General features: G+C 73.8%; 48 protein-coding genes. 33 read left to right on the top strand and 15 right to left on the bottom strand.

The features are described from left to right. On the bottom strand, nucleotides 1-103 hold a 103-nt coding region (locus QSK52_RS30630), incomplete at its 3' end, for an NAD-dependent epimerase/dehydratase family protein (RefSeq protein ID WP_285736291.1). Between the two features lie 157 nt (nucleotides 104-260). On the opposite strand from QSK52_RS30630, the gene QSK52_RS30625 reads away from it, so the two are divergent. The 3 genes from QSK52_RS30625 (at nucleotide 261) to QSK52_RS30615 (ending at nucleotide 2,372) form a co-directional block, all read left to right on the top strand. Then, nucleotides 261-839, top strand: a complete 579-nt coding sequence (locus QSK52_RS30625; protein ID WP_285739466.1) for a hemerythrin domain-containing protein — start codon at nucleotides 261-263, stop codon at nucleotides 837-839. Nucleotides 840-978: 139 nt separating this feature from the next. Beyond that, a complete protein-coding gene (locus QSK52_RS30620; RefSeq protein WP_285739465.1) occupies nucleotides 979-1,176 on the top strand; it encodes a hypothetical protein in 198 nt (65 codons plus the stop codon). A 71-nt stretch (nucleotides 1,177-1,247) separates the two neighbouring features. Next, nucleotides 1,248-2,372 carry a carboxylate-amine ligase gene (locus tag QSK52_RS30615; protein ID WP_285739464.1) on the top strand — a complete coding sequence of 375 codons (1,125 nt, stop codon included), beginning with the start codon at nucleotides 1,248-1,250 and terminating at the stop codon, nucleotides 2,370-2,372. Between the two features lie 76 nt (nucleotides 2,373-2,448). Here QSK52_RS30615 and QSK52_RS30610 read toward each other — a convergent pair whose 3' ends face one another. Both QSK52_RS30610 and QSK52_RS30605 read right to left on the bottom strand, forming a co-directional pair. After that, a complete protein-coding gene (locus QSK52_RS30610) occupies nucleotides 2,449-3,621 on the bottom strand; it encodes an amidohydrolase (protein ID WP_285739463.1) in 1,173 nt (390 codons plus the stop codon). An 87-nt stretch (nucleotides 3,622-3,708) separates the two neighbouring features. Next, complete coding sequence (locus tag QSK52_RS30605) at nucleotides 3,709-4,938, bottom strand: PP2C family protein-serine/threonine phosphatase (RefSeq protein WP_285739462.1); 1,230 nt, start codon at nucleotides 4,936-4,938, stop codon at nucleotides 3,709-3,711. A 125-nt stretch (nucleotides 4,939-5,063) separates the two neighbouring features. Here QSK52_RS30605 and QSK52_RS30600 point away from each other — a divergent pair, with 125 nt between their 5' ends. The 3 genes from QSK52_RS30600 to QSK52_RS30590 all read left to right on the top strand — a co-directional run bounded on the left by QSK52_RS30600 (nucleotide 5,064) and on the right by QSK52_RS30590 (nucleotide 6,240). After that, complete coding sequence (locus QSK52_RS30600; protein WP_285739461.1) at nucleotides 5,064-5,564, top strand: TspO/MBR family protein; 501 nt, start codon at nucleotides 5,064-5,066, stop codon at nucleotides 5,562-5,564. 127 nt (nucleotides 5,565-5,691) lie between these two features. Beyond that, nucleotides 5,692-5,931, top strand: coding sequence for a hypothetical protein (locus QSK52_RS30595; protein WP_285739460.1), 240 nt, complete (start codon nucleotides 5,692-5,694; stop codon nucleotides 5,929-5,931). A 6-nt stretch (nucleotides 5,932-5,937) separates the two neighbouring features. After that, nucleotides 5,938-6,240 carry a hypothetical protein gene (locus QSK52_RS30590; protein WP_285739459.1) on the top strand — a complete coding sequence of 101 codons (303 nt, stop codon included), beginning with the start codon at nucleotides 5,938-5,940 and terminating at the stop codon, nucleotides 6,238-6,240. Nucleotides 6,241-6,255: 15 nt separating this feature from the next. Here the strand turns inward: QSK52_RS30590 and QSK52_RS30585 are convergent, their stop codons facing one another. Continuing rightward, nucleotides 6,256-7,182, bottom strand: coding sequence for a PfkB family carbohydrate kinase (locus QSK52_RS30585; protein ID WP_285739458.1), 927 nt, complete (start codon nucleotides 7,180-7,182; stop codon nucleotides 6,256-6,258). 186 nt (nucleotides 7,183-7,368) lie between these two features. Here QSK52_RS30585 and QSK52_RS30580 point away from each other — a divergent pair, with 186 nt between their 5' ends. From QSK52_RS30580 to QSK52_RS30570, 3 genes are all read left to right on the top strand, one after another. Continuing rightward, nucleotides 7,369-7,560: a hypothetical protein gene (locus QSK52_RS30580; RefSeq protein ID WP_285739457.1), complete on the top strand. Its 192-nt coding sequence runs from the start codon at nucleotides 7,369-7,371 to the stop codon at nucleotides 7,558-7,560. Between the two features lie 71 nt (nucleotides 7,561-7,631). Beyond that, a complete protein-coding gene (locus QSK52_RS30575) occupies nucleotides 7,632-8,042 on the top strand; it encodes an SRPBCC family protein (protein WP_285739456.1) in 411 nt (136 codons plus the stop codon). A gap of 262 nt (nucleotides 8,043-8,304) precedes the next feature. Further along, on the top strand, nucleotides 8,305-8,547 hold the full coding sequence (locus tag QSK52_RS30570) for a chaplin (protein ID WP_285739455.1): 243 nt from the start codon (nucleotides 8,305-8,307) through the stop codon (nucleotides 8,545-8,547). A 17-nt stretch (nucleotides 8,548-8,564) separates the two neighbouring features. On the opposite strand, the gene QSK52_RS30565 is transcribed toward QSK52_RS30570, so the two are convergent. From QSK52_RS30565 to QSK52_RS30545, 5 genes are all read right to left on the bottom strand, one after another. Continuing rightward, nucleotides 8,565-10,085, bottom strand: a complete 1,521-nt coding sequence (locus QSK52_RS30565) for a glycoside hydrolase family 43 protein (RefSeq protein ID WP_285739454.1) — start codon at nucleotides 10,083-10,085, stop codon at nucleotides 8,565-8,567. A gap of 35 nt (nucleotides 10,086-10,120) precedes the next feature. Next, complete coding sequence (locus QSK52_RS30560; RefSeq protein WP_285739453.1) at nucleotides 10,121-11,626, bottom strand: alpha-N-arabinofuranosidase; 1,506 nt, start codon at nucleotides 11,624-11,626, stop codon at nucleotides 10,121-10,123. A 55-nt stretch (nucleotides 11,627-11,681) separates the two neighbouring features. Then, nucleotides 11,682-12,524 carry a carbohydrate ABC transporter permease gene (locus QSK52_RS30555; protein ID WP_285739452.1) on the bottom strand — a complete coding sequence of 281 codons (843 nt, stop codon included), beginning with the start codon at nucleotides 12,522-12,524 and terminating at the stop codon, nucleotides 11,682-11,684. Beyond that, nucleotides 12,524-13,414: a carbohydrate ABC transporter permease gene (locus tag QSK52_RS30550; RefSeq protein ID WP_285739451.1), complete on the bottom strand. Its 891-nt coding sequence runs from the start codon at nucleotides 13,412-13,414 to the stop codon at nucleotides 12,524-12,526. Before QSK52_RS30550 ends, QSK52_RS30555 begins: the two co-directional genes overlap by 1 nt. 145 nt (nucleotides 13,415-13,559) lie before the next feature. Continuing rightward, nucleotides 13,560-14,855, bottom strand: coding sequence for an extracellular solute-binding protein (locus QSK52_RS30545; protein WP_285739450.1), 1,296 nt, complete (start codon nucleotides 14,853-14,855; stop codon nucleotides 13,560-13,562). Nucleotides 14,856-15,295: 440 nt separating this feature from the next. Here QSK52_RS30545 and QSK52_RS30540 point away from each other — a divergent pair, with 440 nt between their 5' ends. The 7 genes from QSK52_RS30540 (at nucleotide 15,296) to QSK52_RS30510 (ending at nucleotide 25,980) form a co-directional block, all read left to right on the top strand. Beyond that, a complete protein-coding gene (locus tag QSK52_RS30540; protein ID WP_285739449.1) occupies nucleotides 15,296-18,403 on the top strand; it encodes an OmpL47-type beta-barrel domain-containing protein in 3,108 nt (1,035 codons plus the stop codon). A 187-nt stretch (nucleotides 18,404-18,590) separates the two neighbouring features. Continuing rightward, the gene (locus tag QSK52_RS30535) at nucleotides 18,591-19,682 is read left to right on the top strand and encodes a LacI family DNA-binding transcriptional regulator (protein WP_285739448.1); all 1,092 of its coding nucleotides are present in this window, start codon (nucleotides 18,591-18,593) and stop codon (nucleotides 19,680-19,682) included. A gap of 266 nt (nucleotides 19,683-19,948) precedes the next feature. Then, nucleotides 19,949-20,833, top strand: a complete 885-nt coding sequence (locus QSK52_RS30530) for a fructosamine kinase family protein (protein ID WP_285739447.1) — start codon at nucleotides 19,949-19,951, stop codon at nucleotides 20,831-20,833. A 533-nt stretch (nucleotides 20,834-21,366) separates the two neighbouring features. Further along, on the top strand, nucleotides 21,367-22,473 hold the full coding sequence (locus QSK52_RS30525) for a sugar ABC transporter substrate-binding protein (RefSeq protein WP_285739446.1): 1,107 nt from the start codon (nucleotides 21,367-21,369) through the stop codon (nucleotides 22,471-22,473). 106 nt (nucleotides 22,474-22,579) lie between these two features. Next, a complete protein-coding gene (locus QSK52_RS30520) occupies nucleotides 22,580-23,359 on the top strand; it encodes an ATP-binding cassette domain-containing protein (RefSeq protein WP_285739445.1) in 780 nt (259 codons plus the stop codon). After that, nucleotides 23,356-24,669, top strand: a complete 1,314-nt coding sequence (locus tag QSK52_RS30515; RefSeq protein WP_285739444.1) for a sugar ABC transporter permease — start codon at nucleotides 23,356-23,358, stop codon at nucleotides 24,667-24,669. Before QSK52_RS30520 ends, QSK52_RS30515 begins: the two co-directional genes overlap by 4 nt. 12 nt (nucleotides 24,670-24,681) lie before the next feature. Next, nucleotides 24,682-25,980, top strand: a complete 1,299-nt coding sequence (locus QSK52_RS30510) for an ROK family transcriptional regulator (protein ID WP_285739443.1) — start codon at nucleotides 24,682-24,684, stop codon at nucleotides 25,978-25,980. A 131-nt stretch (nucleotides 25,981-26,111) separates the two neighbouring features. Here the strand turns inward: QSK52_RS30510 and QSK52_RS30505 are convergent, their stop codons facing one another. Further along, nucleotides 26,112-27,401: a glycoside hydrolase family 6 protein gene (locus QSK52_RS30505; RefSeq protein WP_285739442.1), complete on the bottom strand. Its 1,290-nt coding sequence runs from the start codon at nucleotides 27,399-27,401 to the stop codon at nucleotides 26,112-26,114. A 103-nt stretch (nucleotides 27,402-27,504) separates the two neighbouring features. Then, nucleotides 27,505-28,476 carry a glycoside hydrolase family 6 protein gene (locus QSK52_RS30500; RefSeq protein WP_285739441.1) on the bottom strand — a complete coding sequence of 324 codons (972 nt, stop codon included), beginning with the start codon at nucleotides 28,474-28,476 and terminating at the stop codon, nucleotides 27,505-27,507. A gap of 301 nt (nucleotides 28,477-28,777) precedes the next feature. Between QSK52_RS30500 and QSK52_RS30495 the strand changes: the two genes are divergently transcribed. The 7 genes from QSK52_RS30495 (at nucleotide 28,778) to QSK52_RS30465 (ending at nucleotide 37,498) form a co-directional block, all read left to right on the top strand. Further along, nucleotides 28,778-29,809, top strand: coding sequence for a LacI family DNA-binding transcriptional regulator (locus QSK52_RS30495; protein WP_285739440.1), 1,032 nt, complete (start codon nucleotides 28,778-28,780; stop codon nucleotides 29,807-29,809). Between the two features lie 355 nt (nucleotides 29,810-30,164). Continuing rightward, nucleotides 30,165-31,610 (top strand): GH1 family beta-glucosidase, encoded by a 1,446-nt coding sequence (locus tag QSK52_RS30490; RefSeq protein WP_285739439.1) that lies wholly within the window; start codon nucleotides 30,165-30,167, stop codon nucleotides 31,608-31,610. Between the two features lie 91 nt (nucleotides 31,611-31,701). Continuing rightward, nucleotides 31,702-32,691 carry an ABC transporter permease gene (locus tag QSK52_RS30485; protein WP_285739438.1) on the top strand — a complete coding sequence of 330 codons (990 nt, stop codon included), beginning with the start codon at nucleotides 31,702-31,704 and terminating at the stop codon, nucleotides 32,689-32,691. Between the two features lie 3 nt (nucleotides 32,692-32,694). Beyond that, complete coding sequence (locus QSK52_RS30480; RefSeq protein WP_285739437.1) at nucleotides 32,695-33,657, top strand: ABC transporter permease; 963 nt, start codon at nucleotides 32,695-32,697, stop codon at nucleotides 33,655-33,657. Continuing rightward, the gene (locus QSK52_RS30475; protein ID WP_285739436.1) at nucleotides 33,654-34,700 is read left to right on the top strand and encodes an ABC transporter ATP-binding protein; all 1,047 of its coding nucleotides are present in this window, start codon (nucleotides 33,654-33,656) and stop codon (nucleotides 34,698-34,700) included. Before QSK52_RS30480 ends, QSK52_RS30475 begins: the two co-directional genes overlap by 4 nt. Then, nucleotides 34,697-35,734, top strand: a complete 1,038-nt coding sequence (locus QSK52_RS30470) for an ABC transporter ATP-binding protein (RefSeq protein ID WP_285739435.1) — start codon at nucleotides 34,697-34,699, stop codon at nucleotides 35,732-35,734. The genes QSK52_RS30475 and QSK52_RS30470 overlap by 4 nt, the downstream gene beginning before the upstream one ends. A gap of 60 nt (nucleotides 35,735-35,794) precedes the next feature. Continuing rightward, entirely contained in the window at nucleotides 35,795-37,498 is a 1,704-nt protein-coding gene (locus QSK52_RS30465) for an ABC transporter substrate-binding protein (protein ID WP_285739434.1), read from the top strand. 62 nt (nucleotides 37,499-37,560) lie between these two features. On the opposite strand, the gene QSK52_RS30460 is transcribed toward QSK52_RS30465, so the two are convergent. Next, on the bottom strand, nucleotides 37,561-38,961 hold the full coding sequence (locus QSK52_RS30460) for a non-reducing end alpha-L-arabinofuranosidase family hydrolase (RefSeq protein ID WP_285739469.1): 1,401 nt from the start codon (nucleotides 38,959-38,961) through the stop codon (nucleotides 37,561-37,563). 263 nt (nucleotides 38,962-39,224) lie between these two features. After that, nucleotides 39,225-40,700, bottom strand: a complete 1,476-nt coding sequence (locus QSK52_RS30455; protein ID WP_352230326.1) for an endo-1,4-beta-xylanase — start codon at nucleotides 40,698-40,700, stop codon at nucleotides 39,225-39,227. Nucleotides 40,701-41,236: 536 nt separating this feature from the next. Between QSK52_RS30455 and QSK52_RS30450 the strand changes: the two genes are divergently transcribed. Continuing rightward, nucleotides 41,237-42,580, top strand: a complete 1,344-nt coding sequence (locus QSK52_RS30450; RefSeq protein WP_285739433.1) for an extracellular catalytic domain type 1 short-chain-length polyhydroxyalkanoate depolymerase — start codon at nucleotides 41,237-41,239, stop codon at nucleotides 42,578-42,580. A gap of 148 nt (nucleotides 42,581-42,728) precedes the next feature. Here the strand turns inward: QSK52_RS30450 and QSK52_RS30445 are convergent, their stop codons facing one another. Beyond that, nucleotides 42,729-45,209: a glycoside hydrolase family 9 protein gene (locus tag QSK52_RS30445; RefSeq protein WP_285739432.1), complete on the bottom strand. Its 2,481-nt coding sequence runs from the start codon at nucleotides 45,207-45,209 to the stop codon at nucleotides 42,729-42,731. Between the two features lie 248 nt (nucleotides 45,210-45,457). Between QSK52_RS30445 and QSK52_RS30440 the strand changes: the two genes are divergently transcribed. From QSK52_RS30440 to QSK52_RS30425, 4 genes are all read left to right on the top strand, one after another. Continuing rightward, nucleotides 45,458-46,225 carry an IclR family transcriptional regulator gene (locus QSK52_RS30440; RefSeq protein WP_285739431.1) on the top strand — a complete coding sequence of 256 codons (768 nt, stop codon included), beginning with the start codon at nucleotides 45,458-45,460 and terminating at the stop codon, nucleotides 46,223-46,225. 130 nt (nucleotides 46,226-46,355) lie between these two features. Further along, the gene (locus QSK52_RS30435) at nucleotides 46,356-47,384 is read left to right on the top strand and encodes an aromatic ring-hydroxylating dioxygenase subunit alpha (RefSeq protein ID WP_285739430.1); all 1,029 of its coding nucleotides are present in this window, start codon (nucleotides 46,356-46,358) and stop codon (nucleotides 47,382-47,384) included. Continuing rightward, on the top strand, nucleotides 47,381-47,560 hold the full coding sequence (locus tag QSK52_RS30430) for a hypothetical protein (RefSeq protein ID WP_285739429.1): 180 nt from the start codon (nucleotides 47,381-47,383) through the stop codon (nucleotides 47,558-47,560). Before QSK52_RS30435 ends, QSK52_RS30430 begins: the two co-directional genes overlap by 4 nt. Next, nucleotides 47,557-48,513 carry a PDR/VanB family oxidoreductase gene (locus tag QSK52_RS30425; protein ID WP_285739428.1) on the top strand — a complete coding sequence of 319 codons (957 nt, stop codon included), beginning with the start codon at nucleotides 47,557-47,559 and terminating at the stop codon, nucleotides 48,511-48,513. Before QSK52_RS30430 ends, QSK52_RS30425 begins: the two co-directional genes overlap by 4 nt. A gap of 10 nt (nucleotides 48,514-48,523) precedes the next feature. Here the strand turns inward: QSK52_RS30425 and QSK52_RS30420 are convergent, their stop codons facing one another. Beyond that, complete coding sequence (locus tag QSK52_RS30420) at nucleotides 48,524-49,336, bottom strand: PaaX family transcriptional regulator (protein ID WP_285739427.1); 813 nt, start codon at nucleotides 49,334-49,336, stop codon at nucleotides 48,524-48,526. A 124-nt stretch (nucleotides 49,337-49,460) separates the two neighbouring features. Here QSK52_RS30420 and QSK52_RS30415 point away from each other — a divergent pair, with 124 nt between their 5' ends. The 5 genes from QSK52_RS30415 to QSK52_RS30395 all read left to right on the top strand — a co-directional run bounded on the left by QSK52_RS30415 (nucleotide 49,461) and on the right by QSK52_RS30395 (nucleotide 55,281). Further along, a complete protein-coding gene (locus QSK52_RS30415; RefSeq protein WP_285739426.1) occupies nucleotides 49,461-50,363 on the top strand; it encodes an SDR family oxidoreductase in 903 nt (300 codons plus the stop codon). Between the two features lie 14 nt (nucleotides 50,364-50,377). Beyond that, a complete protein-coding gene (locus QSK52_RS30410) occupies nucleotides 50,378-51,271 on the top strand; it encodes an amidohydrolase family protein (RefSeq protein WP_285739425.1) in 894 nt (297 codons plus the stop codon). Nucleotides 51,272-51,292: 21 nt separating this feature from the next. After that, nucleotides 51,293-52,792 (top strand): acyl-CoA synthetase, encoded by a 1,500-nt coding sequence (locus QSK52_RS30405; RefSeq protein ID WP_285739424.1) that lies wholly within the window; start codon nucleotides 51,293-51,295, stop codon nucleotides 52,790-52,792. A 69-nt stretch (nucleotides 52,793-52,861) separates the two neighbouring features. Further along, nucleotides 52,862-53,317 (top strand): MaoC family dehydratase, encoded by a 456-nt coding sequence (locus QSK52_RS30400; protein WP_285739423.1) that lies wholly within the window; start codon nucleotides 52,862-52,864, stop codon nucleotides 53,315-53,317. Between the two features lie 389 nt (nucleotides 53,318-53,706). Continuing rightward, nucleotides 53,707-55,281, top strand: a complete 1,575-nt coding sequence (locus QSK52_RS30395; protein WP_285739422.1) for an MFS transporter — start codon at nucleotides 53,707-53,709, stop codon at nucleotides 55,279-55,281. Nucleotides 55,282-55,593: the final 312 nt, after the last annotated feature.

Here is a 55,593-nt window from a genome sequence, read left to right as displayed (position 1 = left end):
ACAGGTCGTCCAGCACGGTCACCTGGTGCCCCGCCTCCAACAGGTGCGCCGCCACCACACTGCCCACGTAGCCGGCTCCACCCGTGACCAGGTACTTGCTCATGCCCTCGACCTCCACGACGTTCGGCGTCCACCGCTCGACTGATCGATCATCTTTCAACAAGAACAAACGCAAGTCAACAAGCGGCAGGACGGTTTGGCACCGGGGTGGCCGGTGAGACGACTGCGGACAGCGATCCGGTAGCGAGAGGAGTCAGACCATGACCGGCACGACCACCGCAACGGGGACCGGAACCACGCCGCAGGAGGACGTCGTCGACGTCCTGCTGGCGCAGCACCAGCGGATCCGCGGGCTGTTCGCGGACGTCCGGGCCGCGCAGGGCGAGCACAAGCAGCAGGCGTTCGACGAGCTGCGGGCGCTGCTGGCGGTCCACGAGACCGGCGAGGAGCTCGTGGTGCGGCCCGCGGCCGAGCGCGCGGCGGGCAAGTCCGAGGCCACGGCCCGCAACGAGGAGGAGGCCGAGGCCAACCGCGCCCTGCGGGACCTGGAGAAGCTCGACGTGGCGAGCCCCGAGTTCGACGCCGAGCTGGCCGCCTTCCAGCTGGCGGTCGAGGCCCACGCGCAGCACGAGGAGAAGGAGGAGTTCCCCGCGCTGCTGGCCTCCTGCGACGCGGAGCAGCGCCGGGCGATGGGCCGCCGCCTCCTGGCGGCCGAGCGGATCGCGCCGACCCACCCGCACCCGGGCACCGCCGGCAAGCCGGCCCTGCAGTGGACGGTGGGCCCGTTCGCCTCCCTGCTGGACCGCGCCAAGGACGCCTTCGCCCAGCACCGCGACTGACGCCCCCGCCCGGCCCGTCCGAACGGCACGGCGGCCCGCGACCCCTCGCACCGACGGGGTCGCGGGCCGCCGTGCTGCTGCGCCCGGCGTTTGCCCCGCCGCGGCCCGGACAGGCGCCCGGCGAGGAGAGGAGAACGCCATGGGCAACAACCCGCAGCAGCCGGAACTGCGCCGCAGCGCCAAGGGCGCGAACGTCCAGGGCTCCGCCGGGGCGAAGGCGGACACCGCAGGAGGGCCGGGCCGGGAGGACGAGCGCCCCACCGGACAGGACAGGGGCGACAAGGGCGGCGGCCGCACCGGCGGCGCCCCGCCCGAGCAGCGGCCCGACCACCCCTGACCGGCCCCGCTCTTCCGCACCCGGGCCGTCCGACCGCGGTTGGACGGCCCGTCCGGGGGTAGCCGCCGCACATGGTGACCGTGGGTGTGGAAGAGGAGTACCTGCTGCTGGACGCCGCCACCGGCGTGCCGGTGGCCCGGGCCGAGCAGGTCCGGAAGGCAGCGGACCAACAACCGGGGATCGACGGGGACGAGGTGCAACGCGAGCTGTTGCAGGCGCAGTTGGAGGTCGCCACCCCGGTCTGCAGCACGCTCGACGAGGTCGGCGCCCACCTGGGACGGCTGCGCGGCGCCCTCGCCGCGGCCGCCGCCTCGCACGGCTGCCGACTGGCCGCCTGCGGCGCCGCGCCCTTCGCCGACCGGCTGGCGGTGCCGGTCAGCGACACCCCCCGCTACCGCACCATCCACGCGGACGCCCCGCAGCTGACGGACGAACAGCTGATCACCGGCATGCACGTGCACGTCGGCGTCCCGGACCGCGAGGCGGGCGTCGCCGTCCTCAACGGCCTGCGCCCCTGGCTGCCGCTGCTCGTCGCGCTGTCCGCCAACTCGCCGCTGTGGAACGGCGTCGACACCGGCTTCGCCGACTGGCGGACGGTGATCTTCAGCCGGTGGCCGGTCAGCGGCGTGCCCCCGCACTTCGACGGCGCCGCCGACTACGACGCCCGGATCCGCGCCCTGGTCGACACCGGGCTGATCGGCGACACCGGCCAGCTCTACTGGCAGGCCAGGCTCTCCGAGCGCTACCCCACCGTCGAGATCCGGGCCATGGACGTCCAACTCCGGGTCGACGAGGCCGTGATGCTGGCCGGGCTGGTCCGGGCGATCGCCGCCACCCTGCTCACCGACCCGCTCCCCGCGTCCGCCGCGCCCCACCACGAGGCCCTGGCCGCCGCGGTCTGGTACGCCGCCCGCCACGGCTGCACCGAGCGGCTCCACGACCCCCGCACCGGCACGCTGGACTCCCCGCCCGCGGTGCTGGACCGCGTCCTGGACACCCTCGGCCCCGCCCTGCGCCGCCACGGCGACACCCCGTGGGTCGAACCCCTGCTCAGCCGCCTGCTGACCGAGGGCAACGGCGCGGTCCGCCAGCGCCGCGAGCTGCGCCGCGGCGGACGCGCCGGGCTGGTCGACCTGATCAGCAGCGTCACCGACGGCACGCCCTCCGAGGAACCGGACGCGGACCCCGTCCCGTGAGCCGGTGAGCTCATGAGCGCGCGGCCCCGCCCCGTGAACCCGCGGGCGGGGCCCGGTGCAGGGCCGCCCCTCCGGGTCACCCCTCGTGCTGCTCCCACGCCGCCCGCCGCAGCCCGGCGTCCAGCAGGACGTCCACCGCGGTGCAGGCCAGGGCCTCGGTGACGGATCGCAGGACCGACCGGGCCCGGGGGGAGGCCGCGGCGACCGCGAACTCGGGGGTGTGGTCGGACCCGCCCTCGTCCATGATCGCGACGAACGGGTGGACGGCGGGCACCCGCGCGCTGACGTTGCCGACGTCCGAGGAGCCCAGCAGCACCCCCGGCCGCGGCGGCCCGAGGACGATGCCCGCCCGGGCCAGGTGCGCCGCGAAGCGCCCGGACAACGGCGGGCTGTCGCGGAAGTGCTCGTAGCGCACGCTGGCCCGCTCCACCGTCACCGTCGTGCCGGTCGCCGCGGCCACGCCCTCGGCACTGGTGCGCAACTGCGCCGCCAGGGCGTCCAGTTCGGCGGTGGTGGCGGCCCGCAGCCCGAACCTCCCCTCGGCGAGGTCGGGCACGATGTTCGTCGCCGTGCCCCCGGCCGTGACGATGCCCTGCACGTGGGAGGCGGCCGGGAGCCGCCGCCCCAGCGCGGACAGCACGTTGAACAGCTCGATCAGCGCGGCCAGCGCGTCGATGCCGTGCGTCGGGTCGCCCGTCGGGTGGGCGGCCCGGCCGTGGAAGGCGACCCGGTACTGCTCCTGCGCGGTCAGCACCGCGTGCGTCCAGTCCTGGACGCCGGGGTGGAACATCAGCGCGGCGTCCACCCCGTCGAACACCCCCGCCTCCACCTCCAGGGCCTTGCCGCCGCCGCCCTCCTCCGCCGGGGTCCCGACCGCCAGCACCGTCCCGGCGTCCTCCGGCAGCGCCTCGCGGGCGGCCAGCGCCGCGCCCAGCCCGGCCGCCGCGATCAGGTTGTGGCCGCAGGCGTGCCCCAGCCCGGGCAGCGCGTCGTACTCCAGCAGCAGGGCCACCGCGGGGCGGCCCCGGCCGGAGGCGGCGGTGAAGGCGGTCGGCATCCCCGCCACGCCCCGCCGCACCGCGAAGCCCGCCCGCTCCAGTTCGCCCGTCAGCAGGGCGGCGGCCCGGTGCTCGGCGAAGGCGCACTCGGGGTCGGCGTGCAGGGCGAGGGCCGTCCCCCACAGCTCGTCCGACCGGCGGCGCACCGCCTCCCGGACACGTTCGTGCAGGTCGTCAACGGTGTGAGGCACTTCGGCTCCCGGGGCTCGACGCGGACCGTTCCGTCCACCCGTCTGCCACCCCGCGCCGCCCCCACACCTGGCCGCCCGCCGGGCCGCTCACAGGCGCAGCACGACCAGGGCGGTGTCGTCGGTGAGCCCGGCGGGCGGGACGAGGTCGGCGAGCAGGGCGTCGGCCAGCGGGCCGGGGGCGGCGCGGCGGTGGCGGGCCAGCGAGCGGGCCAGCCGGTCGAGGCCCGCGTCGATGTCCTCGCGGCGGCGCTCGACCAGGCCGTCGGTGTACAGGACGAGGACGGAGCCTGCGGCGAACGCGGCCCGCGCCTGGGGGCGTCCGGCGGGTTCGGGGCGGGCGCCCAGCGGGGGGTCGGTGGCCGCGTCCAGGAACGCCACCGACCCGTCCGGCCCGCACAGGGCGGGCGGCGGGTGACCGGCGCTGCTGTAGGCGAGGGTGCGCTCCGCCCAGTCGATGAAGACCGACACGGCGGTGGTGTTCTCCGCCCCGTCCACGGAACGGGCGTACCGGTCGAGCACCTCCAGCGCCTGGGCGGGCCCGACCGCGACTCGGGAGGCGGCCGACAGGGCGCTGCGCAGTTGCCCCATCACCCCGGCGGCGCGCAGCCCGTGCCCGACCACGTCGCCGACGGCCACCGAGGTGCGCCCGTCTTCGGGCAGGTCGACCAGGTCGTACCAGTCGCCGCAGACGTTCAGCGCACCGGCGGCGGGCCGGTAGCGCACGGCCGCCCGGTGGTCGCCCGGCGGTCGCAGCACGGGCAGCATCGCCGCCTGCAGGTGCAGGGCCACCTCCCGCTCCCGGGCGTGGGCCCGGCGCAGGCGCTCGTTGACGTCCTGGAGCTCCCTGGCCCGGCTGTAGAGCTCGGCCCCCAGGGCCCGGGTCCGGCCGCTGTCGCGGATGCCGCGGGCCCTGATCAGCTCGGTGACCTCCTCGACCCGGTGCAGCAGGAGCACCACCTCCCCGTCCGGGCCGAGCACCGGCACGTTGACCGGGCTCCAGTACCGCTCCTGCCACTCCCCGGGACGCTCCGGGTCCTCCACGTCGTAGCGCTGCAGGGCCATGGTGTCGCGCTCCCCGGTGGCCGTGACCCGCCGCAGCGAGGCGTGCAGGTTGCGCACGCCGGTGGCCGCCGGGTCGTGCGGGTTGTCCGGGAAGACGTCGAACAGGAAACGGCCGACCACCCGGGCGCGCTCGCGCCCGGACAGCAGCAGGTACGCCTCGTTCACGTCAGCGAACACCAGGTCGGGCGTCAGCAGGGCGGCCGCGCCCGGCAGTGCCTGGAAGACGACCCGGTAGTCGATGACGGGTCCGCTCACGATCCACCTGCCGTACGCCGCCGGTTCCGGTCGGGGGTGCTTCCACGATAGGCGCGGCCGCCCCGACCGGCCCCCCCGCGCCGGGCGCGGTGCATGGACGGGCGCCCGCCGGGCACACGGGGGACATGGCCCTCAGGTGGACGACCCGCTCGACGAAGGCACGACGTGCGGCCCCGTACGCGGGAGCCGCCCTGGCGGTGACGGCCGCCGCCCTGGTGGGCGCCCGGGCCGCCGGCCCGGCGGGCTCCTGGTACCGCTCGCTGGACGAGCCCCGGTGGCAGCCCCCGCCGTGGGCGTTCCCGGCGGTGTGGACCCCGCTGTACGCCTCGATCGCCTGGAGCGCCGGACACGCGCTCGGCCGGACCCGCGGCCGCGAGCGCGCCGCCCTGGCCGCCGCGTACGGGACGAACCTGACGCTGAACGCCGGGTGGACCTGGCTCTTCTTCGGCCTGCGCAGCCCCGCCGCCGGGACCGCCGGCTGCCTCCTGCTGGACGCCGACACCCTGCACCTGATCCGGCGGACGGCCCGCCACGACCCCGCGGCCGCCACCGCGCTCGTGCCCTACGCCGCCTGGTGCCTCTTCGCCACCGCGCTCAGCGCCTCGCTGGCCCGCCGCAACGGCTGAGCCCGGCCCCGCGCACGGCGGCGGGCCCGGCCCGTCCGGGCGTTTCCGGCCCCGGTGGCGGGAAAGACGCGGGCAACCGGCCGCCCCGCACCGGGGCGGGCCCGGCCCCCGAGGAGAGGTCGATCCGATGGCACCCCACGAACCCGGCACCCCCGCTCCGGGCCCCGGCGGCCCGGGCGGGTCCAGCGGCCGCGAGCAGCGGGCCGGGAAGCGCACCGTCCCCGGGACCGCCTCGGCCCGCGAGGGCTACGACCCGGGCACGGGAACGGCGGCCGGCGACCCGCTCACCGGGGTCGAGGCCGACCGCGACGAGGCCGACCGCGACGAGGAGAGCGGCGGGCCGGACCGCCCCGAGCAGCGGGGCTGAGCCGCCGTGACCGCGACGCCCGGTTACGCCGTGGCCGCCTCCGGCGCCTGGTTCGACGAGGAGGACAACCGGCGCCTGCCCGCCGGTGAGGCGCACGCCTGGGAGCGGGGGACCAACCAGACCCTGTGCGGCCTGTCGCTGCACCGCTCGCAGCTCCTCAGGTTCCCGCACGTCGCCTGGCCCGACGTCCGCCCGGACAGCGGCGGCGCCGCCGACCGCATCCGGCGCGTCTGCCCCCGCTGCACCGCCGGAGCCGCCCGCGGCCGGGGCGGCGGCCGCCCGTGGACCCGGCGGGCGCCCCGCCCCTGAGGGCGCGCCGACGCCTCACCCGCGGGGCGGCCCGCCGGGAGCCAGCCCGGACAGGTCCGGCCGTCCGCCGAGGCGCTGGACCGTCGCACCGGCCGCCGCCGCGGCCAGCCGTCCCGCGGCGGCCGGGTCGGAGCCGTGCCGCAGCCCGGCGACCAGGCCCGCGACGAAGGCGTCGCCCGCCCCGGTCGGATCGGCCACCGGCACGTCCGCCAGCGGCAGCAGCAGCTCGCCGCCCGGCCACACCAGCAGGTCACCCCGGTCGGGCACCGCGAGGGCGACCAGGCCGGGGCCCGCGGCCAGCAGGCGGCTCCCCAGGGCGCGGGCGTCCCGCAGCGAGCCGACCGGCCCGTCCGCGAGCAGTTCCGCCTCGGCGGCGTCGGCGCGCAGCACGTCGACCAGGCCCAGCAGTTCACCGCGGACGGCCGGGTCGGGGGCGCCGTCCGCCACCACGCGTGCACCGTGCCGCCGGGCCAGCCGGGCGGCCGCCAGCACGGTCGCCGACGGCTGCTGGAGCTGCAGGGAGACAGCGCCGGCGTCCGTGAGGACCGCCCGGGCCCGTTCGAGGTCGTCGACGGTCACCAGGCCCTCGGGCGGGACGTCCTCCAGCAGGCGGCGGCTGCCCGGCGCGTCGACCAGGTCCAGCAGCAGGGCGGTCCGCCCGCGCCGGACGACCCCCGCCGTCCCGATCCCGTCCCGGCCCGCCGCGCGCAGCACCGCCCCGCCCGCCCGGTCCTCGCCCACCACGCCGACCAGGCGCACCGGCACGCCCAGCTGGGACAGGCCGACGGCCTGGTTGGCGCCCTTGCCGCCGAGCCCCTCCCAGCGCTCCGCGACGCCAGCGGACCCGCCGACCGGCGGCAGACCGTCCGTCCGCAGCACCACGTCCCGCCCGATCTGGCCCACCACCACGACGCACCCGCCGCCCGCCGCCCCGTCCGTCACCGCTCGCTCCGCATCCAGGTCCGCTCCCGTCGAGGCCCCCGCGCCTGCCCGGCCGCCGTCCGGCGAAACGCCGTCGACCGGACGGCGGCGGGAACGGGCCGGGGAGGCGTGCACCGCTCCCGGCCGGGCAGGCGCGCGGGGAGCCGGAAGGACCGGTGGACCAGGAGGAACGCGAGGAGACCCACCATGACCGACCCGGACCGGAAGCCCGAGACGCCCGACCTGCCGCCCGCGGCCGGGACGGAGGTGCCCGACACCGACGCCGGCGCCGTCGCCGACGAGGAGGGCCGCGACCCGACCGAGGGCCCGACCTCCGAGCAGAACCGCACGGCCGCGGAGACCACCAGGGCCGAGGGCGGGGACGAACCCCCGGACTGACCCGGCCGATCGACCGAGTGACCGACCCGCCCGCCCCGCGGGCGGACCCGAGCAGCACCAAGGAGCAGCGGATGACCGAGTACGAACGCTCCCGCACCATGCCGGCCCTCCCGGAGCCGGTCTTCGACGAGGCGACCGGCCCGGGGCGGCTCGACGCCTGGATGCCCCGCGGCCTGCACGTGCGGGCCGACGACCCGCCCGCGGCGACCGTCCACCAGGACCGCGGCGGCACCGACGAGCCCGCGCTGCTGCGCACCCGGCGCGAACAGCTGCGGATGGAGTGGGGCACCCGGGAGGACGGGCGCTACGCGGGCTGGCTGCAGGTGGCCGGCCTGGACGGCGGGACCAGCGAGGTGACCGTCCACCTCTCCTTCTTCGACGCGGACTCCGCGCCCCCGGCGGAGACGGTCGAGCAGGAGCTGGAGGAGAGCCTGGCCCGGCTGGAGGAGCAGGTCCGCCTCCGGACCGACAGCGGCGGCTGACCCCGGGCGGCCCGGGCCGCCCCGGTGCGGCGGCCGCCGCGTCCGGACGGGTGGCGGGGCTGGGCCGCACGGGTGGCCGGGCCGCGTCGCGGGACGGTGCGCGGCGGAGCGGGCGCCGCGGCGGGGGAGAGTACGTCTCGGCCCGTGCCCGGACGCACCCGACGGGGTGGAGCAGCGCCCCGCGACCACGCCGTCCGCACGGGCACCCCGAATCACCGGTGCCGCCCCGCCCGGGGCGGCACCCCCGAACCGAGGAGTCGAGATGTCCCGCACCCGCAAGTACTTCGCCGTCGCCGCGCTGGCCGCCACCGCCGTGCTGGGCACCGCCGGAGGGGCCTCCGCGTCCGCCGGGGCCCAGGGCGTGGCCGTCGGCTCGCCCGGCGTGCTGTCCGGCAACCTGATCCAGATCCCCGTGCACATCCCGGTCAACGTGTGCGGCAACAGCATCAGCCTGGTCGGCGCGCTGAACCCGGCGTTCGGCAACCACTGCGCCAACATCGGCTGACGCCCCGACGGCCTGGGTCAGGAGGGCGTCGGGAGGTAGTCGAACCAGTCGAAGGCGACGGTGCCCCCGGTGGCGTACAGGCCGATGACGCGCCCGGTGAAGCCGGCCGCGACCTCGGTGGAGAGGTAGCGCCCGTCCAGTTCGGCGAGCGGCTGCGCGCCCGGGGCGTCGGGGTCGCCGAGCCAGTAGGCGAGGGTGTCGGGGCCGAAGGGCTCGGTGCCGGCGAGTTCGGGGGAGGCGGTCACCAGGTCGGTGGTGCGGACGGTCAGGGTGAGGGTGAGCGGGCCCGGCGGCACCGGGCGGCTGGCCAGCACCTGGCGCAGCGGGCCGATCCGGGCGACCACCCGGACCTCGCCCGCGTCGGCCTCCAGGTCGTAGTGGTGCGCCTCGTCCAGGCGCACGCTCAGGCCGCCCCGGCCGGTGCCCGGGTCGATCCGGGTCGAGGCGCGGCAGTCGTGGTGCTGCTGGCGGCGGCCGAGGAAGGTGTGGCCGGGCCGGTCGAGGGTGGGGCCGGTGGCGGTGAGGGAGAGCCAGCCGGGGCGCTCGGTCAGCGACCAGGAGCCCTCGGGGCGGGCGTGCGGGGAGATCCACTGCGGGGCGAGCGCGGGGGCGTCGAAGTCGTCGCGGACGGGCGGGGCGGGGAAGGGGTGCCAGGCGCCGCCGGGCGCGGTCTGCCGCTCCTCCACCGGGGCGACGACCGGCCAGCCGTCCTCGCCCCAGGTCACGGGGGTGAGGAAGGTCTCCCGGCCGAGCACGTGGTAGTTGGGCGAGAAGCCACGGGGCCGGGTGCCCAGCAGCACCATCCACCAGCTGCCGTCGGGCGCGGTGACCAGGTCGCCGTGGCCGGTGCTCTGGACCGGCCGGTCGGTGCCGCTGTGCGAGAGCACCGGGTTGGCCGGGGCGCCCTCCCAGGGGCCGCGCGGGGAGCGGGCCCGGGCGACCGAGACGGCGTGGCCGCGCTCGGTGCCGCCCTCGGCGATCAACAGGTACCACCAGTCGCCGATCCGGTACAGGTGCGGGGCCTCCGGCCACTTGAGGCCGGTGCCCGACCAGGTGGGGAAGGGCCCCTCCAGCACCTCGCCGGTGACCGGGTCGATCCGGGAGAGGTGGATGCCGGGGGCGGTGGAGGCGGCCCAGCAGGTGCCGTCCTCCTCCCAGGCCAGGTCCGGGTCGATCCCGGGCAGGTCGATCCAGACCGGGTCCGACCAGGGGCCCTCGGGCCGCTCCGCGCTGACGACGAAGTTGCCGCCCGCGGTGACGTTGGTGCAGATCACCCAGAAGCGGCCGTCGTGGTGACGGATCGTGGGCGCGTAGAGCCCGCGGGAGGCGGTGCTGCCGGGCAGCGGCAGCGGCAGCTGCCCGGGGCGGTCGAGCACGTTGCCGAGCTGCCGCCAGTGCACCAGGTCCCTGCTGTGGAAGACCGGCAGCCCGGGGACGTACTCGAAGCTGGAGCACACCAGGTAGTAGTCGTCACCGACCCGACACACGCTGGGGTCCGGGTGGAACCCGCTGATCACGGGGTTGTCGTACGTCCGCACGGGGCGGTCCTTTCGGGGGTTGTGCGTGCCGCCGGTCAGCCGAGGGCGATCGCCGTCCACGACACCGGGGGCAGCTCGATGCTGAGCACGCCGTCGGCGAGGACGGCGCTGGTGTTCGCGGCCGGGACGACCCGGTGCTGGTCGGCGAGGGTGTTCTTCGCGTAGGGGTCGGCGTCGGCGAGGGTGAGCGCCTCGAGGACGCGCGACGCGGCGGGGCCGAGGTCGCGGACGTCGACGGTGACCCGGGCCGGCTCGGACAGGTCGCGGTTGACCAGGAAGACCGCGGCCCGGTCCTCGTCGACGGTCGCGACGGCGTCGACCAGGGACGCCTCGCCGTGCCGCGCCGTCAGGTAGGTCGGCGCCTCGACCACCGGCCGGAGCACCTCGCCGGAGGCGAGCCGGCTGGTGATCGAGAACGGGTGGAAGGTGGTCTGCCGCCAGGCCGGGCCGCCGGGCTCGGTCATGATCGGGGCGATCACGTTGACGAGCTGGGCCAGCGAGGCGGAGGTGACGCGGTCGCTGCGCTTGAGCAGCGTCATCAGCAGGTTGCCGACGACCACGGCGTCCGCCACCGTGTAGACGTCCTCCAGCTGCCGGGGGGCGTAGCGCCACTCGTCGTTGACCTCGTCGGACGCCTTGTGCTCCTCCAGGTACCAGACGTTCCACTCGTCGAAGGAGATGTTGATCTTCTTCGACGAGCGCTTCTTGTGGCCGACGTGGTCGGCGGTCGCGAGCACGGCGTCGATGAAGAACTCCATGTCGACCGACGAGGCCAGGAAGGAGCCGAGGTCGCCGTCGTGCACCTGGTAGTAGGCGTGGCAGGAGATGTAGTCGACGTGGTCGTAGCTGTGCTCCAGCACCGTGCGCTCCCAGTCGCCGAAGGTCGGCATGCCGGAGCCGGAGGAGCCGCAGACCACGAGTTCGAGGTCCTTGTCGGCGGCCTTCATCGCGGCGGCGGTGCGGGCGGCGATCTTGCCGTAGTCGTCCGCCGTCATGAAGCCCGTCTGCCAGGGGCCGTCCATCTCGTTGCCCAGGCACCACATGCGCACGTCGTGCGGCTCCGGCGTGCCGTTGGCGATGCGCAGGTCGGAGAGCGCGGTGCCGGACGGGTGGTTGGCGTACTCGAGCAGGTCCAGGGCGGGCAGGATGCCGCGGGTGGCGACGTTGACCGCCAGCATCAGCTCGGAGTCGGTGAGCTTGAGCCACTTGGCGAACTCGTCGAGGCCGACCTGGTTGGACTCCAGCGAGTGCCAGGACAGGTCGCGCCGCACCGGGCGCCTGTCGCGCGGGCCGACCGAGTCCTCCCAGCGGAAACCCGAGACGAAGTTCCCGCCGGGGTAGCGGACGGTCGTGGACCCGAGCTCCCGCACCAGCTCGACCACGTCCATCCGGAAGCCGTCCTCGTTCGCGGTCGGGTGGTCCGGCTCGTAGATGCCGGTGTAGACGCAGCGGCCGAGGTGCTCGACGAACGAGCCGAAGGTGCGGCGCCGGACGGGGCCGACCACGGCCCTCCGGTCGAGTGCGATGTGGGCGCGGGGCAAAACGGGTCCTTTCAACGGGTCGGTGCGGGGCGGGCCGGGCGCGCGGGCCCGGCGCTCAGCCCTTCACGGCACCGGTGAGGCCACCGACGATCTTCTTCTCGAAGGCGGCGAAGAAGGCCATCGCGGGCAGCATGGCGAGCGAGGTGAAGGCGAGGACCTTCGCGGTGTCCACGGAGTACTGCGAGGAGAACGCCTGGACGCCCAGCGGCAGGGTGAAGTTCGCCTGCGAGTTCAGGACGTACAGCGGCAGCACGTAGTTGTTCCAGCTGCCGATGAACCCGAGGATGCCGACCGTCACCACGCCGGGGCGCGACAGCGGGATCACCATGCGGAAGAAGAAGCCGAGCCGGCCGGTGCCGTCGATCGCGGCGGCCTCCTCGATCTCCTTCGGGATGGCCCGCAGGAACGGCACCAGGATGATCACGGTGGTCGGCAGCCCGAAGGCGATCTGCGGGACGATCACGCCCAGCAGGTTGTCGACCAGGCCGAGGTCCTTGATCACGATGTACAGCGGGGTGATCGCGATGACCATCGGGAACATCAGGCCGGCCGCGAACAGGGAGTACATCGCCCCCTTGAACCTGAAGTCGTAGCGGGCCAGCACGAAGCTCACCATCAGGCCGAGGATCACGGTGCCGACGGTGCTGGCGAGCGCCACCACGAGGGAGTTGGCGAACTCGCCCCAGAACGTCACCGACTTCAGGACGTTCAGGTAGTTGCTGACCACCCAGGGCTCGGGCAGGCCGGCCGGGCTGGTGCTGATCTGCGAGTTGGTGCGGAAGCCGCCGAGCACGATGTAGAGCACGGGGGCGACGCAGACGCCGATGAACAGCAGGGCGACGAAGTAGGTGAAGGGGTTGCCCCACTTCTGCGGCCGGTCGGCCGTCCGCGCGCTCATCAGGAGGCTCCTTCGGTGATGGCACCCTGCAGGTCGCGGCGCAGGAGGAAACGCTGGTAGAGCAGCGCGACGACGAGCGAGATCAGGAACATCACGACCGCGATCGCGCTCCCGTAGCCGTAGTTGCCCGCGTTGCGGCCCTGGCCGACCATGTAGATCGCCATGGTCGAGGTGCCCGCGGTGCCCGCCACGTACGGGCCCCAGATGATGTAGACGAGGTCGAACAGCTGCAGCGAGCCGATGATCGACAGGAACGCCCAGATCCGGATGGTCGGCCCCAGCAGCGGCAGCGTGATGCGCCGCTGGATCTGCCAGTACGAGGCGCCGTCGATCTGGGCGGCCTCGGAGAGCTCCTCGGGGATCGACTGCAGGCCCGCGAGCATCAGGATCACCGCGAAGCCGATGTACTTCCACGAGATGATGCCCAGCAGCGTCCAGATGGCCAGGTCGGGGTCGGCCAGCCAGTCGGCCTGCAGGAAGCCCAGCCCTACGTGCCGCAGCAGGTCGTTGAGGGCGCCGTTGCTCTGGAGCATCAGGCTCCAGCCGGTGCCGACGATGACCTCGGAGACCACGTACGGCACGAAGATCAGGATCCGGATCGCCGAGCGGCCGCGGATCTTCTGGTTGAGCAGCAGTGCGAGGACGATCGCCAACGGGCCCTGGACGGCCAGCGAGAGCACCAGGATCACACCGGTGTGCCACAGCACCTGCTGGAACGCCGGGTCGGTGAGGATCAGTTTGTAGTTGTTCAGACCGACCCAGTCGGTGGGCGCCCCGTACCCGTGCCAGCGGTAGAAGCCGTAGAACGCGGCGAGTGCCACCGGGAAGATCACGAACGACAGGAAGACGATGACCGCCGGTCCGGACAGGACCGCGATCTCGAACCGCATCTTGGCACGGCCGCGCCGGCGGCGGGTGGCCGCCGGCGGCGGAGCCGGGCGCGCGGACGAGACCGCGCTCCCGGCTCCGGGCGTGCCCTGCGACTGGTGGCCGTCGGCCGGCTCAGTACCCAGGGTGTTGCTCATCGGTGCTTACTCAGCCCTTCGCGGCGGCGGCGTTGGTGTCCTTGGCGATGTCGGCCGCGCCGCCCTTGCCGGCGAACAGGTTGACGACGGCGGTGTTCATCGCGTTGCCGACGTTCTGGCCGTACTCGGTGTCGAGGAACAGCACCGAGTAGGGGGCCTTGTTGAAGGCCTGCAGCGCCGAGACGTTGTAGGGCTCGCTGACGCCCGCCTGGGCCTCCTTGTTCACCGGGATGGCGACGAAGGCCTTGGCGTACGCCTTCTGCTGGTCGGTGGTGACCAGGAAGCGCAGGAAGTCGAGGGCCTCCTTCGGCGCCTTCTTGGAGAGCGAGAAGCCGTCGAGGCCGCCCATGATGGCGGCCGGGTCACCCTGGCCGCCCGGAACGGCCGGGAAGGGGAACCAGCCCAGGTCGGGGAGCGGCTTCTGGTCGGGGGTCAGGCTGGCGATCACCCCGGGGTCCCAGTTGCCCATGAGCTCCATGCCCGCCTTGTGGTTGGCGATCATGCCCGCGGACGAACCGGCGCCCTGCTGCGAGGAGGTGGTCAGGAAGCCCTGCTGGAACGGCTCGGTCTTCAGGAACGAGGCGAGGTCCTCGCCGGCCTTGGTCCAACACGGGTCGTCGAACTTCAGCGACTGGGCGGCCTTCTTCAGGGTGTCCTGGCTGCACTCGCGCAGGGCGAAGTTGTAGTACCAGTGCGCGGCCGGCCAGGCGTCCTTGGCGCCGACCGCGATCGGCGCGACGCCGATCGCCTTCAGCTTCGCGATGGCGTCCTGCAGCTCGGGCATCGTGGTGGGCGGTGCGGTGATGCCGGCCTGCTGGAACAGGTCCTTGCTGTAGTAGATGCCCTCGGGCTGGGTGTCGACCGGCATGGCGTAGACCTTGCCGTCGATCGAGTACCCGGCGATGCCCGCCGCGCCCGCGTTCGCCTTGTCGGCGTCGGTCAGGTCCAGCGCCTGGACCTGACCGGCCTGGACCATGGCCTGCATCTTGCCGCCGCCGCGCTGCAGGAAGATGTCCGGCGCGGAGCCGGAGTTGAGCGCGGTCTGCAGCTTCCCGTCCAGGTCCTCGTTCTGGATCGTCTGGATGTTGATCTTGACGTTCGGGTGCAGGGCCTCGTACGCCGCCCCGGCCGCCTTCCAGTACTCGGCGCCCGCACCGGGCTGGGCGTTCTCCCAGAGGGTCAGCGTGACCTTGCCGTCGGACGAGCCGCCGCTGCCGCCGCCGTCGCTGCCGGCGCAGCCGGTGACGGCGAGTGCGATGCCCAGGGCGATCGCTGCGGCCGCCGTGCGGCGTGTCTTTCTCGTCATCGTGGGACTTCCTGTTCTGTCGTGGAGGCCGGGAGCATCCGGGGCGTTGCGAATGAAGGAAGCGTGCCGGGTGAGGAACACCGCGGCCCCGTTCTCCGGCCCGGGGGTGTGCAGGTCGGACCTGGGGGTCGGAGGGGGTGCGGCCGTGTGCGGGGTGGTCGTCACAGGCGGCTCGATAGGTGGAGAGTATGGGCGCGGCGCGAAGCCCCGTCAATAACTTGTTTCCGAAATGCTTGCGAAAGTTGCGAACTTATTACGGCCGACAGGGCCGAAACTTTCGAACTCAAGCCCCCCACTTGTCCGTTACGGGAGCTTGACAGCTTTTGTTAACGCTAACAATATGGGGGCCCTGCCCACCCTCCTGCCTGTGGTCCCGGCGGACCCCCACCCGCGCCGGGCGTCTTCGCACGCCCGGACGCCCCGTTCCCCGGAGGATGTTCATGTACAGACGCTGGCTCAGAGCCACCCGCCGCAGAACCGCGGCGGCCGCGACGGCCGTCGCGCTGCTGGCTCCCGGCCTGGTCGCCGCTGCGGTGCCCGCCCAGGCCGCCGCCCCGGAACTCGTCGTCAACGGCGGCTTCGAGAGCGGCCTGGCCAACTGGTCGGCCAACCACGGGAACCCCACCGACGGCGCCACGCTGTCGCTGACGGCCGACGCCTACTCCGGATCCGCCGCCGTGCTCGTCACCGGCCGCCAGACCACCGGCTCCGGGCCGATGCAGGACGTCTCCGGCAAGGTGAAGGCCGGTCACAGCTACACCGTCTCGGCGCGGGTGAAGTACAGCGACCCCGCCGCGCCCGCGGCCAAGCAGTTCTTCGTCACCATGCACTACGGCGGCGCCACCTACACCAACCTCGCCACCGTGACGACGCCCCGCGGGCAGTGGGGGTTGATCCAGGGCACCTTCACCGTCCCGGCCGCGCAGAGCACCGCCACCGCGCAGCTCTTCGTCGAGACCCCCTGGGTCCAGGACCCGGCGAGCGCCCCGGCCGTCAACCTGATGGACTTCGAGGTCGACGACGTCTCCCTGACCGAGGCCGACGCCACCGCGCCCACCCACCCGGTCGGCCACGCCGCCCCGGCCAAGACCGTCGGCAACGCCAACCCGCTGATGGACTACCAGTACGGCGCCGACCCGTGGGCGATGGTCTACGACGGGCGCGTGTACGAGTACATGACCTCGGACGGCTCCGCCTACGACGCCAACGGCGACATCGCGCAGTCCTACGAGTACGACGACGCGGGCAACATCAAGGACAACGGCTACGGGCAGATCAAGACGCTCACGGTCATCTCCTCCGCCGACCTGGTCAACTGGACCAACGAGGGCCAGGTCAAGGTCGCGGGCGCCCCGGGCGCCGCGAAGTGGGCCGCCAACTCCTGGGCCCCGGCGGCCGCGCACAAGACGGTCGGCGGGAAGGAGAAGTTCTTCCTGTACTTCGCCAACAGCGGCGGCGGCATCGGCGTCCTGACCTCCGACTCGCCCGTCGGCCCGTGGACCGACCCGATCGGCAAGCCGCTGGTGAGCAGCGCCACCCCCGGCACCGCGGGCGTGGTGTGGATGTTCGACCCGGCGGTCCTGGTCGACGACGACGGCTCCGCGTACCTGTACTTCGGCGGCGGCGTGCCCACCGGCGGCACCGACCACCCGCGCAGCACCCGGGTGATCAGGCTCGGCGACGACATGGTCAGCACGGTCGGCCCGGCCGCGACCATCGACGCGCCCGCGGTGTTCGAGGACTCCGGGATCAACAAGATCAACGGCAAGTACTACTACAGCTACTGCACCAACTTCAGCCACTCCAGCACCATCGACGGCCACACCATCGGCTACGGCAACATCGCCTACATGGTGTCCGACAACCCGATGGGCCCCTTCACCTACCAGAGCGAGATCCTCGGCAACCCCGGCTCCTTCTTCGGCGCGGGCGGCAACAACCACCACGCCATGTTCGAGTTCAAGGGCCAGACCTACATCACCTACCACGCCCAGACCGTGCAGTCCGCGCTGGCCGCGGGCGGCTCGCTGGACAAGCCGCACGGCTACCGCTCCACCCACATCGACAAGGTGACGGTCAACGCCGACGGCACCATCGCACCGGTCACCGGCACCTACCGGGGCCCGTCCCGGCAGGGCACGCTCGACGCGCACCAGCGGATCGAGGCCGAGACCATCGCCTGGGACTCCGGCATCCAGGACGCCTACGCCCCCGCGTCCGGCATCCGGGTGCTGCCGATCGGCGCCGACACCACCGGCGAGCAGAAGCTCAGCAACATCAACAACGGCGAGTGGACCTCGCTGGCCGGCGTCGACTTCGGCCCGGACGGCGCCACCACCCTGGCCGCCGACGTGCTGCCCAAGGCCGGGGGCCGGATCCAGGTCCGCCTCGACCACCCGGACGCCTCCGGCACCCCCGTCGGCACGCTGACCGTCCCCGCCGCCTCCAACGGCGCCTGGACCGAGGTCCGCACCGACCTGACCACCCGGGTGACCGGCGTGCACGACGTCTTCTTCGTCGCCGAGGGCACCGGCACCGGCGAACTCTTCGACGTCGACGACTGGCGCTTCGGCTCCGACCGCACCGCCCCCGTCGTCACGGCCCGCACCACCCCCGCCGCGCCCGACGGCCAGGGCGGCTGGTTCACCGGCCCCGTGGCCGTCGACCTCTCCGCCACCGACGACTCCGGGGTGGCGGGCATCGAGTACCGCCTCGGCGACGGCGCCTGGCAGCCCTACCGCGCCCCGGTCGCGCTGCCGGAGGGCACCACCGAGCTCGGCTACCGCGCCACCGACACCGCGGGCAACACCAGCGAGGAGGCCCGCCTCACCGTGAAGCGCGACTCCACCGCCCCGACCGCCGCCGCACAGCTGCCCGCACCCACCCTGGGCCACCTGTACGAGGGCTCCGCGACCCTCACCCTGACCGGCGAGGACACCGGCTCCGGCATCGGCGCGCTGGAGTACGCCCTGGACGGCGGCGACTGGCGGGCGTACATCGGCGCCGTCACCGTCGACGCCCCCGGCCGGCACACCGTCGCCTACCGGGCCACCGACCGGGCCGGCAACCGCAGCGCCACCGGCACCGCGACCGTCGACGTCGTGCCGAGGTGCACCCGCACCGTCACCGGGGACAGCCGCAGCGCCCTGGTCGTCTCCGCAGGGACGACCTGCGTGAAGGGCGCCCAGGTCGGCACCGTCACCGTGGTCGACGGCTCGGCGACCCTGGTCGTCGTCGACAGCACGGTGCTCGGCAACCTGAACGTCCACCGGGGCGCCGCCGTGCTGGCCGAGAACAGCACCTTCTCCGGCAACGCGACGCTCTCCGGCACCACCGGACGGATCGGCCTGGTCGGCAACACCTTCGCCCGGACGCTGGGCCTCACCGGCAACACCGGCAGCGCCCCGCTGCTCTCCGGCAACGCCGTCGACGGCCTGCTGAGCTGCACCGGGAACGACCCCGCCCCCGTGGACGGCGGAGTCGTGAACCACACCGCCCAGGGCGCGACCGGCCAGTGCGCCGGACTGGCGGTCAACGACCGCGGCTAGCCCGTCCGCACCCCGCACCGACCGCCGACCGGACGCACCCGCGCCCGGTCGGCGGCCGCGTTCCGGACCACCGGACCCCTGACACGGCGTCGGACGTGCGCCGGTGGGGTGCCCGACACCCGGTGGCGGCCAGTAGGGTGGACGCCGGGGTAGCGTCCGGCCCGCACCGGGCGGGAACGGGAGAGCCATGGACGAGACCGGTGAACGGCGACCGCCGACGATGGCGGACGTCGCCCAGGTGGCCGGGGTGTCGCACCAGACGGTCTCCCGGGTGCTCAGCGACCACCCGAACGTGCGCGAGGCGACCAGGGAACGGGTGCAGCGCGCCATCGCCGAACTGGGCTACCGGCCGAACTCGGCGGCCCGCACGCTGGTCACCCGGCGCAGCCGGACGATCGGGGTGGTGGCCGCGAACACCACGCTCTTCGGCCCGGCCAGCATCCTGGCGGGCCTGGAACGGGCGGCCCGCCGGGAGGACTACCTGGTGGCGTCGGTGGGCCTGGAGGAGCTGACCGAGCACGCGCTCGGCAAGGCCCTGGAACGGCTGGGCAGTTGGGGAGTGGACGGCGTGGTGGTCATGACGCCGCACCGGCACGCCGTCGCCGCGCTGGCCCGCCTCCCGCAGCCCTTCCCGGTCGTGACGGTGGAGGGCGGCCACGACCTCGACCTGCCGGGCGTGGCCGTGGACCAGGTCGGCGGGGCCCGGGCCGTCACCGAGCACCTGCTGGCACTCGGCCACACCCGGATCTGGCACGTCGCCGGGCCCGGCGAGTGGATCGAGGCCGAGGGACGGATGCAGGGCTGGCGCGCCGCGCTGGAGGCCGCCGGGCTGCCCGTCCCGGCGCAACTGGCGGGCGACTGGAGCCCGGCCTCCGGGTACGCGGCCGGCCGGACGGTGGCGGGGGCCTTCCGCCGCGGCGGACCCGCCCGGCCCACGGCGGTGTTCGCCGCCAACGACCACATGGCGCTGGGCCTGGTGCGCGCCCTGCACGAGGCCGGGGTGCGGATCCCGCAGGACATCGCGGTGGCGGGCTTCGACGACCTCCCGGAGGGCGCCTACCTCACCCCGCCGCTGACCACCGTCCGGCAGGACTTCACCTCCGTCGGCCGGGAGGGGATAGGCATGCTGCTGCGCCTGATCGACGAACCCGCCGCCCGGGTCGCCCACGTGCGCGTCCAGCCGGAGCTGGTGGTCCGGGCCAGCACCGCAGGCGTCCCCCGCCCCGGCGCGGGGCGTGCGGCGGCACTGTTCTCGGACGCGGCGGGGCCGGGGCGGTAGCCCGCGAGCGCCCCTCCCGGGGGGCGTGCGGTGCACCCTGCTGCCGCGGGCCCGGCCGCACGCCTCGGGGCGCCCCCTGTCCGGCAGTTGACCGTGTGCGGGGAGCCCGTACGTCGTGGGCCCCGGGATAGGATCCGGCCCGCGCCCGCCGTGTCGGGCCGCCCCGGACCTCCCCGCCCCGTTCCGCCCCGCGCCCGTGGCACCCGTGCGTCCGTGCGCCGGCGGCTCCGCGGGCCTCGACGACCTTCCACGACGGGAGCACACCCATGGCAGAGGCGATGCCCTTCCTGCTCGAACGCCTGCACGCGGCCGGCCTGACCGACGCCGTCGCGGCCGAACCGGCCACCGGCGGCCTCGCCGCCGTCGCGGGGATCGCGCGGCGGGCCGACGGCACGTCGGTGTTCGTCAAGGCGTTCGAGGAGCCGCCGTCGGAGGACGCCTTCGCGGCGGAGGCCGAGGGGCTCACCGCGTTGCGCGAGGCGGGCGGGGTCGCCACGCCGGAGGTCGTGCTCGCGGACCGCGACCTGCTGGTGCTGTCCGTGCTGCGGCCCCGGCCGGACAGCGCGGCCTTCTGGGAGGAGTTCGCGCACGTGCTGGCCCGGCTGCACACCGGTACGCGGCACGCCCGGTTCGGGTGGCACCGGGACAACTGGCTGGGGCGTCGTCGGCAGGTCAACACCTGGGAGGAGGACGGGTTCGAGTTCTTCGCCCGGCACCGCCTGCTGCGCTGGCTCGACGAGCGCCGCGTCCGGGAGGCGTTCGACGCCGCGGACCGGGCGGCGCTGGAGCGGCTGTGCGACCGGCTGCCCGAGCTGCTGCCGCCGCGGCCCGCCTGCCTGACGCACGGCGACCTGTGGACGCAGAACGTCATGGCCGCCCCGGACGGGCGGCCCGCGCTGATCGACCCGGCCGTGTCGTACACCTGGGCCGAGGTCGACCTGGCCCACCTGTGGACCACGGCGCCGCCGCCCGAGGCGCAGGTGTTCTTCGAGCGCTACGCCGAGCTGACCGGGCTCGACCGGGACTGGCGCACGCGGATGCCGATCCTCCAACTGCGCCAGCACCTGGCGGTGGTCGCCCAGTTCAGCCCGGACTGGGGCGCGGCCGACCTGGTGCGCGCCACGCTGGCCCCGTTCCGGCGGCGGCGCTGAGCCCACCGTGGGCCGTCGGCCGTGGTCCGACGCCTTGACACCCGTTTTGTGAGCGCTAACATTCCTATGCCGGTGCGTTCCTGATCTTCGACGCACCCCCGGTGGCCCCCGGTCCGCACTCTTGAGGGTGAGGCAGTGGACCGGGGCTCACCGCCGACAGAGCCGCTTCCCCCCGCGAGCGTCGGCGGTGTGGTGCGGTTCCGGCTCGGTGGCGTTCCGTCCGCACCTTCCCCCCGGCAACCTCGGGAACGGGTGCCCATCAGCGCCGCCGGGCCGGTTCTGCTTTTCATCTCCCTTGACCTCGGGCCGAGTTGGCCGTCCGGCCGGTCCGGGGCGGCGGGTGTCCGGTGATGTGATCGTTACCTGTCGGCGTCGACGGGAGGCTTGGCGACCCCTGTGGCAGGCCGTATGTTGTCGCAGGCAACAAACCGCGCCGGGGTTGTCTCCCCCGCCCCGTTCCCGCGCCCTTCCCCACCCGTCCGCAGTCATGCACGTCCGGCGCAGGCCGGACACGCCCCGAAAGGACCCTGCACATGCGCAAGGGGCTCCTGTTCGCCACCGCCGCCCTGTCGGCGGCCCTGCTCACCACGGCCACCGCCTGCTCCTCCTCCTCCAACTCCGGCTCCGGCGACGGCGGTTCGGCGGGCGGCAAGAAACCGAAGATCGGCGTGATCCTCCCGGACAGCAAGTCGTCCGTCCGCTGGGAGACCGCCGACCGCACCTACCTCGCGGCCGCCTTCAAGGCCGCCGGCGTGGACTACGACATCCAGAACGCCGAGGGCGACAAGCAGGCGTTCCAGACCATCGCCGACCAGATGATCACCGGCGGCGTGAACGTGCTGGTCATCGTCAACCTGGACAGCGGCACCGGCAAGGCCGTCCTCGACAAGGCCAAGGCCCAGGGCGTGGCCACCATCGACTACGACCGGCTCACCCTCGGCGGCTCCGCGCAGTACTACGTCAGCTTCGACAACACCCAGGTCGGCAAGCTCCAGGGGCAGGGCCTGACGAAGTGCCTGAGCGACATGGGCGCCAAGAACCCCGTCGTCGCCGAGCTCAACGGCTCCCCGACCGACAACAACGCCACCCTGTTCGCCAACGGCTACAACAGCGTGCTCGACCCGCTGTACGCCTCCGGCGAGTACACCAAGGGCCCCAACCAGTCGGTGCCCGACTGGGACAACGCCCAGGCGCAGACCATCTTCGAGCAGATGTACACCAGCCAGCCGAACATCAACGGCGTGCTCGCGGCCAACGACGGCCTGGCCAACTCGGCCATCGCCGTGCTGCGCAAGAACCACCGCAACGGGCAGGTCCCGATCACCGGTCAGGACGCCACCGTCCAGGGCCTGCAGAACATCCTGGCGGGCGACCAGTGCATGACCGTCTACAAGGCGGTGAAGAAGGAGGCCGACGCGGCCGCCGCCCTCGCCGTCGAACTGGCCGGCGGCAAGAAGAGCGCGCCCGCCACCACCGTGCACGACCCCACGGGCAACCGGGACGTCCCGGCGGTGCTGCTGGCCCCCGCGGCCATCTTCAAGGAGAACGTCCAGGACGTCGTCACCGACGGGTACGTCACCAAGGCGGAGCTGTGCACCGGCGAGTACGCGGATCTGTGCACCAAGGCCGGCATCAAGTAGCACCCCGCCGCGCCCGGCCGTCCGCCCCGCGCCCGGCCGCCGCCAGTGGGCCCCGTGCCGCCCCGGGCACGGGGCCCGCCCCCGCCGATCCCCAGGAGCCCCACCCATGACAGAAACGCCCCTCCTCGAACTGCGCGGGATCGACAAGCGATTCGGTCCCGTCCAGGTCCTGCACGACGTCGCGCTCACCGCCCGGGCGGGGGAGGTGACGGCCCTCGTCGGCGACAACGGCGCGGGCAAGTCGACGCTCGTCAAGTGCATCGGCGGCATCCACCCCGTCGACGCGGGCGAGTACCTCTTCGAGGGCCGACCGGTCCAGGTGCACAGCCCGCGCGACGCGGCCGCGCTCGGCGTGGAGATCGTCTACCAGGACCTCGCGCTGTGCGACAACCTCGACATCGTCCAGAACATGTTCCTGGGCCGGGAGAAGCGCCGCGGCCTGGTGCTCGACGACGCCACCATGGAGGAGATGGCCGCCGCCACCCTCAAGAGCCTGTCGGTGCGCACCGTCAAGTCCCTGCGCCAGAAGGTCTCCAGCCTCTCCGGCGGCCAGCGCCAGACCGTCGCCATCGCCAAGGCGGTGCTGTGGAACAGCAAGCTGGTGGTCCTCGACGAGCCCACCGCCGCCCTGGGCGTCGCCCAGACCGCCCAGGTCCTCGAACTCGTGCGCCGGCTGGCCGACAACGGCCTGGCCGTCGTCCTCATCTCGCACAACATGAACGACGTCTTCGCAGTCGCCGACCGGATCGCCGCGCTCCACCTCGGCCGGACGGCCGCCCAGGTCAGGGCCTCCGACGTGACGCACGCCCAGGTCGTCGAGCTGATCACCGCGGGCCGCAGCGGCGACCTCGGCCTGCAGGACACCTCCAAGGGAGCCGCCGCATGACCGCCCTCGCCTCCGAGCAGCCCGAGCAGCCCGGAAAGACCGAACAGCCCGGGAAGAACGGGACGTCGGAGAGGACCGGGGAACCGGAGAAGACCGCCAGGCCGACCGGGCCCGGCCTGGCGGAGCTCGGCCGCGGCTACCTCGACCGGATCCGCGCGGGCGAACTCGGCTCGCTGCCCGCCGTCGCGGGCCTGGTCGTCCTGTGCGTGTTCTTCTCGCTGCTGCGCCCGGTCTTCCTGTCCAACCTGAACTTCGCCAACCTGCTCACCCAGAGCGCGGGCAGCATCGCCATCGCCATGGGCCTGGTCTTCGTCCTGCTGCTGGGCGAGATCGACCTGTCGGCCGGGTACGCCAGCGGCGTCTGCGCCGCCGTCCTGGCCATCCTGCTGACCAACCACGGCTGGCCCTGGTACGGGGCGGTGGCCGCGGCCCTGCTGACCGGCGCGGTCATCGGCCTGCTGCTGGGCACCCTGGTCGCCAAGGTCGGCATCCCGTCCTTCGTGGTGACGCTGGCCGCGTTCCTCGGCTTCCAGGGCGTCGTGCTGATGCTGCTGAAGGAGGGCACGAACGTCTCGATCAAGGACCCGACCGTCCTGGCCATCGCCAACAACAACCTCAGCCCCGTCCTCGGCTGGCTGCTGCTGGCGGGCTGCGCGGTCGGCTACGCCGCCCTGCAGGTGCGCCGCAGCCGCGACCGCAGCCGCCGGGGCCTGGCCGGGACGCCGCCGGTGCTGCTCGCCGTCCGGATCGGCGCCGTCGTGGTGCTCGGCGCCGTCGCCGTCGACCTGCTCAACCAGGAGCGCAGCCGCAACGTCCTGGTCAGCTCGCTCAAGGGCGTGCCCCTGGTGGTGCCGGTGATCGGCGCCCTGCTGCTGCTGGGCACGTTCACCCTGCAGCGCACCAACTTCGGCCTGCACGTGTACGCCGTCGGCGGCAGCCCCGAGGCCGCCCGCCGGGCCGGCATCAACGTGGCGTTCATCCGGATCGCCGCCTTCGTGATCTGCTCCTGCCTGGCCGCCGTCGGCGGCGTCATCGCCGCCTCCCGCGGCAACTCGGTGGACCCCAACACCGGTGGCAGCAACGTCCTGCTGCTGGCCGTCGGCAGCGCCGTCATCGGCGGCACCAGCCTGTTCGGCGGCCGCGGCCGGGTGGTCGACGCGGTGCTCGGCGGCCTGGTCGTCGCGGTGATCCAGAACGGCATGGGTCTGATGGGGTACAGCTCGGGCGTCAAGTACGCTGTCACGGGATCGGTTCTGCTGGTGGCCGCCGGTGTGGACGCCATGTCCCGCCGCCGCACAGCCCAACGATGAGAGCCGCCCCCGATGAGAGCCGGTCCTTCCCAGGAAGAGGTCCGCCAGCACAACCTGGGCGCGCTGCTGCGCCACGTCCACTTCGAGGGGCCCACCTCGCGCACCGTCCTGGCCGCCGAGTTGGGCCTCAACCGCAGCACCATCCTGGGCCTGGTCGGTGACCTGGCGGCCGCGGGCCTGGTCCGCGAGGAGACGCCGCAGGAGACCGGCCGGGCCGGACGGCCCTCACTGGTCGTCAGCCCCGAACCCGCCCGCGCGCACGTCCTCGCGATGGACGTCGGCGTGGAGCGCCTGTCCGCCGCCCTGGTCGGGCTCGGCGGCGCCTTCCTGGACCGCCGCGCGCACCCGTGGCCCGACGGGCACCCGCAGGACCCCGGCCACGTGGCCGACCTCCTCGCGGAGTTCGCCCACCAGATGCTCGCCCGCACCCCCGCGGGCAGCGTCTGCGTCGGCGCGGCCGCGGCGGTCCGCGGCATCGTCCGCCACCCCGACGGCCTGGTCGGCCTCACCCCCAACATGGGCTGGAAGGGCGTGGACCTCGCCGGGGCGCTCGCCGACCGGCTCCGCCCGGACGTCCCGGTCCTGGTCGCCAACGAGGCCAACCTCGGCGCGCTCGCCGAGCACCGCCGCGGCACCGGCCGGGGCAGCCGCAACCTGGTCTACCTGCACGGCGAGATCGGGATCGGCGCCGGGGTGATCGCCGCGGGCGAACTCCTGCGCGGGGAGCGCGGGTACGCCGGGGAGATCGGCCACCTGACCGTCAACCCGCACCAGGGACGGCCCTGCGGCTGCGGGGCCCGCGGCTGCCTGGAGGCCGAGGCGGGCGAACGGGCCCTGCTGGAGGCCGCGGGCCGGGACGGCCGCAGCACCGGCGCCGAGGCCGTGCGGGCCGTGGTCGCCGCCGCCGACCTGGGGGACACCGCCGCACGTGCCGCCCTGCACCGGGTCGGCGACTGGCTCGGCATCGGCATCGCGAGCCTGGCCAACCTCCTCGACCCGGAGCTGGTCGTCCTCGGCGGCACCCTCCGGGACGTCTTCCTCGGCTCCGCCGCCCAGGTGCGCAGCCGGATCAACACCAACGCCCTGGCCGCCGTCCGGGAGGGGCTGCGCCTGCGGGTCAGCGAGCTCGGCGACGACACCGTGCTGATCGGCGCCGCCGAGCTGGCGTTCTCCGAACTGCTCGCCCGGCCGCTGGAGACGCTCGTCCAGCTCTCCGGGCCCGCCCGGCCCGCCCGGTCGGCCGAGGCCGCCGAGCTCTCCGGGCCCGCCGAGCTCTCCGGGGCCGCCGGGGCCGGGCCCTCCGGGCGGTAGGCGCCGCCGGACGCGGCCGGCGCGGCCGGGCGGCCGGCGCGACCGGGCGGTGAGCGCGCCCGGCGCAAGGGTACGGCCGGCCGCCGTCCCCCCGGGCGGGAGGGGACGGCGACCGGCCGTACGACGGGGGGTCAGTGCCGGGCGGTGTTGAAGGTCAGCGCCGGGCTGGCGTTCTTCACCAGGGACGCGGCCTGCTCGGGCCACCAGGCACCGGCGGCCGGGTCGACGACGCCGTACTCGGGGTCGACGGTGCCGCCGGGGATGCCGCGGTTGCACTGGCCGTCGGACTGGCCCACGGTCTTGATCCACAGGAAGGCGTCGGCGAGCGGCACGCCGGTGTTCGCGGTCGGACGGTCGCCGATCCCGCTGCCGGGCGCGTTGCACCAGGTCTGCGGGTCGCCGCTGTACTTGCCGACCGGGGGCTTCCAGTCGCCGCGGCCGTTGCGGCTGGTGTCGACCACGAAGTGGGCGAGCTCACCGGCGGACGGGCTGCCGACGTTCTGCTGGAACCACTGGTCGGTCCAGTGCCAGGTGGACGGGTCCTCCACGTCGACCGCGCCGCCCGGCTGCCCGTCGTTCGGCGCCGCGGGGGAGTAGTACTGGCTCGCGCACCAGTCGGCGTGGCCCCGGGCCCAGTCCGGGCCCTTGGTGGCGAACCACACGCACTGCGAGACCCAGGTGCCGTAGCGGGTGGCCCGGTCGGTGGCGAAGTAGTTGGAGACGTTCAGCGAGAAGCCCTGGGCGCGCTCGACGCCCGCGTCGATCAGGCGCTGCGCCGCGTTGCCGACGCTCTGCCAGTGGCTGTTGCCCGCGTCCAGGTAGACCACGCTGTTCGGCTGCCGCTCCAGCGCGTCGATCGCGTGGTTGAGGTCGGCGAGCCGGCCCGCGGTCTGCTCGCCGGTCGGGTCCGCGCCGGGGGCGCAGTCGGCCGGGAGGTTGGCCAGCCCGTCCGGCTCCAGCACGACCACGGCCTTGCTGGTGCCCAGCCCCCGGGCGAACGCGTCGATCCAGGCCCGGTACTCGGCGTCCGACTGGGCGCCGCCGGCGGAGTACTGGGAGCAGTCCCGCAGCGGGATGTCGTACGCGACCAGCACGGGCACCGCCTTGGCGCGCCCGGCGCGCCGCACCAGGTCGCGGACCTGGGCCTCGACCTCGGCCGGGGTGCCGCCGGTGAACCACGCGGCCTCGGGCCAACTGGCCAGCTTCGCCATGTCCCTGGCGCCGGCGAGGTCGTGGTGCTTCAGGTCGGTGAGCGCCTGGCGGGTCGCGTCGCTGTCGGGGTCGACGTAGAACACGGTGTCCGGGGCGAGCGTGTGGGACGCCGGGGCCGGGTGCGGTGCGGCGGCGGCCGGGACGGCGCCGCCGATCAGCAGCGCCAGGGCGCCCGCCGGGAGGGCGGCGCGGTGCAGGGGAATGCGCACGGTGTTCCTTCGATGGGTGGGTGTCGGGTGGTGGCGGGACCGGGGGAGCGGCTCCCCGGGCCCGCCCGGTGGTGCGGTGGGCGTCCGGCGCGGTGACGGGGCGTCAGTAGCCGTAGATCATCTTGTAGGCGACCTCCGGCAGGAACTGCCCCGCCGAGGAGCCCGCGCCGACGCCGCAGTTGCCGTCGGACTCGCCCGGCTCCTTGATCCACAGCAGCATCTCGGCGCCGCCGCCGGTCCGGGTGGGCGTGCCGATCCGGCGCCCGGCCGGGTTGCACCACTGGCCGTTGGAACCGTTGCCGTTGCGGCTGGTGTCGATCACGTACGGCTTGGTGTAGCCGTACGCGGCGAGCGCGCTGTTGACGGCGTTGCCGTAGGCGGTGTTCTGGCTGGTGGTGAAGTAGTTGGAGACGTTCAGCGAGAAGCCGTGGGCCCCGCTGACCCCGGCGGCGGCGAGGTGCTGCGCCATGGTGGCGGCGCTGATCCAGCCGGGGTTGCCGGCGTCGAGGTAGACCCAGGTGTTGGGGGCCTTGGCGTTGAACTGCGCGATGGCGTTCTTCAGCATGGCGTTGCGGTCGGAGACCTGGGCGGGCGTCAGGCAGCTCTGGTCGCCGAGCGCGTCGGGCTCGAGGACGACCACCGCCGGGCGGTTGCCGATGCCGCTGGCGAAGGCGGCGATCCAGGTGTCGTACGCGGCGCGGCTGCCCGCGCCGCCGCCGGACTGGCCGCCGCAGACGTCCCGGTTGGGGATGTTGTAGGCGACCAGGACGGGCAGCTTGTCGTAGGCGTCGGCGCGGCCGACGTACGCGCCGGTGGCCGCCCCGATGTCGCCGCTCCAGTTGCCGAACCAGCGCGCCGCGGGGGTGTTGGCGATGTTGGCGCGGATCGCGGCGGCGCGGCCGTCGCCGGGGTTGGCGTTGGCCCAGCGCAGCGCGGAGTTGTCCGGGTCGACGTAGAAACCGCTGGTCATGGTGGTGGGGTCGGCCGCGTAGGCCGGGCCGGCGTCGGTCAGGGCGAGGCCGGCGGCGAGCAGGCCGGCCAGGACTGCGGCTGCCGCTCGGGTGGGCTTGCGCACGGTTCTTCCTCCGATGGGTGGGGCGGGGAAGTGGAAGCGCTTCCAGTTTTTCGCGAATCACATCGCGTGAGGGGATGATTGGGCGCGGAGGGGAGCCGTGTCAATACTTCCTGCACCAGCTCCGTCGGGCCGCCGTGCTTCGACCCCTGTCGGGACTTGATGGTCGGGGTACGCTGGAAGCGCTACCAGTTTCCCTCGCCCAGCCGGACCGGGTGCCGCTCCCCGTCGGCTCCGTGGCCGGTGAACGCCGTGGAATCATGACCCCTGTCCGACGCCCGCAGCCCGAGGAGCAGCCGTTTCCATGGAGTCGTCACCCAAGCGCATGCCCACTCTCGACGAGGTGGCCCAGCGCGCCGGCGTCTCGCGCACGGCGGCCTCCCGGGTGATCAACAACGCCCCGCACGTCAGCCGCGCCAAGCGGGAGGCGGTCGAACGCGCGGTGCGCGAACTCGGCTTCGTCCCCAACCCGACCGCACAGGCCCTGGCCAGCCGCCGGGTCGGCGCGGTGGTGCTGGCGGTCTCCAGCGACGAGCCGGGCCTGTTCGCGGACCCCTTCTTCGCCGAGGTCATCGTCGGCGTGAGCGCCGCGCTGGAGCAGACCGACCTGGAGCTGGTCCTGCTGCTGGCCAACACCCCGCGCGGGCGCGACCGCCTGGAGCGGCTGCTGCGCTCGCGCCGCGCCGACGGCGTGATGCTGATGGCGCTGCGCGGCGACGACCCGCTCGGCCGGCTCGCCGAGCAGACCGACCTCCCGGTGGTGTTCGGCGGCCTGCCGCTCACCGGCGAGCCGCGCTGGTACGTGGACGCCGACAACCGGGGCGGCGCCCGGCTGGCGGCCGAGCACTTCGTGCGGACCGGGCGCCGACGGCCCGTCATGATCACCGGCCAGCTGGACACCCAGGTCGCCGCCGCCCGCGAACAGGGCTTCACCGAAGGGCTGGCCCTGGCCGGGATCCCGCTGCTCGGCGTCGAGGCCGGTGACTTCACCGAGGACGGCGGGGCCGCGGCGATGGAGCGGCTGCTCGCGGCCCACCCCGCGCCGGACGCGCTGTTCACCGCCTCCGACGCGATGGCGATCGGCGCGCTGCGCACGCTGCGTGCGCACGGGCTGCGGGTGCCCGAGGACGTCGCGGTGATCGGCTTCAACGACCTGGCCAGCGCCCGGCACACCGCCCCGCCGCTCACCACCGTGCACCAGCCGGTGCGGTCGCTGGGGCGCGAGATGGCCAGGATGCTGGTGGGCGCCATCGAGGGGGACGACCCCAGCCCGCTGATCCTGCCGACCCGGCTGACCGTGCGCGAGTCCGCCCCGGACGTGCCGACGGGAGCCTGACCCGCCCGGAGTTCCGGCCCGGCCCCCGCCCGCCCGCGCGGCGGGAGCCGGGCCGTCGGCGTTGCCGCCCTGCCGCCCGTCCTGCCGCCCGCCGGGCAGCCCGCTCTGCCGCCCGTTCCGTCGCCCGCCGGGCTGCTTCGGTCACGACTGGAAGCGCTTCCAGTTTCATTTGTGATACGGGCTGTTCAAATCCTTGACACATACGCCTGACGAGCCAGAAACTTCCGGCAACGCCGCTGGAAGCGCTTCCGGCTCCCGGCTGGCCCCCTGATCTTCCTTATCTTCTTGCCCGCCCGCCGCACCGTTCAGACGTCGCGGCGGGTCTCCGTTCCGAATGTATGGGAGCGCTCCCACAATGACCGAGGTCCAGGACCGCAAGGCCGCCGAGGCCCATACCGACGACGTCCTCCGCTTCCCGCCCGACTTCCTCTGGGGCACCGCCACCTCGGCGTACCAGATCGAGGGCGCGGTCGCCGAGGACGGCCGGACCCCGTCGATCTGGGACACCTTCAGCCACACGCCGGGAAAGGTCAACCGCGGCGACACCGGCGACCTGGCGGTCGACCACTACCACCGCTGGCGCGAGGACGTCGCGCTGATGAAGGACCTCGGGCTGACCGCGTACCGCTTCTCGGTGGCCTGGCCCCGGGTGCAGCCGACCGGCCGCGGCCCGGCCGTCGAGCGCGGGCTCGACTTCTACCGCGCCCTGGTCGACGAGCTGCTGGCGGCCGGCATCACCCCGCTGGTCACGCTCTACCACTGGGACCTGCCGCAGCACCTGGAGGACGCCGGCGGCTGGACGGTCCGGGAGACCGCGGAGCGCTTCGGCGAGTACACCTCCCTGGTGGCCGGGGCCCTCGGCGACCGGGTGCGGCACTGGACCACGCTGAACGAGCCCTGGTGCTCGGCCTTCCTCGGCTACGGCTCCGGCGTGCACGCCCCGGGCCGCACCGACCCGGCCGAGGCGCTCAAGGCCGCCCACCACCTGAACCTGGCGCACGGCCGCGGCGTGGCCGCGCTGCGCGCCGCGCTGCCGGCCACCGCCCAGCTGTCCGTCTCGCTCAACCTGCACCAGGTGCGGCCGCTCACCGAGAGCCCGGAGGACCAGGAGGCGGTGCGCCGGATAGACGCGGTCGGCAACCGGATCTTCCTGAGCCCGGTGCTGCGCGGCCGCTACGACGCGGACCTGCAGCAGGACACCGCGCACCTGGTCGACTGGGAGAAGCTGGTGCACCCCGGCGACCTGGCGGCGATCGGCGCGCCGATCGACCAGCTCGGCCTGAACTACTACTCCCCGGCGGTGGTCTCCGGCAGCGGCGCCTCCCGCGACACCTGCCACGGCAGCAGCGACCACTCGCCGTGGCCCGGCTCGGAGCACGTGGCCTTCCACCAGCCACCCGGCGAGCTGACCGCGATGAACTGGAGCATCGACCCGACCGGCCTGCGCGACCTGGTCGACCGGATCCACCTGGAGCGCCCCGACCTGCCCGTGATCGTCACCGAGAACGGGATGGCCTGCGAGGACTACGTCACCCCCGAGGGCGTGGTGAACGACCAGGACCGGATCGCCTTCGTCCACCAGCACCTGACCGCGGTGCACCAGGCGATCGAGGCGGGCGTGCCGGTGGCGGGCTACTTCCTGTGGTCGCTGCTGGACAACTTCGAGTGGGCGTACGGCTACGCCAAGCGCTTCGGCATGGTGCACGTCGACTTCCCCACCCAGCGGCGCACCCCGAAGAACAGCGCGCACTGGTACGGCCGGGCCTGCCGCACCGGCACCGTCCCGCGCTCGCTGTCCTGACCGTGCCCCGCCCCACCGGACCCGCGGCCGCCCGGCCGCACCGCCCACCCACGCGCCAGTGGCGCCCGAGGACCCCGAAGGGAGCATCGGCATGCGGACGCTACTGCGCCGCCTCGGCTTCTACCTGCTGGCCGGCTTCGCCGCGGTGACCCTGAACTTCTTCCTGGCCCGGCTGCTGCCCGGCAGCGCCCTGCAGAACGCGCTGGCCAAACTGCGCGGCGCCAACCTCGACCCGGACGCGATCCGGGCGCTGGAGGCGCAGTACGGCACCGGCGGCGACCACAGCCTGCTGAGCCAGTACCTGACCTACCTGTCCAGCCTGCTCCACGGCGACCTGGGCCTGTCCACCTCGCAGTCCGCGCCGGTGTCCTCGATCCTGGGCGACACCCTGCCGTGGACGCTGGGCCTGGTCGGCACGGCGACCGCGCTGGCCTTCGTGATCGGCACGCTGGCCGGGATCGTCGTCGGCTGGAAGCGCAACGGGCTGCTGGACGGCCTGCTGCCCGCCGTCACCTTCTTCCAGTCCGTGCCGTACTTCATCCTGGCCTTCCTGGTGATGATGACCCTCGGCTACTTCGGCGGCTTCTTCCCCTACCAGAACGGCTACGACATCGGCCGGCACGCCCACCTGACGCCGGGCTGGAACGGACCGTTCGTCACCAGCGTGATCGAGCACGGCACGCTGCCGGCGCTGACCGTGGTGCTGGCCTCGCTGGCCGGCTGGGTGATCGGCATGCGCAACATGATGATCACCACGATGGACGAGGACTACGTCCTGGTCGCCGCCGCGAAGGGGCTCCCGCAGTGGCGGGTGGCCGCGGTGGCGGCGCGCAACGCGATCCTGCCGACCATCTCCAACTTCGCCCTGTCGATCAGCCTGGTGGTCACCGGCTCGCTGGTCACCGAGATCGTCTTCACCTACCCCGGCGTCGGCTGGCAGATCTACCAGGCCATCCTCACCGGCGACTACCCGCTCCTCCAGGGCATCCTGCTGGTCGTCGTCTTCACCGTGCTGGCCGTGAACCTGGTCGCGGACCTCGCCTACGTCGCCCTCGACCCCCGTGCCCGCAAGGAGGCCTGAGCGATGCGTGCGCTCCGCTCCCCGAAAGTGCTCGCCGGCTCGGTCCTGCTGCTGCTGCTCCTGCTGCTGGCCGTGGTCGGACCGCTGATCGCGCCGCACTCCGCCGACTGGCAGGCCGACCGCACCAGCGGTCTGCCGCTCGCCCCCTCGGGCCGGTTCTGGCTCGGCACCGACCAGCAGCAGCACGACCTGTTCTCGCGGCTGCTGAGCGGCGGCCGGGACACCCTGCTGATCTCCTTCCTCGCGGGCATGTTCGCCTGCCTGCTGTCCGTCGTGGTCGGCGTCACCGCCGGCTTCGTCGGCGGCCTGGTGGACGACCTGCTCTCGGCGCTGGCCAACATCTTCCTGGCACTGCCCGGCCTGCTGATCCTGATGGTGATCATGAAGCCGCTACCGCCCTCGGAGACCAGCAACCCGCTGCTGATCGGCTCGGTGATCGCCCTCACCGCCTGGGCCTGGGGCGCACGCGTGCTCCGGGCGCAGACCCTGGCGCTGCGCGCGGCCGACTACGTCGAGGCGGCCCGGGTGATCGGCGAACGCACCTGGCGGATCATCCTGTTCGAGGTGGTGCCGAACCTGCTGCCGATCCTGGCGTCCGCCTTCATCTTCACCGTCATCTACGGCATCGGCACCTACACCGCACTGGCCTGGCTCGGCGTCATCAGCCCCGCCTCGGTGACCTGGGGCACCGTGCTCAACGAGGCCCAGTCCTCGGGCGCCGCCGTCAACGGCTACTGGTGGTGGTACCTGCCGCCCGCGCTGGCCGTCGCGCTGGTCGGGATCGCCCTGGCCCTGGTCAACTTCGGGATCGACGAGGTGATCAACCCCAGGCTGACCTCGGCCCGCACCGGCCGGGCCCGCGGGGTGGTCTTCCGCCTCGGCCTCACCCCCGTGCTGAAGACCGCGGCACCGGAGCCCGCGGCCGCGCCGTCGAACCCCGTCCCGCTGAAGGAGGCGCAGCCGTGACCGGCGAGCCCGTCCTCGAAGTCCGCGACCTGTGCGTCGACTACGGCGTCGGCAAGGGCGGCGTGCGCGCCGTCACCGACGCCACCCTGACCCTGCGCCGCGGCGAAGTCCTCGGCCTGGCGGGCGAGTCCGGCTCCGGGAAGTCCACCCTGGCGTACGCCGTCACCAGGCTGCTGCGCGCCCCCGGCGTGATCACCGGCGGCGAGGTGCGCTTCCACGGCCCCGACGGCGTCCTCGACCTGCTGGAGGCCGACGCCGCCACGCTGCGCCGGATCCGCTGGGACCAGATCTCGGTGGTGTTCCAGAGCGCGATGCACGCGCTCAACCCGGTCGCCCGGATCGACGCCCAGCTCACCGACGCGCTCCGCGCCCACCGGGCCCAGCTGGGCCCCGCCGAACGGCGGGAGCGGGCCGTCGAACTGCTCCGCCTGGTCGGCATCGGCGAGGAGCGGCTGCGCAGCTACCCGCACGAACTGTCCGGCGGCATGCGCCAGCGCGTGATGATCGCGATGGCGCTGGCGCTGGAGCCCCGGGTCGTCATCATGGACGAACCGACCACCGCCCTGGACGTGGTGACCCAGCGGGAGATCCTGGACGAGCTGATGCAGCTCAAGGACCGCCTGGGCTTCGCGATCGTGTTCATCACCCACGACCTGTCGCTGCTGATCGAACTCGCCGACACCATCGCCATCATGTACGCCGGGCGGATCGTCGAACTCGCCGACGCCCAGCGGCTGTTCCACAGCCCGCGGCACCCGTACACGCTGGGGCTGCTGAACTCCTTCCCGGCGCTGCACGGCGAACGGGTGCGGATGGAGGGCATCCCGGGCGCCCCGCCCGCGCTCACCGCGCTGCCCGCCGGCTGCGCCTTCCACCCGCGCTGCCCGTTCGCGCTGGAGCGCTGCGCGCACGACGTCCCCCGGCTCACCGAACCCGCCGAACCCGACGGCGCACCCGCGGACCGCTCGGCCGCCTGCTGGCTGCACACCGGCGGCGAGCAGGTGCCGGAGCCGCTCGCCCGAGTCCTTGGGAGCACCCTGTGACCAGCACCGACACCGCCCGGGTGGTGCACGGCCCGAAGCGACCGGGCACCCCCGCCCTGGAGGCCCGCGGCCTCACCAAGCACTTCCCGGTCCACGGGGGACTGCGGCGCGGCCGGGTCGTGCGCGCCGTCGAGGACGTCTCGCTGGCCCTGCCGGAGGGCACGGTCACCGCCGTGGTCGGCGAGTCCGGCTCCGGCAAGTCCACCCTGTCGCGGCTGCTGACCCGCCTCATCGCCCCGACCGCGGGCGAACTGCTGCTGGACGGCGAGCCGGTCGGCGACTCGGCGCGGGCCCGGCGCGGCTACGCCGGCCAGGTCCACCTGGTGCTGCAGGACCCGTTCTCCTCGCTGAACGCCGTGCACAGCATCCGCTACCACCTGCAGCGCCCGCTCAAGCTGCACCACGGCCTGCGCGGGTCCGAACTCGACGCCCGCGCGGCGGAGTTGCTCGAACGCGTCAGCCTCACCCCGGCCGAACGCTACCTCGACAAGTTCCCGCACGAGCTGTCCGGCGGCCAGCGCCAGCGGGTCGCCATCGCCCGCGGCCTCGCCGTCCAGCCCCGGGTGCTGCTCGCCGACGAGCCGGTCTCCATGCTCGACGTCTCGATCCGCCTCGGCGTGCTCAACCTGCTCGACGAGTTGCGCGAGCGCGAACGGCTCGCCATCCTGTACGTCACCCACGACATCGCCTCGGCCCGCTACCTCGCCGACACCGTCGTGGTGATGTACGCCGGGCAGATCGTCGAGTCCGGCCCGGCCGTCCAGGTCACCGACGAGCCGGCGCACCCCTACACCCGGCTGCTGCTGAGCGCCGCCCCCGACCCGCAGCGCCGCGAACCGGTGCTGCTGCGCGGGCGCGGCGCGCCGCCCAGCCTGATCGACCCGCCGAGCGGCTGCCGCTTCCACCCGCGCTGCCCGCTCGCGATGCCGGTGTGCGCCGAGACCGCGCCGCCGGTGCGACCCGCGGCAGGCGACCAGGTCGCCGCCTGCTGGCTGCTCGACCCCGAGCGGGCACCCGGCACCACGCCCGCCTGAGCGACCGTCACCGCACCACCCGGAACCCACCCGAGAACCCCACCCCAGGAGCTCCCACTCATGCGCCGTTCCACCGCTCTCAGAGCCCTCGCCCTGGTCGCCGCCGTCGGCCTCGGCGCGACCGCCTGCACCGACTCCGGCGACTCGAAGTCCACCGACGCCGGCGCCGACCGGACCCTGGTGGTCGAGTCGGCCCCGATGCCGTCGTTCACCGAGAACTACAACCCCTTCGACGGGAACTCCTTCCTCTCGGCCCAGAACGCCCGCTCGCTGATCTTCGAGCCGCTCTTCCAGTTCAACACCCTCAAGGCCGACCAGCCGCCGATCCCGTGGCTCGCCAAGTCCTACGAGTGGTCGAACGACAACCGGACGCTCACCCTGGCCCTGCAGTCCGGCATCAACTTCAGCGACGGCAAGCCCTTCACCTCCGCGGACGTCAAGTTCACCTTCGAGATGCTGAAGGCCAACCCGGCCACCAACACCGGCGGCGCGCCGCTGCCGAGCAGCATCACCACCCCCGACGCCACCACCGTCGTGCTGACCTTCGACGGCCCGCAGAAGGCGAACTTCATCGGCATCGGCAACCAGCTGATCGTGCCCGAGCACGTCTGGTCCACCATCAGCAGCCCGGGCAACGCGGTCATCAAGGCCGACCAGGCGATCGGCACCGGCCCGTACCTGGTGGACAAGTTCACCGCGCAGAACATCACCTTCAAGGTCAACCCGGCCTTCCGCGAGAAGCCGAAGGTGCAGCACATCTCCTTCCCCGCCTACGCGACCAACGACGCCGCCACCCTGGCGCTCAACAACGGCGAGATCGACCTCACCGGCAACAACATCAACAACGTCCAGAACACCTTCGTCGGCAAGGACCCGGAACACCACCACCTGTTCCAGAGCACCGCGCCGTACTTCCCGGCGTCCAACACGGTCTCCTTGATGCTCAACAACAAGAGCACCACCTCCCCCGCGCTCGCCGACCCCGCGGTCCGCAAGGCGATCAGCGCCGGCCTCAACCGCCGCGCCTACGCGGGCCAGTGCGAGACCGACTACGCCCGTCCCGCCACCTCCTCCGGCGGCCTGCTGCTGCCGGTCGACCAGGCGATGCTGAACCCGGCGCTGGCCGACGACCTCAAGCCGGAGGCCGACGCGGCCAAGGTCGACTCGCTGCTCGGCGGGGCGGGCTGGACCAAGGACGGCAGCGGCAAGTGGACCCGCGACGGCAAGACCATCAAGTTCACCATCATCGACCCGAACTCGTTCTCCGACTACTGGTGCACCGCGCAGGCGATGGCCAAGGACCTGAACGCGCTCGGCTTCGACGTCAGCACGAACGGCGCCTTCGACTTCAACAGCTGGAACACCGCCATCACCACCGGCAACTACGAGGCGGCCATCCACTGGGGCCAGGGCGGCACCCCGTTCCAGCGCCTGCAGTACGTCCTCGACCCGAGCATGGGCGCCGAGACCGGCCAGGTCGCGGCCGGTGACTTCAGCAAGTACGACTCCCCGAAGGTCCGCGACGCCGTCAAGGCGTTCCAGAACGCGGGCGACGCCGAGGCCGAGAAGGCCGCGCTGAACACCCTCCAGCAGATCATGTCGGACGACGTCCCCGCCGTCCCGGTGTTCTACGGCGCGGCCTGGTACGAGTACAACGACACCGACTTCGTCGGCTGGCCGAACGAGAAGGACCCCTACGTCAACCCGGGCCCGAACTCCCAGGCGTACGAGTACATCATCCTGCACCTCAGCCCGCGCGGCTGATCCCGCGACGACTGCGCCCCGCCGAGCAGCTGCTCGGCGGGGCGCAACGCGTGGGGGAGGGGTCAGTGCTGCAGGGTCAGCACGCCCGGGCGCCACGGGAGCTGGTCGTAGGTGCCGGTCGCGGTCGGCGACTTGCCCTGGTAGAGCAGCTGCAGGTTGCAGGGGTCGATGGTCATGGTCTGGTCGGGGTTGTTGCGCACCAGGTCGCCGTGGCTGATGTCGTTGGTCCAGCCCGCGCCGCTGTTGGCCTTGCCCGCGAACGGGTTGGACTCGGTGGCGGCCTGCGGGGTCCACGTACCGTTCAGGCTGGTGGCGGTGAAGGAGCGGAAGTAGCGCTGCTCGGTGGCGCCCCGGGCCTCGACGATCATCAGGTACTGGTTCTGGCCCTTGACCTTGTAGACCTGCGGGGCCTCGAACAGGTTCTTCGCGGTGTCGGTCATCACCGTGGTGTACGAGGAGCCGAAGCTGCCCGGGAAGTTGCCGATCGGCATGCTCGCCCGGTAGATGCTGCCGTTGTCACCCGCGAAGAACAGGTACATGTTCTGGTCGTCGGCGATCAGCGTCTGGTCGATCGGCCCGGTGCCGGAGTTCGGGATGCTGCCGGTGAACAGCGGCTGCGGCGCGGACCAGCCGTTCGGGTTGGTCGGGTCGCTGGAGGTGCGGTAGATGAACGGCCACGCGCCCCACTGGTAGGCCAGGATCCAGATGTTCTTCGGCGCGAAGTAGAACAGGGTCGGCGCCACCGCGGACTGGCTCATCCCGGTCTGGGCGGCCGAGGCCATGTCGGACCAGTTGGTGAACGGCGCGAACGCCATCGAGCCGTACGTGGACCCGTTCACGTTCGAGGCGTACACCAGGTGCTTGCCGTTGTAGACGACGTTGGTGAAGTCCTTGACCGCGGCCCAGCCGTTGGCGGGCTGCGCCAGCGCGCCGGTCGAGGACCAGCGGTAGGTGGACGGGAGCGGGCAGGTGGTGCCGCCGGAGGACGGCGGGGGCGTGGTCGGGGTGCCCGCGGTCAGGCCGGTCCACTGCTGGTTGGTGCGGCCGTTGCAGTTCCACAGCTCCACGGCGGTGCCGTTGGCGGTGGCGCCGCCGGTGACGTCCAGGCACAGGCCGGACTCGACGCCGGTGATGCTGCCGTCGGCGTTCAGCTGCCACTTCTGGTTCGCGCCGCCGCTGCAGGCCCAGATCTGCACCCGGGTGCCCGCGGCGGTGGCGTGGTTGGGGACGTCCAGGCACTTGTTGCCGTAGACGGTCAGCTCGTTGGCGGACGTCAGCGTCCACTGCTGGTTGGTGCCGTTCCAGCAGTCGTAGATCTGCAGCAGCGCACCGTCGGTCTGGCTGCCGCCCGCCACGTCGAGGCAGCGGCCGGAGGCGACGCTCTTCAGGGCGCCGGTGCTCGCGGCCTGGGCGGCGGGGCCGGTGACGAGCATCGCCGCCAGGGCCGCCACGGTCGCGACCATCGCGGTGAGCAGCACGGACAGTCGCCGGCGGCTCGGATTTCGGCTGTGCACGGAATCTCCTCTGGGTGGGGAGGGGGATGGGACGCGGCCCGGCTGTGAGCGCTCACATCTCGTTCGCGGCAGCTCACGGCCGGGCCGTCGGAAGGAGCCGCGCCCGGTCCGGGGACCGGAGGCGGGCGCGGCTCGGCTCAGGGGCCGGGCCCGGAGGCCCGGTTCAGCGGTTCAGCGGTTCGGGGTGGTTCGGCCGGGCGCGCCGGCCCGGCTCACTTGAAGGCCCAGTGCTGGTTGGCACCGCCGTTGGAGTCCCAGATCTGGACGGGCGCGCCGTTGCCGGTCTGGCCGCCGGGGATCTCCAGCGCCTTGCCGCTGGCCACGTTGACCAGGGTGTAGGAGCCGTCGCCGTTCTTGTTGGCCCGCCAGTGCTGGTTGGCGCCGCCGTTGGCGTCCCAGACCTGCACCCGCGTCCCGTTGGCGGTCTGGCCGCCGGGCTCGTCCAGCACCCGGCCGCTGGCGGTGTTGGTCAGGGTGTAGCTGCCGTCGCTGTTCTGGGTGGCCCGCCAGTGCTGGTTGGCGGCGGTGCCGTTGGCGTCCCAGACCTGGAGCTGGGTGCCGTTGCCGTTCTGTCCGGAGGGCTCGTCCAGGACGCGCCCGGCCGCCACGTCGGTGAGCGTGTAGACGGTGCCGGAGACGATGCCGCCGCTGGGGGTGCCGCCGCCGGTGCTGCCGTTCAGCGTGTTGAGCACCGAGCCGTAGGCGGCCTTCGGGTTGCCGTTGTTGTCGAACAGCAGCGCGTTCTCGCCGGTGCGCCAGGAGTCGCTGTCGCGGATGCCCCAGACCGTGATGCCGGTGCAGCGGGGGGTGTCCAGGCAGGCCTGGACGGTGTTGGCGTACGCGCTGGCGGACGCCTGGGCGATGTCGAGCTCGGTGAGCTGGACGTCGACGCCGAGCGCGGCGAAGTTGGCCAGCGTGGTGCGGAAGCTCGCGGGGGCGCCGCCGCTGCCGAAGTGGCTCTGGAAGCCGACGCAGTCGATCGGCACGCCGCGGGCCTTGAAGTCCTTCACCATGTTGTAGACGCCCTGCGTCTTGGGGGAGGACCAGTCCTCGATGCTGTAGTCGTTGTAGCAGAGCTTGGCCGCGGGGTCGACGTTCCGCGCGGTGCGGAACGCCTCCTCGATGAAGCCGTTGCCCAGCACGTTCTGGAACACCGAACTGCGGTGCTGGCCGGTGCCGTTGTCGGCGAAGGCCTCGTTCACCACGTCCCAGGCGTAGATCTTGCCCTTGTAGTGGGACATCTCCTGGGTGATGTGGTTGTTCATCACGCTGCGCAGCGTGGTGGCGTCGCCGATCGAGCTGACCCAGCCGGGCAGCTGGCTGTGCCAGACCAGGGTGTGGCCGCGCATCCGCTGGCCGTGCGCGGTGGCGTGGTTGACGATCGAGTCGCCGGGGCCGAAGTTGAACGAGCCCCGGGACGGTTCGACCGTGTCCCACTTCATCTCGTTCTCCGGGGTGATCATGTTGAATTCCCGGTCGAGGATGGTGCTGTAGGTCGAGTCGCCGAGGCGGCCCGAGGCGACCGCGGTGCCGAAGTAGCGGCCGCTGCCGGACGCCGCCGCGCCGAGCGTGCTCGCGGCGGCCTGGGCGGTGGGCCCGGCGGTGAGGACGACGACCAGGCCGACCGCGGTGCAGGCGGCGGGGGTCAGGAGCGTGCGGAGACGGTTCTTCCCGTTGAGCCGTGGCATGACGGATCGTTCTCCTTGGGTGGGGGAGGAGAGTGCGCGCCGGGAGGCGTGGGGCCTCGCCCGGCGGTCCTGCGGCGTGTGCCCCGCCGGGGCGTTCCCGCCCGGCGGGGCACACGTGGGGCCTGGGGCGGGAGAGGCGGGTCGAGGGGAAGGGTGGGCGCCGGACCCTCGATCATGCTGTTAGCGCTAACAATTCCGGTGTCAGGGGAAACGGGCCTCTCCGGGTTCGCCCCGGTGAAATGTGGACCCAGGCGTGACGGCTTGTCAATACTCGGCACGGCAGCCGGGCGGAACCGGCGGCTCCGCCCCTGGTGGGGCGGCCCGTCCCGCGATGCGCCCGGCCTGCAACTTTCATCCCGGGCGGCCGGGGCCGAGCGGCGGAACCCCAGGTGGCGGGGGTGCCGTCGACCGGTCGGCCCCGCCGCGGGGTCGACCGGTCGGCGACAGCGGGCGTCCGCTGCGGGTAACATCCGTGTTTCATCCGTGGTGGCGCCGGAACCTCCTCGTGCCGTTGGCACTCCCGACGGAGAGGCTCCATGTCCCGAACCCGCTCGTTCGCGTCCAGGCTGATCGGCGTCGTCGCCGTGCTCGCCCTGGCGTGCGGCCTGAGCCTGCAGACGGCCCCCCGGGCCGCCGCGGCCTCGCTGACCCAGATCACCAACTTCGGCACCAACCCCACCGGCCTGCTCATGCACCTGTACGTGCCGGCCTCGGTCAAGCCCAACCCGCCGATCCTGCTGGCCCTGCACGGCTGTCAGGGCAACGGCCCCTACATGTACTCCAGCACCGACTTCGGCGCGCTGGCCGACCAGTACGGCTTCCTGGTCATCTACCCGTCGACCAATCCGAACGGCAGCTGCTGGGACGTCTCCTCCGCCCAGGCGCTGACCCGCGGCGGCGGCAGCGACCCGGTCGGGCTGATGTCGATGATCACCTACACCGAGCAGCACTACGGCGGCAACGCCAACGCCGTGTACGTCACCGGCGAGTCCTCCGGCGGCATGATGACCAACGTGATGCTCGCCGACTACCCGGACGTCTTCAAGGCCGGCGCCGCGTTCATGGGCGTCCCCTACCACTGCTTCTACACCGGCACGGTGCGCGGCTGGAACAGCGCCTGCGCGCAGGGACAGGTGTCGATGACCCCGCAGCAGTGGGGCGGCCTGGTCCGGGGCGCCTACCCCGGCTACACCGGCCCGCGTCCGCGGGTGCAGCTGTGGCACGGCACCGCCGACACCATCCTGAACTACAACAACCTCGGCGAGGAGGTCAAGCAGTGGACCGACGTCCTCGGCACCGGCCAGACGCCGTCGTCCACCGACACCCCCGCCTCCGGCTGGACCCGCACCCGCTACAACAACGGCGCGGGCACCCAGGTCGAGGCGTACAGCATCTCCGGCGCCGGACACCAACTGCCGGTCCAGGGCGCCGGGATGGCCGCCAACGCGGTCCACTTCATGGGCCTCGACGCGGCCCCGTCCGGCGGCGGCACCACCGGCGCGCTGCGCGCGGTCGGCGCGGGCAAGTGCCTGACCGACCCGAGCACCGCGGCGGGCGCCCAGCAGCAGATCGCCACCTGCAACGGCGCCGCGAACCAGACCTGGACCCGCACCGCCTCGAACCAGCTGACCGTGACCGTCGGCGGCACCACCCTGTGCCTGGACGCCGAGGCCAAGGGCACCACCAACGGCACCAAGGCGATCGTCTGGTCCTGCAACGGCCAGCCCAACCAGCAGTGGCAGGTCAACTCCAACGGCACCGTCACCGGCGTCCAGTCGGGACTCTGCCTGGACGTGGCCGGGCTGGGCACCGCCGACGGCACGCCCGTCCAGCTGTGGAGCTGCAGCGGCGGCAGCAACCAGCAGTGGAAGCTGGGCTGACGCCCGGAAGCCCTCCGGCCCCGGCGCCCGGAAGCCTTCCGGCCCCGGTGCCCTGAAGCTTTCAGGCCCTGGTGCCCGGAAGCCTTCCGGCCCCGGCGGTCCGGCGGTCCGGCCGCCGACCCGCGCGGGTCGGCGGCCGGACCGGTGCTCAGGAGCAGTCGGCGCCGTTCAGGGTGAACCGGGCCGGGGCCGGGTTGCTGCCCGAGTACGTCGCCTGGAAGCCGAAGCTCGCGCTCGCGCCGGGCGCCAGGGTGCCGTTCCACCCGGCGTCCCGCACGGTCACGGTGCTGCCGACCTGGGAGACCGTCGCGTTCCACGCGTTGGTGATCCGCTGGTTGCCGTCGTAGTTCCAGCCGAGCGTCCAGCCGGAGACGGTCGAGGTGCCGGTGTTCTTCACCGTCACCGTCGCGGTGAACCCGTTGCCCCAGGAGCTGTCCACCTTGTACGCCACCGTGCAGGACGCCGCGGGCGGGGCGGTGTCGTCGTCCGCCTCGGTGGCCGTGAAGGTCGCCGACTGGACGCCCGGGCCGCTGACGGTGAAGACCGCGCTGCCCGCCGCGGTGTCCGCGTCCTGCGCCGCCGACAACTGAACCTGCTGCGCGGTGGCCCAGTTGGCGGGGGTGAAGAGCAGCGAGGAGGTGGTGGCCGACAGGTCGGTGTCGCCCGAGGTGCGGGCGACCGTCACGGTCACGTTCTGGGCGGGCGCGGCCGAGAGCCTGACCGCGACCGACGCCGAGCCGCCCTCGGGGACGGTCACCGCCGCCGGGGTCACCTGCACGGCGGGCGTCGCCGGGGCCGGGCGCCGCTCGGCGGCGAACGAGGCCAGCCAGGCCAGCGAGGCGTTCCAGTTGATCGCCACCTCGTTGGTCGAGTACGAGCCGATGTCGTCGACGTAGCAGGCCGCCGGGGCGCAGCCGGTCAGCTGGGCCTCGGCGACCGGGTCCTGCAGGCCGGAGTTGGGGCCGCCCGCGAAGGAGCCGGCCGGCGGGTGCGGGAGCGAGGCGTCGTTCTGGTGCGCCCAGAAGCGGTGGTGCTCGTTCTCCGAGGCGCGCTCGCCGTAGCCGCTCACGTAGGAGCGGTCCAGGGCGTTGCGGCCCAGCAGGTAGTCCATCGTCTCCAGCGCGCCGGTGCGGTAGCGGGCGGCGCCGGTCAGCTCGTAGGCGACGGCCAGCACCATCGCGTTGTTGGCGACCGAGCTGTTGGAGCCCCACACGTAGCCGTCGGGGGCCAGCGGCACCGCGTAGCCCTGGCCGCCCATGGTGGACAGGTAGCCGTCGGCGGCGGTGGTCAGCAGGCCGCGCAGCCGGGTCACGTCGTCGGCGGGCAGCGCCACGCCGGGCACGGTGGCCAGGGTGATCCGGCCGAGCGTCGCGGTGCCGCCCCACCAGAAGGCGTCCACCGGCTTGGTGTGCAGCGGGGAGGAGGTCACCGCGTCCCGGTACTGGGACTCGCCGGTGGTGGCCAGGAGTTCGGCCGCCGCCCAGTAGAACTCGTCGGAGACGTCGGCGTCCTCGTACGCGCCGCCGCCGGTGCTGTCGGTGGCCGGGGCGAGCACGTTCGGGTTGGCCTTGGCGGCGGCCCAGGCGCGGCGGGCCGCGTCCAGGCAGCGGGAGGCGAAGGCGGAGTCGTACGGTGCGTAGACCCGGGCGCACTGGGCCGCGGTGGCGGCCAGGTTGAGCGTGGCGGCGGTGGACGGCTTGTGCAGCTCGCGCTGCTGGTCGTCCAGTTCGGGGCGGGTCGGCAGGCCGGTCCACTGGGCGTCGTGGATCTTGTGGAAGGCCATCCCGGCCATCGGCTTGCCGTCCGGGACCTGCATCCGCAGCAGGAAGTCCAGCTCCCAGCGGGCCTCGTCCAGCACGTCCGGCACCCCGTTGCCGCGCTCGGGCACCCGCAGGGTGGAGTCGCCGAGGGCCGCGTCGCCGCCCGAACGGCGGGCCCGCTCGAAGGAGTTGACCAGCTCCCAGGTCGCGATGCCGCCGTTGACCACGTACTTGCCCTGGTCGCCCGCGTCGTACCAGCCGCCGCGCACGTCCAGCCGGTAGTCGCACACCCCGGCCTGGCAGGGCACGCTGGTGTCGCCCTTGTTCGGGGCCACCCCCAGGTGGCCGGCGGGGCGGGCGTAGGCGCTGCCGCCCGCCAGGGCCGCGTCGATCGCGATGCCGCTGCGCTGCTGGTAGAAGAAGTTCAGGCTGTCGGCGCGCAGTCCGTCGTACAGCGCGGCCGAGATGTCGAACGGGTGGCTGGCCGAGCCGCCGACGACCAGGGTGTAGCCGGTGCCGGTGCCGGTGTACGCGCCGAAGTCGACCAGGTGGGTGGACTGGCCGGACGCCTGGTCGGCGCCGTGCACGGTGGTGGTGCCGGAGGCGACCTGGGCGCCGGAGGAGTCGCGCAGCTGCCAGGCCAGCGGGGAGGTCGCCGAGCTGACCACGGTGGCCCGCTTGGGGCCGTCCGGGAGGTAGCCGACCTGGTTGACCCGGACGGGGAAGTCGGCGGCCGCGCCGACGGTGGCGGCACCGGCGGTGGCCGGGGCGAGCGCGGTGGCGGTGAGGCCACCGGCGGCCAGGGCCAGGCCGGTCAGCACGGCGGCGGCGCGCCGGGGCAGGCCGCGGCCGGGGAGGGCGGGAGGCATGGGTGGGGGCCTTCCTTCGGGTGGGGGAGGGGTGCAGGGGGTGGGAGCCCGCAGGGAATGGGAGCGCTCCCACTCGCCCCAATGAAGCCAGTTCGACTGGTGGTGCGTCAAGAGGCGGTAAACCGCCAGGAGTTGGCTTCCGGCCGGGGCGCTCGAGGCCCGGCCGGCCGCGCCCACGGCCGCGGCGGCGCCCCGCGGCCGGGGAACACCCCTGTTCGGACGCCGTCCGATGCTCTACGGTCGCGCCCATGACCCTCCAGACCCCGGCCACCAACGCCGCCGGTCGGCTGCTGTCCGTGCTGGCCGCCTTCGACCGGACGGCCCCCGCCCTGACCCTCACCGAGATCAGCCGGCGCGCCGGGCTCTCGCTGCCCACCGCGCACCGGCTGCTGTCCGAACTCACCGGCTGGGGCGCGCTGGAGCGCGACGGGGACGGCGTCTACCACGTCGGGCTGCGGCTGTTCGAACTCGGCACGCTCGCCCCGCGCGGGCCGGTGCTGCGCGAGGCCGCCCTGCCGTTCCTGGAGGACCTGTACGAGGCGACCCGGGAGAACGTGCAGCTCGCCGTCCGGGAGGGCGGCGACGCGGTCTACGTCGAGCGGCTGGCCGGGCGCTCCTCGGTCGGGGTGCGCACCCGGCTCGGCGCGCACTGGCCGCTGCACGCCACCGGCGTCGGCCTGGCGCTGCTCGCGCACGCCCCGGTCGAGCAGCAGGAGGCGTACCTGGCCGCCGGGTTGGCCGCCTTCACCCCCTGGACGGTGACCGACCCGGACCGGCTGCGGCGGATGCTGGCCGAGGTGCGCACCACCGGGCTGGCGGTCAGCGACCGGCAGGTCACCGAGGACGCGCTGTCGGTGGCGGCCCCGGTCCGCGGCGGGGACGGCACGGTGGTCGCGGCGGTCTCCGTGGTGGTGCGCGCCCCGGGCAGCCCGGCCGCGCTCGGACCCGCCGTGCGGCTCGCCGCGCGCGGCATCTCCCGCGCCCTCGCGGCGGGCGGCGGGACGGCCCCGGCCTGACGGTGCGGGACGGCTCCGGCCCGGCGGAACGGGTGCCTTTCGCCTGACGGAAGTCCCGTTGTCGCCCCCGGGACGCGCTGGGAGCCTCGTCGCATCCCGCTGAACCCCCACCACCCCAGGGACGGCTCCCATGACCCAGTTCGCCCGCAACCAGTGGTACGTCGCCGCGTACTCGACCGAGGTCGGCGAGGACCTGCTCGGCCGCACGATCCTCGGCGAGCCCGTGGTCCTCTACCGCGCGCAGGAGGACGGCCGGGCGGTCGCGCTGGCGGACCGCTGCGTGCACCGCCGCTTCCCGCTCTCCGAGAGCCGCCGCCAGGGCGACGCCGTCATGTGCGGCTACCACGGCTTCACCTACGACCGGACCGGCGCCTGCACGTCCGTCCCCGGGCAGACCCGCGTCCCGCGCACCGCGCGGGTCGCCGCCTACCCCGTCGTCGAGCAGGACTCGCTGGTGTGGATCTGGATCGGCGACCCGGCCGCCGCCGACGAGAGCCGCGTCCCGCGCGCCCCGCACCTGGTCGACCCGGCGATGACGACGGTGCGCGGCATGGAGCCGATCGACGCCGACTACGGCCTGCTGGTGGACAACCTGCTCGACCTCTCGCACGAGACGTACCTGCACGGCGGGTACATCGGCACCCCCGAGGTGGCTGCCACCCCGATCACCACCGAGGTGGACGAGGAGGCCGGCGTCGTCCGGGTCTCGCGGCACATGCTCGACGCCGAGTGCCCGCCGTTCTACGCCCGCTCCACCGGCATCGAGGGCCGGATCAGCCGGCTCCAGGACATCGAGTACTTCGCCCCCTGCCTGTACCTGCTGCACAGCCGGATCACCCCGGTCGGGCAGTCCGCGCCGGTCTTCCGCACCGAGATCACCTACGCGATCACCCCGTCCGGGCCCGGCAGGGTCTACGACTTCTGGGCCGTCTCGCGGGACTTCGCGGTCGACGACGAGGAGGTCACCGCGTTCCTGCGGGACTTCAACCACACCGTGGTCATGCAGGACGTCGACGCCCTCAACCTGCTGCAGCGCGCCCTGGACGGCGAGCCCGGCCCCTACCAGGAGCTCAGCATCAACATCGACACCGGCGCGCTGGCCGCCCGCCGCATCCTCGCCGCGCTGGCCGCCGCGGGCACCGAGCGGGCCGACGCGTGAGCGGCGACCCGGAGCGCCGGGTGTACCGCGTCGACTGGCTGCCCGGCGGCGACGTGCTGGAGGCCCGCTGCTTCTGCGGCGTGCGCTCCACCCTGCCGGACCCGGTCGCCGTGTGGACCTGGCTGCTCGACCACCCCCGCCACGCCGCCCCGCCGCCGGAAGGAGAACGGCCGTGACCGCGCCCGAACGGACGCTGGACCTGGTGGTCACCGCCCGCCGGGAGGAGGCCGAGGGCGTCGTCTCGCTCACCCTGGCCCGCCCCGACGGCGGCCCGCTGCCCGACTGGACGCCCGGCGCCCACCTCGACCTGCTGCTCGGCGACGGGCTGGAGCGCCAGTACTCGCTGTGCGGCGACCCGGCCGAGGGCGCCGCCTGGACCGTCGCCGTGCTGCGCGAACCCGGCGGGCGCGGCGGCTCGGTCCGGGTCCACGACGCGCTCCGCCCGGGCACGGGCGTGCGGGTGCGGGGGCCGCGCAACCACTTCGCGCTGCTGCCCGCCCCGCAGTACCTGTTCGTCGCGGGCGGCGTCGGGATCACCCCGCTGGTGCCGATGCTGGCCGCCGCCGAGGCGGCCGGGGCCGACTGGACGCTGCTCTACGTCGGCCGCTCCCGCGCCACGATGGCCTTCGCCGGGGAGCTCGCCGAGCGCTACGGGCCGCGCGTCCTGCTCCGGCCCCGGGACGAGCACGGCCGGCCCGACCTGGCCGCCCACCTCGACGCGCTGGGCGAGCGGGCCGAGGTCTACTGCTGCGGCCCCCGCCCGCTGCTGGAGGCCGTCGAGCAGCACTGCGAGCGCACCGGGCGCCCGCCCGCCCGGGTCGAGCGGTTCCAGCCGCGCGAGGCGGCCGCGGCCGGGGCGGACCGGCCCTTCACCCTGGTGCTGGCCCGCTCGGGGCTCACCCTGACGGTGCCCGCGGACGCCTCGGTGCTGCAGACCCTCCGCGGGGCCGGGGTGGACGTCCTCTACTCCTGCGAGCAGGGCACCTGCGGGACGTGCGAGACCGACGTCCTGGAGGGGCGCCCCGAGCACCGGGACTCGCTGCTCACCGAGGCGGAGCGGGCGGAGTCCGCCAGCATGATGGTCTGCGTCTCGCGCTGCCTGGGGGAGCGGCTCGTGCTCGACCTGTGAGCCGCCCGGCTCACCCCGTGCCGATCGTGTCCAGCAGCCGGGCGGCCTCCTCGGCGGCGGCCGGGGCGACCTCCCGGGCGATGCCGCGGAACAGCTCCTCGGCCCGGATCGCGGGCCAGTCGGCGGGCAGGTGCTCGGCGGGCAGGTGCGGGTCGGTGCGGACGAGTTCGAGCCAGTCGGTGTGCAGCAGCAGCTGCCGCCGCACCGGGTCCCCGTCCGCGCCCGCGCCGTCGCCCCAGCGCTCCAGGAAGGCGCGGTAGCCGGCGGCGATGGCCGCCGTGTCGAAGGCGGACTCCACCACCTGCGCGACCTCGGTCGGCGCCAGCACGGTGCCCCGGAACACCCGCAGGTGGGCGTCGAGTTCGAGGTCGCCGAGCAGCGCGGCGACGTCCACCTCGCCGGGCGCCACCCACAGGCCGTTCTGCAGCGGCCCGAAGCCGCCCCAGGTCAGCCGGGAGCGCAGGTCGTGGCGCTGGCGCCGCCAGGCCTCCGGCAGCGAGAACCCGACCAGGGTCCACTGCCCCCGCCAGTCGCGGTTGACCGCGCCGGTGTTCCAGACCCGCTGGTGGCCGTCGCGCAGGACGTCCACGGCGCGCGGGGTCAGGCCGAAGTACATCTTGCGCCCCTGCCGGTGCCGGGCGAGCAGGCCGCGGTTGACCATCCGGGTCAGCGTGGAGCGCACCGCCTCCTCGGTGACGCCGACCCGCTCGAAGACCTCGATGACGCAGCCGGAGGAGAGTGCCACGTCCCGTCCCAGGACGTGGACGCCGAAGAAGGTGAGCATCAGGGACTGGGGGCGCGGGGCGGGGTCGAGATCGATCACGGCCCCAGCCTAGGACCCCGGCCCGGGCGGCCGGAGCGGGCACCGCAATGTTTGGCAATATCTTGACGGCTAACACAAACCTGCCTAAGTTGAGGCCGGTTCCACCCCTCGAAGGAGAAGCACCATGGATCTGAACGGCAAGGTCGCCGTGGTCACCGGCAGCGGCCGCGGTCTCGGACTCGCCTACGCCAAGGCGCTCGCCGCCTCCGGCGCGGCGGTCGTGGTCAACGACGTGGACGCCGGGGCGGCCGCCGCCGCGGTGAAGGAGATCGAGGCGGCGGGCGGCCGGGCGGTCGCCGAGGTCGGTGCGGTCGGCACCACGGAGACCGCCGAGGCGCTGGTCGCGCGGGCCGTCGAGGCGTTCGGGCGGCTGGACGTGATGGTCACCAACGCGGGCGTGCTGCGCGACCGGGTGCTGTGGAAGATGTCCGACGAGGACTTCGACACGGTCGTCCAGGTGCACCTGCGCGGCACCTTCACCTGCGTGCGCGCCGCCGTGGCGCGGATGCGCGAGCAGGGCGAGGGCGGCCGCATCGTCGTCGCGGGCTCCCCGGCGGGCCAGCGCGGCAACTTCGGGCAGACCAACTACGCCGCCGCCAAGGCCGGGATCGCCGCCATGGTGCGCACCTGGGCGATGGAGCTGGCCAAGGCGGGCATCACCGCCAACGCGGTGATCCCGGTCGCCGCCACCGCGATGACCAGGACCATCCCCGCCTTCGCCCCGCACGTCGAGGCGCTGGAGCAGCACGGCACCCCGCTGCCGGACAGCCTGCGCAAGGGCGAGGGCTTCGGCACCCCCGAGGACGTCGCCTCCCTGGTCACCTACCTCGCCTCCGACGCCTCCGCGGACGTCACCGGCCAGTGCATCGGCATCGGCGGCGACAAGCTGGCCCTGTGGTCGCACCCGCAGGAGGTCTCGGTCGCCTACGCCGACGGCGGCTGGAGCGCCGACGCGATCGCCGCGGCCTGGCCGGTGACGGTCGGACGGGTGCCCGAGACCTACGGCATCCCCGCCCCGCGGATCTGAACGGCGGCCCCCCGATGAGCCCCCAGCAGCCCCGCCTGTCGCTCGACGACCTGGTCGCGATCGACGTCCACACCCACGCCGAGGTCTCCGCCAGCGGGCACGGCTCGCTCTCCGAGGAGCTCGACGCCGCCGCCGGCGCCTACTTCCACGCCGACCACCGCCGCCCGACCCTGCCGGAGATCGCCGCCCACTACCGCGAGCGGAAGATGGCCTGCGTGGTCTTCACCGTGGACGCCGAGCACGCCACCGGCACCCCGGCCGTCCCCAACGAGGAGGTCGCCGAGGCCGCCCGGCAGCACCCCGACGTGATCGTCCCGTTCGCCAGCATCGACCCGTACAAGGGCCGGGCCGGGGTGCGCCAGGTGCGCCGCCTGGTCGAGGAGCACGGCGTCCGCGGCTTCAAGTTCCACCCCAACGTGCAGGCGTTCTTCCCCAACGACCGGCTGGCCTACCCGCTGTACGAGGCGATCGAGGAGGCCGGCGCCATCGCGGTCTTCCACACCGGGCAGACCGGCATCGGCGCCGGTGCGCCCGGCGGCGGGGGCATCCGGCTGAAGTACTCGAACCCGATGCTGGTGGACGACGTCGCCGCGGACTTCCCCGGGATGCCGATCGTCCTGGCCCACCCGTCCTTCCCCTGGCAGGACGAGGCGCTGGCGGTGGCCACCCACAAGCCGCAGGTGTACATCGACCTGTCCGGCTGGTCGCCGAAGTACTTCCCGCCGCAGCTGGTGAAGTACGCCAACAGCCTGCTCCAGGACAAGGTGCTGTTCGGCTCCGACTACCCGCTGATCAGCCCCGACCGCTGGCTGGCCGACTTCGCGCAGCTGCCGATCAAGGACGAGGTGCGGCCGAAGATCCTCAAGCACAACGCCGCCCGCCTGCTCGGCCTCGACCAGCAGCAGTGACGCAGACGGAGGAGCCCCGCGTTGCACGACCAAGGCATCGGTTCCTGGCCCGCCCGCCGGGCCCGCAAGACACCGCACCGCACCGCCCTCGTCCATGAGGGCCGGTCCACCAGCTACGCCGAACTGCACCGCCGCTCCAGCGGGTTGGCGCACCTGCTGCAGCGGCGGGGGGTGCGCCGCGGCGACCGGGTCGCCTTCCTCGGCCCCAACCACCCCGCCTTCCTGGAGACCCTCTTCGCCCTCGGGCGGCTGGGCGCGGTCTTCGTGCCGCTCAACACCCGGCTGGCCCCGCCGGAACTGGGCCACCAGCTCCGCGACTCCGGCAGCGCCCTGCTGCTGGCGGTCCGTCAGGACGCGGCCCTGCTGGCGGAGCTGTCCGCGGACGCCGAGGTGTGGGAGGTCGAGGGGCCGGAGTACGAGGCGTTGCTCGCCCAGGCCCCCGGCGAGGTGCCCGACCTGCCGGTGGCCCACGAGGACCTGTGCATGATCATGTACACCTCGGGGACCACCGGCCGCCCCAAGGGCGCCCTGCTGACCCACGGCAACGTCATCTGGAACAGCCTCAACGTGGTGGTCGACGTCGACCTGGCGAGCGACGAGGTCACCCTGGTCAGCGCGCCGCTGTTCCACACCGCCGCGCTCAACATGACCTGTCTGCCGACCCTGCTCAAGGGCGGCACCGCCGTCCTGGAGTCCGGATTCGACGCCGAACGCACCCTCGCACTGGTCGAACAGCTGGGGATCACCTGCCTGTTCGGCGTCCCGGCCATGTACGACGCGATGGCCCAGGCCCCCGGCTGGGCCGGGGCCGACCTGCGCAGCCTGCGCAACCTGATGTGCGGCGGCGCGCCCGTGCCCGCCCGCACCATCCGCGCCTACCTCGACCTCGGGCTGGCGTTCGTCCAGGGCTACGGCATGACCGAGGCCGCCCCCGGCGTGCTGCTGCTCGACCGGGCGGACGCCCTGGAGCACGCCGGGACGGCGGGCGTACCGCACTTCTTCACCGACGTCCGGCTGCTCGACCCGGCGGGCGAGGAAGTCGGCGTCGGCGAACCCGGCGAGGTGGTGGTCAGCGGCCCCAACGTCACCCCCGGCTACTGGGGACTGCCGCAGGAGACCGCGAACGCCTACCACGACGGCACCTGGTTCCGCTCCGGCGACGTCGCCGTCCGGGACGAGGAGGGCTACGTCCGGCTGGTCGACCGCCTCAAGGACATGATCATCTCCGGCGGGGAGAACATCTACCCCGCCGAGGTGGAGGACGCCCTGCTGGAGCACCCCGCCGTCGCCGAGTGCGCCGTGTTCGGCGTCCCCGACGAGAAGTGGGGCGAGGTGGGGCGGGCCGTCGTGGTGCTGCAGCCCGGCGCCACCGCGAGCGCCGAGGAGATCCTCGCCCACCTCGACGGCCGACTGGCCCGCTACAAGATCCCCAAGTCCGTGCGCTTCACCGAGGCGCTGCCCCGCAGCGGCGCGGGCAAGCTCCTCAAGGGGCCGCTCCGCACCACCCACGGGCAGCCCTGACCGCTCCCCCGTGCCCGCCCCCGCCCGCTCCCCGCGCGCCCCGGCGCGCCCACCCGGAAGGACCCCCACGTGCCCCGCACCGTCCACGGCATCACCGACCTGCTCGCCCTCGGCGGCACCGACCTCGGCCACAGCCAGTGGCTGGAGATCGCCCAGGACCGGGTGAACACCTTCGCCGACGCCACCGACGACCACCAGTGGATCCACACCGATCCCGAACGCGCCGCCGCCGGGCCGTTCGGCGCCCCGATCGCCCACGGCTACCTGACGCTCTCGCTGCTCATCCCGCTGTGGAGCGAGCTGCTCCAGGTCGAGGGCGTCGCCATGGCCGTCAACTACGGCCTCAACAAGGTCCGTTTCCCCTCGCCGGTCAAGGTCGGCGCCAAGATCCGCGTCCACGGCGCGATCGCCTCGGTGACGGAGGTGAAGGGCGGCGCCGAGGTGACCGTCGACCTGACCGTCGAGATCGACGGCTCGGCCAAGCCCGCGGTGGTGGCCCAGGCGGTCTACCGCTTCTACGCCTGAGCGCGGCTCCTGCGGTCGCGCCCGAGCACGGGCGCGGCCTCCGCGGCCGAGCCCGGCTGCCACGTCCGAACGGCCCTGAACGGCGCGAGCGGCTGCCCCGAGCGGGGCGGCCGCTCGCGCCGTTCGGCCGCTGCGGGGCGGCGATGGGTGCGGGACGCGGCGGGTGGCAGCTGCGGGTGCGGCGGGTGACGGCCAATCCTGTGCATATTATTGACGGCCGACAAAGAATGGCCCTACATTCGCCGCACGGCCGGTGCCCCGCCCCTCGGTGCCCACGCGAACCGGCCCCGCGCCCCGGTGCCCAGCCGCCCCCCTCCGCGCGAACGCCGCTCCCGGCTCCGGCCCCCGACCGGGCCCCCAGCTCGCGCCCTCCCCCAGGAGAAACACCCATGGCCACCCCCACCCACGCGCCCGCACGCGCCGCCCAGGGCGGACCCGCCCTGCGCCGCGGCACGCTCGTCGCCGGACTGCTCGCCGTCTGCACGGCCCAGATCGGCCTGGCCATCCCGGCCACCCTCAACGGCCTCTTCCAGAGCCAACTGCACCCCGTCGGCTCGCAGTTGACGTGGATCTCGGACGCCTTCCTGCTGCCGGTCGCCGTCCTGGAGCTGACCTTCGGCCTGCTCGGCGACCTGCTCGGCCGCAAGCGGCTGCTGGTCGGCGGAGCCGCCCTGCTGGCCGTCGGCGAGATCGTCAGCACCACCGCCAACGGCATCCACCAGCTCTGGGTCGGCCAGGCCCTGGCCGGTCTCGGAGCCGCCGCGCTCTTCCCGACCTCGCTGGCGATCCTCGCCGCGGGCGCCGCCTCCACCGCCCAGCGGGCCAAGGTCGTCGCCCTGTGGGCCGCCCTGCTCTCCACCGGCGGCTTCGTCGCCCCGCTGATCGGCGGCATCACCGCCACCTACGGCTCCTGGCGCTGGGCCTTCGTCGTCGTCACCCTGATCGGCGCGGCCAGCGCCCTGACCAGCGCCCTCTTCGCCGACGAGTCGCGCGCCCCCGAGGGCCGCTCGCTCGACCTGCCGGGCCAACTCACCATCGGCGTCGGCCTGTTCGCCCTGCTCTACGCGATCATCCAGGGCCCCGAGGACGGCTGGACCGCCACCCCCGTGCTGATCGCCCTCGCCCTGGCGGTGCTCGGCCTGGTCGGCTTCGTGGCCGCCGAACTGCGCTCCTCCTCCCCGCTGCTGCGCCTGGACCTGTTCCGCAACCGCTCCTTCGCGGTCGCCTCCGTCATCACCGTGGTCGGCATGTTCAGCTTCCTCGGCACCGCCTACTCGGTCAGCATCCGGCTCGGCCCCGTCCAGGAACTGCCCCCCATGCGGACCGCCCTGGCCTTCCTGCTGCTCAACGGCATCGCGCTGGCCATGCTGCCGGTCACCCACCGGCTGTTGAACGCGGTGGCACCGCGCCTGCTGCTCGGCTCCGGCCTGCTGCTGATCGCGGCGGGCAACTACTGGGCCGCGGCCCTGCCGGTCCACGACCACTCCTTCCTCCCGCTGATCGCGCCGCTCGCCCTGGTCGGCCTGGGCTTCGCGGTGACCGTCTCCTCCGTCACCGCCACCGCCGTCACCACCGTCCCCCCGCACCTGGCCGGCATGGCCAGCGCCACCACCAACCTGCTGCGCGACTTCGGCTTCACCCTGGGCCCCGCCGTGATCGGCGCGATCGCCCTCAGCCGGGCCGGCGACCGCTTCACCAGCACGCTCGGCGCCTCCGACCTGCCCGGCCCGCTCAAGGGCGCGGGCACCGCGATCCTGGAGGAGGGCGGCCCGCTGGCCGTCAACGGCGCCTCGGCGGCCTCGCCGAAGCTCTCCGCCCTGCACCCGCTCGCCGAGAGCGCGCTCGGCACCGGCTACTCGCTCGGCTTCGTGGTCTGCGGCTGCGCCGCGCTGTTCGCCGCCCTGCTCGCGCTGCTGGCCCTACGCGGCCGCGCCGCGGCCGAGGAGCCGACGCCCGTCGGCTGAGCAGCACCGAGCACCACCGGGCAGTGTCGACTCCGGTAGCCGGAACCCGGCGGGCAGGTAGCCGAGCAGTGTCGACTCCGGTAGCCGAGATCCGCCGACCCGGTAGCCGAGATCCGCCCACCCGGTAGCCGAGCAGTGCCGGCCCTGGCAGCCGAGATCCGTCGGGCCGACGGCGAGCCGCGAGGCCGTCGGCCCGCTCCACCGCCCGGTGCCGCCCCCCGCGGGGACGGGCCCGGGCTCGTCCGACCACGGCAGGAGAACGGCCCTGCCACCACGGCGCGTCCGCGCCACCGACCCACCCACCCCACCGTG

It is taken from the genome of Kitasatospora phosalacinea (genome assembly GCF_030268885.1).
GTDB lineage: Bacteria > Actinomycetota > Actinomycetes > Streptomycetales > Streptomycetaceae > Kitasatospora > Kitasatospora phosalacinea_C.
The sequence above is the reverse complement of the archived record's forward strand: the minus strand, read 5'-3'. Positions and strand labels throughout refer to the sequence as shown.

What these genes read in the sequence shown, in the direction of transcription:
- QSK52_RS30460 (WP_285739469.1), bottom strand. Translation starts at nt 38,961, where the DNA reads ATGGTCGCGACCGTGGCGGCCCTGGCGGCGATGCTCGTCACCGGCCCC.
- QSK52_RS30395 (WP_285739422.1), top strand. Translation starts at nt 53,707, where the DNA reads ATGGCCACCCCCACCCACGCGCCCGCACGCGCCGCCCAGGGCGGACCC.
- QSK52_RS30450 (WP_285739433.1), top strand. Translation starts at nt 41,237, where the DNA reads ATGTCCCGAACCCGCTCGTTCGCGTCCAGGCTGATCGGCGTCGTCGCC.
- QSK52_RS30480 (WP_285739437.1), top strand. Translation starts at nt 32,695, where the DNA reads ATGCGTGCGCTCCGCTCCCCGAAAGTGCTCGCCGGCTCGGTCCTGCTG.
- QSK52_RS30540 (WP_285739449.1), top strand. Translation starts at nt 15,296, where the DNA reads ATGTACAGACGCTGGCTCAGAGCCACCCGCCGCAGAACCGCGGCGGCC.
- QSK52_RS30440 (WP_285739431.1), top strand. Translation starts at nt 45,458, where the DNA reads ATGACCCTCCAGACCCCGGCCACCAACGCCGCCGGTCGGCTGCTGTCC.
- QSK52_RS30535 (WP_285739448.1), top strand. Translation starts at nt 18,591, where the DNA reads ATGGACGAGACCGGTGAACGGCGACCGCCGACGATGGCGGACGTCGCC.
- QSK52_RS30410 (WP_285739425.1), top strand. Translation starts at nt 50,378, where the DNA reads ATGAGCCCCCAGCAGCCCCGCCTGTCGCTCGACGACCTGGTCGCGATC.
- QSK52_RS30600 (WP_285739461.1), top strand. Translation starts at nt 5,064, where the DNA reads ATGGCCCTCAGGTGGACGACCCGCTCGACGAAGGCACGACGTGCGGCC.
- QSK52_RS30495 (WP_285739440.1), top strand. Translation starts at nt 28,778, where the DNA reads ATGGAGTCGTCACCCAAGCGCATGCCCACTCTCGACGAGGTGGCCCAG.
- QSK52_RS30415 (WP_285739426.1), top strand. Translation starts at nt 49,461, where the DNA reads ATGGATCTGAACGGCAAGGTCGCCGTGGTCACCGGCAGCGGCCGCGGT.
- QSK52_RS30435 (WP_285739430.1), top strand. Translation starts at nt 46,356, where the DNA reads ATGACCCAGTTCGCCCGCAACCAGTGGTACGTCGCCGCGTACTCGACC.
- QSK52_RS30490 (WP_285739439.1), top strand. Translation starts at nt 30,165, where the DNA reads ATGACCGAGGTCCAGGACCGCAAGGCCGCCGAGGCCCATACCGACGAC.
- QSK52_RS30615 (WP_285739464.1), top strand. Translation starts at nt 1,248, where the DNA reads ATGGTGACCGTGGGTGTGGAAGAGGAGTACCTGCTGCTGGACGCCGCC.
- QSK52_RS30515 (WP_285739444.1), top strand. Translation starts at nt 23,356, where the DNA reads ATGACCGCCCTCGCCTCCGAGCAGCCCGAGCAGCCCGGAAAGACCGAA.
- QSK52_RS30520 (WP_285739445.1), top strand. Translation starts at nt 22,580, where the DNA reads ATGACAGAAACGCCCCTCCTCGAACTGCGCGGGATCGACAAGCGATTC.
- QSK52_RS30525 (WP_285739446.1), top strand. Translation starts at nt 21,367, where the DNA reads ATGCGCAAGGGGCTCCTGTTCGCCACCGCCGCCCTGTCGGCGGCCCTG.
- QSK52_RS30545 (WP_285739450.1), bottom strand. Translation starts at nt 14,855, where the DNA reads ATGACGAGAAAGACACGCCGCACGGCGGCCGCAGCGATCGCCCTGGGC.
- QSK52_RS30485 (WP_285739438.1), top strand. Translation starts at nt 31,702, where the DNA reads ATGCGGACGCTACTGCGCCGCCTCGGCTTCTACCTGCTGGCCGGCTTC.
- QSK52_RS30445 (WP_285739432.1), bottom strand. Translation starts at nt 45,209, where the DNA reads ATGCCTCCCGCCCTCCCCGGCCGCGGCCTGCCCCGGCGCGCCGCCGCC.
- QSK52_RS30570 (WP_285739455.1), top strand. Translation starts at nt 8,305, where the DNA reads ATGTCCCGCACCCGCAAGTACTTCGCCGTCGCCGCGCTGGCCGCCACC.
- QSK52_RS30465 (WP_285739434.1), top strand. Translation starts at nt 35,795, where the DNA reads ATGCGCCGTTCCACCGCTCTCAGAGCCCTCGCCCTGGTCGCCGCCGTC.
- QSK52_RS30510 (WP_285739443.1), top strand. Translation starts at nt 24,682, where the DNA reads ATGAGAGCCGGTCCTTCCCAGGAAGAGGTCCGCCAGCACAACCTGGGC.
- QSK52_RS30595 (WP_285739460.1), top strand. Translation starts at nt 5,692, where the DNA reads ATGGCACCCCACGAACCCGGCACCCCCGCTCCGGGCCCCGGCGGCCCG.
- QSK52_RS30625 (WP_285739466.1), top strand. Translation starts at nt 261, where the DNA reads ATGACCGGCACGACCACCGCAACGGGGACCGGAACCACGCCGCAGGAG.
- QSK52_RS30620 (WP_285739465.1), top strand. Translation starts at nt 979, where the DNA reads ATGGGCAACAACCCGCAGCAGCCGGAACTGCGCCGCAGCGCCAAGGGC.
- QSK52_RS30550 (WP_285739451.1), bottom strand. Translation starts at nt 13,414, where the DNA reads ATGCGGTTCGAGATCGCGGTCCTGTCCGGACCGGCGGTCATCGTCTTC.
- QSK52_RS30530 (WP_285739447.1), top strand. Translation starts at nt 19,949, where the DNA reads ATGGCAGAGGCGATGCCCTTCCTGCTCGAACGCCTGCACGCGGCCGGC.
- QSK52_RS30555 (WP_285739452.1), bottom strand. Translation starts at nt 12,524, where the DNA reads ATGAGCGCGCGGACGGCCGACCGGCCGCAGAAGTGGGGCAACCCCTTC.
- QSK52_RS30455 (WP_352230326.1), bottom strand. Translation starts at nt 40,700, where the DNA reads ATGCCACGGCTCAACGGGAAGAACCGTCTCCGCACGCTCCTGACCCCC.
- QSK52_RS30580 (WP_285739457.1), top strand. Translation starts at nt 7,369, where the DNA reads ATGACCGACCCGGACCGGAAGCCCGAGACGCCCGACCTGCCGCCCGCG.
- QSK52_RS30575 (WP_285739456.1), top strand. Translation starts at nt 7,632, where the DNA reads ATGACCGAGTACGAACGCTCCCGCACCATGCCGGCCCTCCCGGAGCCG.